This is a genomic window from Flavobacterium omnivorum (assembly GCF_900099915.1).
Classification (GTDB): Bacteria; Bacteroidota; Bacteroidia; order Flavobacteriales; family Flavobacteriaceae; genus Flavobacterium; species Flavobacterium omnivorum.
The window spans coordinates 1-57,671 of the sequence record NZ_FNDB01000012.1; the positions used below are offsets into that span (position 1 = coordinate 1).

General features: G+C 34.0%; 51 protein-coding genes (1 of these 51 running past the window's edge). 25 read left to right on the top strand and 26 right to left on the bottom strand.

Annotation, left to right across the window (positions count from 1 at the left end):
• Positions 1-199 precede the first annotated feature (199 nt).
• The 4 genes from BLS90_RS11505 to BLS90_RS17130 all read left to right on the top strand — a co-directional run bounded on the left by BLS90_RS11505 (position 200) and on the right by BLS90_RS17130 (position 4,275).
• Positions 200-1,657 carry a M28 family peptidase gene (locus BLS90_RS11505; RefSeq protein ID WP_091257843.1) on the top strand — a complete coding sequence of 486 codons (1,458 nt, stop codon included), beginning with the start codon at positions 200-202 and terminating at the stop codon, positions 1,655-1,657.
• A gap of 16 nt (positions 1,658-1,673) precedes the next feature.
• Complete coding sequence (locus BLS90_RS11510; RefSeq protein ID WP_091257845.1) at positions 1,674-2,840, top strand: ATP-grasp domain-containing protein; 1,167 nt, start codon at positions 1,674-1,676, stop codon at positions 2,838-2,840.
• A 338-nt stretch (positions 2,841-3,178) separates the two neighbouring features.
• Positions 3,179-3,736, top strand: coding sequence for a Fic/DOC family N-terminal domain-containing protein (locus tag BLS90_RS17125; RefSeq protein WP_245705098.1), 558 nt, complete (start codon positions 3,179-3,181; stop codon positions 3,734-3,736).
• A 5-nt stretch (positions 3,737-3,741) separates the two neighbouring features.
• Entirely contained in the window at positions 3,742-4,275 is a 534-nt protein-coding gene (locus tag BLS90_RS17130; RefSeq protein WP_245705099.1) for a Fic family protein, read from the top strand.
• A 260-nt stretch (positions 4,276-4,535) separates the two neighbouring features.
• Here the strand turns inward: BLS90_RS17130 and BLS90_RS17365 are convergent, their stop codons facing one another.
• From BLS90_RS17365 to BLS90_RS11540, 5 genes are all read right to left on the bottom strand, one after another.
• Positions 4,536-4,661, bottom strand: a complete 126-nt coding sequence (locus tag BLS90_RS17365; RefSeq protein WP_245705100.1) for a transposase — start codon at positions 4,659-4,661, stop codon at positions 4,536-4,538.
• A gap of 659 nt (positions 4,662-5,320) precedes the next feature.
• Complete coding sequence (locus BLS90_RS11525; RefSeq protein ID WP_091257848.1) at positions 5,321-6,376, bottom strand: NAD(P)-dependent alcohol dehydrogenase; 1,056 nt, start codon at positions 6,374-6,376, stop codon at positions 5,321-5,323.
• Between the two features lie 45 nt (positions 6,377-6,421).
• Positions 6,422-7,516, bottom strand: coding sequence for an alkene reductase (locus tag BLS90_RS11530; protein ID WP_091257850.1), 1,095 nt, complete (start codon positions 7,514-7,516; stop codon positions 6,422-6,424).
• Positions 7,517-7,718: 202 nt separating this feature from the next.
• Entirely contained in the window at positions 7,719-8,159 is a 441-nt protein-coding gene (locus BLS90_RS11535; RefSeq protein ID WP_091257851.1) for a TlpA family protein disulfide reductase, read from the bottom strand.
• Between the two features lie 339 nt (positions 8,160-8,498).
• Positions 8,499-9,173, bottom strand: coding sequence for an NAD(P)H-dependent oxidoreductase (locus tag BLS90_RS11540; protein WP_091257854.1), 675 nt, complete (start codon positions 9,171-9,173; stop codon positions 8,499-8,501).
• Between the two features lie 575 nt (positions 9,174-9,748).
• On the opposite strand from BLS90_RS11540, the gene xseA reads away from it, so the two are divergent.
• The 3 genes from xseA (at position 9,749) to BLS90_RS11555 (ending at position 12,160) form a co-directional block, all read left to right on the top strand.
• Entirely contained in the window at positions 9,749-11,140 is a 1,392-nt protein-coding gene (gene xseA / locus BLS90_RS11545; RefSeq protein WP_091257856.1) for an exodeoxyribonuclease VII large subunit, read from the top strand.
• 1 nt (position 11,141) lies between these two features.
• Entirely contained in the window at positions 11,142-11,339 is a 198-nt protein-coding gene (xseB, locus tag BLS90_RS11550; protein ID WP_091257858.1) for an exodeoxyribonuclease VII small subunit, read from the top strand.
• Between the two features lie 203 nt (positions 11,340-11,542).
• Positions 11,543-12,160 (top strand): SOS response-associated peptidase, encoded by a 618-nt coding sequence (locus BLS90_RS11555; protein WP_091257986.1) that lies wholly within the window; start codon positions 11,543-11,545, stop codon positions 12,158-12,160.
• A gap of 260 nt (positions 12,161-12,420) precedes the next feature.
• Here BLS90_RS11555 and BLS90_RS11560 read toward each other — a convergent pair whose 3' ends face one another.
• From BLS90_RS11560 to BLS90_RS11655, 20 genes are all read right to left on the bottom strand, one after another.
• A complete protein-coding gene (locus tag BLS90_RS11560; protein ID WP_091257859.1) occupies positions 12,421-14,580 on the bottom strand; it encodes a glycoside hydrolase family 97 protein in 2,160 nt (719 codons plus the stop codon).
• A gap of 164 nt (positions 14,581-14,744) precedes the next feature.
• Positions 14,745-16,124, bottom strand: a complete 1,380-nt coding sequence (locus tag BLS90_RS11565; RefSeq protein ID WP_091257861.1) for an alpha-amylase family glycosyl hydrolase — start codon at positions 16,122-16,124, stop codon at positions 14,745-14,747.
• Between the two features lie 100 nt (positions 16,125-16,224).
• Positions 16,225-17,325 (bottom strand): SusE domain-containing protein, encoded by a 1,101-nt coding sequence (locus tag BLS90_RS11570; protein WP_091257862.1) that lies wholly within the window; start codon positions 17,323-17,325, stop codon positions 16,225-16,227.
• Between the two features lie 13 nt (positions 17,326-17,338).
• Positions 17,339-18,832, bottom strand: a complete 1,494-nt coding sequence (locus BLS90_RS11575) for a RagB/SusD family nutrient uptake outer membrane protein (protein ID WP_091257864.1) — start codon at positions 18,830-18,832, stop codon at positions 17,339-17,341.
• A 9-nt stretch (positions 18,833-18,841) separates the two neighbouring features.
• On the bottom strand, positions 18,842-22,108 hold the full coding sequence (locus BLS90_RS11580; RefSeq protein ID WP_091257865.1) for a TonB-dependent receptor: 3,267 nt from the start codon (positions 22,106-22,108) through the stop codon (positions 18,842-18,844).
• 127 nt (positions 22,109-22,235) lie between these two features.
• On the bottom strand, positions 22,236-23,405 hold the full coding sequence (locus tag BLS90_RS11585; RefSeq protein WP_091257867.1) for a FecR family protein: 1,170 nt from the start codon (positions 23,403-23,405) through the stop codon (positions 22,236-22,238).
• 224 nt (positions 23,406-23,629) lie between these two features.
• A complete protein-coding gene (locus BLS90_RS11590; RefSeq protein ID WP_091257869.1) occupies positions 23,630-24,193 on the bottom strand; it encodes an RNA polymerase sigma factor in 564 nt (187 codons plus the stop codon).
• A 1,475-nt stretch (positions 24,194-25,668) separates the two neighbouring features.
• The gene (locus BLS90_RS11605) at positions 25,669-26,184 is read right to left on the bottom strand and encodes a glycosyltransferase (protein ID WP_175455473.1); all 516 of its coding nucleotides are present in this window, start codon (positions 26,182-26,184) and stop codon (positions 25,669-25,671) included.
• Between the two features lie 147 nt (positions 26,185-26,331).
• The gene (locus BLS90_RS16900; RefSeq protein ID WP_175455474.1) at positions 26,332-26,469 is read right to left on the bottom strand and encodes a hypothetical protein; all 138 of its coding nucleotides are present in this window, start codon (positions 26,467-26,469) and stop codon (positions 26,332-26,334) included.
• A 6-nt stretch (positions 26,470-26,475) separates the two neighbouring features.
• Positions 26,476-26,649 carry a hypothetical protein gene (locus BLS90_RS16905; RefSeq protein ID WP_175455475.1) on the bottom strand — a complete coding sequence of 58 codons (174 nt, stop codon included), beginning with the start codon at positions 26,647-26,649 and terminating at the stop codon, positions 26,476-26,478.
• A gap of 128 nt (positions 26,650-26,777) precedes the next feature.
• The gene (locus tag BLS90_RS11610) at positions 26,778-27,062 is read right to left on the bottom strand and encodes a hypothetical protein (protein WP_091257873.1); all 285 of its coding nucleotides are present in this window, start codon (positions 27,060-27,062) and stop codon (positions 26,778-26,780) included.
• 142 nt (positions 27,063-27,204) lie between these two features.
• A complete protein-coding gene (locus BLS90_RS11615) occupies positions 27,205-28,494 on the bottom strand; it encodes an ice-binding family protein (RefSeq protein ID WP_245705101.1) in 1,290 nt (429 codons plus the stop codon).
• Between the two features lie 273 nt (positions 28,495-28,767).
• Positions 28,768-29,229 carry a hypothetical protein gene (locus BLS90_RS11620; RefSeq protein ID WP_091257877.1) on the bottom strand — a complete coding sequence of 154 codons (462 nt, stop codon included), beginning with the start codon at positions 29,227-29,229 and terminating at the stop codon, positions 28,768-28,770.
• A gap of 183 nt (positions 29,230-29,412) precedes the next feature.
• The gene (locus BLS90_RS11625; protein ID WP_091257879.1) at positions 29,413-30,330 is read right to left on the bottom strand and encodes a hypothetical protein; all 918 of its coding nucleotides are present in this window, start codon (positions 30,328-30,330) and stop codon (positions 29,413-29,415) included.
• A gap of 5 nt (positions 30,331-30,335) precedes the next feature.
• The gene (locus tag BLS90_RS11630; protein WP_091257880.1) at positions 30,336-30,821 is read right to left on the bottom strand and encodes a T9SS type A sorting domain-containing protein; all 486 of its coding nucleotides are present in this window, start codon (positions 30,819-30,821) and stop codon (positions 30,336-30,338) included.
• A 5-nt stretch (positions 30,822-30,826) separates the two neighbouring features.
• The gene (locus BLS90_RS11635) at positions 30,827-31,279 is read right to left on the bottom strand and encodes a response regulator (RefSeq protein WP_091257883.1); all 453 of its coding nucleotides are present in this window, start codon (positions 31,277-31,279) and stop codon (positions 30,827-30,829) included.
• Positions 31,280-31,536: 257 nt separating this feature from the next.
• Positions 31,537-35,427: a PAS domain S-box protein gene (locus BLS90_RS11640; RefSeq protein ID WP_091257885.1), complete on the bottom strand. Its 3,891-nt coding sequence runs from the start codon at positions 35,425-35,427 to the stop codon at positions 31,537-31,539.
• Positions 35,428-35,456: 29 nt separating this feature from the next.
• Positions 35,457-36,806 (bottom strand): sigma-54-dependent transcriptional regulator, encoded by a 1,350-nt coding sequence (locus tag BLS90_RS11645; RefSeq protein ID WP_091257887.1) that lies wholly within the window; start codon positions 36,804-36,806, stop codon positions 35,457-35,459.
• A gap of 593 nt (positions 36,807-37,399) precedes the next feature.
• Positions 37,400-38,560 carry an MFS transporter gene (locus tag BLS90_RS11650; protein ID WP_091257889.1) on the bottom strand — a complete coding sequence of 387 codons (1,161 nt, stop codon included), beginning with the start codon at positions 38,558-38,560 and terminating at the stop codon, positions 37,400-37,402.
• A gap of 1,510 nt (positions 38,561-40,070) precedes the next feature.
• A complete protein-coding gene (locus BLS90_RS11655; protein ID WP_091257891.1) occupies positions 40,071-41,348 on the bottom strand; it encodes a metal-dependent hydrolase family protein in 1,278 nt (425 codons plus the stop codon).
• Positions 41,349-41,719: 371 nt separating this feature from the next.
• On the opposite strand from BLS90_RS11655, the gene BLS90_RS11660 reads away from it, so the two are divergent.
• The gene (locus BLS90_RS11660) at positions 41,720-42,220 is read left to right on the top strand and encodes a CIA30 family protein (protein ID WP_091257893.1); all 501 of its coding nucleotides are present in this window, start codon (positions 41,720-41,722) and stop codon (positions 42,218-42,220) included.
• A 121-nt stretch (positions 42,221-42,341) separates the two neighbouring features.
• On the opposite strand, the gene BLS90_RS11665 is transcribed toward BLS90_RS11660, so the two are convergent.
• On the bottom strand, positions 42,342-42,821 hold the full coding sequence (locus BLS90_RS11665) for a hypothetical protein (RefSeq protein ID WP_091257894.1): 480 nt from the start codon (positions 42,819-42,821) through the stop codon (positions 42,342-42,344).
• A gap of 238 nt (positions 42,822-43,059) precedes the next feature.
• On the opposite strand from BLS90_RS11665, the gene BLS90_RS11670 reads away from it, so the two are divergent.
• The 17 genes from BLS90_RS11670 to BLS90_RS11750 all read left to right on the top strand — a co-directional run.
• Positions 43,060-43,554 (top strand): rhodanese-like domain-containing protein, encoded by a 495-nt coding sequence (locus tag BLS90_RS11670; protein ID WP_091257896.1) that lies wholly within the window; start codon positions 43,060-43,062, stop codon positions 43,552-43,554.
• Positions 43,544-44,155 carry a TIGR04282 family arsenosugar biosynthesis glycosyltransferase gene (locus BLS90_RS11675; protein WP_091257899.1) on the top strand — a complete coding sequence of 204 codons (612 nt, stop codon included), beginning with the start codon at positions 43,544-43,546 and terminating at the stop codon, positions 44,153-44,155. The genes BLS90_RS11670 and BLS90_RS11675 overlap by 11 nt, the downstream gene beginning before the upstream one ends.
• 70 nt (positions 44,156-44,225) lie before the next feature.
• Positions 44,226-45,098, top strand: coding sequence for a sterol desaturase family protein (locus BLS90_RS11680; RefSeq protein ID WP_091257901.1), 873 nt, complete (start codon positions 44,226-44,228; stop codon positions 45,096-45,098).
• Positions 45,099-45,163: 65 nt separating this feature from the next.
• Positions 45,164-45,922, top strand: coding sequence for a DUF547 domain-containing protein (locus tag BLS90_RS11685; protein WP_091257903.1), 759 nt, complete (start codon positions 45,164-45,166; stop codon positions 45,920-45,922).
• Positions 45,915-46,607 carry a TIGR04283 family arsenosugar biosynthesis glycosyltransferase gene (locus tag BLS90_RS11690; RefSeq protein ID WP_091257904.1) on the top strand — a complete coding sequence of 231 codons (693 nt, stop codon included), beginning with the start codon at positions 45,915-45,917 and terminating at the stop codon, positions 46,605-46,607. The genes BLS90_RS11685 and BLS90_RS11690 overlap by 8 nt, the downstream gene beginning before the upstream one ends.
• Positions 46,608-46,672: 65 nt before the next feature.
• A complete protein-coding gene (locus BLS90_RS11695) occupies positions 46,673-47,428 on the top strand; it encodes a DUF6503 family protein (protein ID WP_091257906.1) in 756 nt (251 codons plus the stop codon).
• An 88-nt stretch (positions 47,429-47,516) separates the two neighbouring features.
• A complete protein-coding gene (locus tag BLS90_RS11700) occupies positions 47,517-48,812 on the top strand; it encodes an NAD(P)/FAD-dependent oxidoreductase (RefSeq protein ID WP_091257907.1) in 1,296 nt (431 codons plus the stop codon).
• Position 48,813: 1 nt separating this feature from the next.
• Positions 48,814-50,406, top strand: a complete 1,593-nt coding sequence (locus BLS90_RS11705; protein WP_091257909.1) for a 4Fe-4S binding protein — start codon at positions 48,814-48,816, stop codon at positions 50,404-50,406.
• Positions 50,407-50,478: 72 nt separating this feature from the next.
• Positions 50,479-51,171: a glycosyltransferase family 2 protein gene (locus BLS90_RS11710; RefSeq protein WP_091257911.1), complete on the top strand. Its 693-nt coding sequence runs from the start codon at positions 50,479-50,481 to the stop codon at positions 51,169-51,171.
• A 1-nt stretch (position 51,172) separates the two neighbouring features.
• Positions 51,173-52,654 (top strand): cellulose synthase family protein, encoded by a 1,482-nt coding sequence (locus BLS90_RS11715; RefSeq protein WP_091257913.1) that lies wholly within the window; start codon positions 51,173-51,175, stop codon positions 52,652-52,654.
• Complete coding sequence (locus BLS90_RS11720; RefSeq protein ID WP_091257914.1) at positions 52,651-53,997, top strand: glycosyltransferase 87 family protein; 1,347 nt, start codon at positions 52,651-52,653, stop codon at positions 53,995-53,997. The genes BLS90_RS11715 and BLS90_RS11720 overlap by 4 nt, the downstream gene beginning before the upstream one ends.
• 18 nt (positions 53,998-54,015) lie before the next feature.
• Positions 54,016-54,597: a sigma-70 family RNA polymerase sigma factor gene (locus tag BLS90_RS11725; RefSeq protein ID WP_091257915.1), complete on the top strand. Its 582-nt coding sequence runs from the start codon at positions 54,016-54,018 to the stop codon at positions 54,595-54,597.
• Positions 54,598-54,620: 23 nt separating this feature from the next.
• The gene (locus BLS90_RS11730) at positions 54,621-54,890 is read left to right on the top strand and encodes a hypothetical protein (protein WP_091257916.1); all 270 of its coding nucleotides are present in this window, start codon (positions 54,621-54,623) and stop codon (positions 54,888-54,890) included.
• A gap of 71 nt (positions 54,891-54,961) precedes the next feature.
• A complete protein-coding gene (locus BLS90_RS11735; RefSeq protein ID WP_091257926.1) occupies positions 54,962-55,816 on the top strand; it encodes a helix-turn-helix transcriptional regulator in 855 nt (284 codons plus the stop codon).
• A gap of 89 nt (positions 55,817-55,905) precedes the next feature.
• Positions 55,906-56,454 (top strand): carboxymuconolactone decarboxylase family protein, encoded by a 549-nt coding sequence (locus BLS90_RS11740; RefSeq protein ID WP_091257928.1) that lies wholly within the window; start codon positions 55,906-55,908, stop codon positions 56,452-56,454.
• Between the two features lie 415 nt (positions 56,455-56,869).
• On the top strand, positions 56,870-57,190 hold the full coding sequence (locus BLS90_RS11745) for a hypothetical protein (RefSeq protein ID WP_091257929.1): 321 nt from the start codon (positions 56,870-56,872) through the stop codon (positions 57,188-57,190).
• Between the two features lie 135 nt (positions 57,191-57,325).
• Positions 57,326-57,671, top strand: partial view of a glycoside hydrolase family 113 gene (locus tag BLS90_RS11750; protein ID WP_091257931.1) — the 5' portion only. Its footprint extends 683 nt past the window's final position; only the first 346 of its 1,029 coding nucleotides appear in the window; it begins with the start codon at positions 57,326-57,328; its stop codon lies off the right edge, out of view.

Below are 57,671 nucleotides of genomic sequence, written 5' to 3' on the forward strand. Positions count from 1 at the left end.
TTTTCCTGAGAGTTGCATTAACTAATTGAATCTAGTTTAAAAAAAAACACCATAATAAAATTATTTTGATGATTTGTTTTAAAAACATTATTTCTATATTTGGAAAGACTGTGCTATTGATTAGCGATTACAGACAGGCTGCCAATACTTATAGATCCTTTACGATAATAAACTTTTCAATTTTTTAAAAATAAATGGTATGAAATACAAACAAATTCTTCTTTTGATATTATTTATTTCCAATTCGCTTTTTGCGCAAAGCACAGCGCCACAATTAGATAAAATCAAGCAGCAAGATCTAAAAGATGATTTATATGAACTGGCGGGTGACGCCTTTCGGGGAAGACGAGGAGGAGAACTTGGCGAAATGAGAGCTTCTGTTTGGGTGGCTCAAAAGGCCCGTGAAGCTGGCCTTAAACCTGCAGGCGAGGATGGAACCTACTTTCAATTCTTTAATCTCAAACGCAGCCGTGTGGCCAATAGTAGCACTGTTAGTGTAAATGGTAAAGCTCTAGATCTTTGGAAAGAGATTTGGCCAACTAATTTGGTTGACACTAAAATAGAAGGCTCTGTGGTTTGGTTGGACAAAATGCCGGATAATACTATCGATCTGAAAGGGAAAATTGTAGCTCTGAATATTATGCCTCCTACTCCCAATATTCCAAGCTGGGTGAGCCTCTGGCAATATCGTTATACCGCTTCTGCGATGAGTCAGCAGGGAAAAGAACTCCTCAGCCGTGGCGTTACTGCTATAATTTTTGTTGCTGATGATACTGTAGAATCACTTATTTCATTTACGGGATTTCATTATCAAGAAGGAAGTTATGGAATTGAAGGTGGCGAAGCCTCTACAGCACCTACGGTACCAATTATCTTGGCAAGTAAACAGTTACAGAATATATTTTCTAAACAAGGCGCTTATTTAAAAACTAATTTGAAGGTAGAGAATTTTGACTATCCTTCTGTCAATGTTGTTGCTAAGGTTGATGGAACTGATCCTAAACTGAAAGAGGAATATGTGTTATTCAGCGGTCACCAGGACCATGACGGAGTAGGACCTGCTGTTAACGGTGATCCTATCTGGAACGGTGCTGATGATAATGCATCAGTAACGGTAGCGATGCTTGCAATAGGCGGTGCGTGGAGTACACAACCTGCTAAGCGATCGGCTTTATTTGTTTGGCACGGATCTGAGGAAAGGGGTTTATTGGGTTCTCGCTATTTTGTTAGCCATCCCACCGTTGAACTGTCTTCCATAGTAGCTGTTTTGAATGGCGATATGATAGGACGCAATGCACCTGATTCGGCGGCGCTATTAGGCGTAACAGAACCTCATCTTAATTCTTCTGACCTTGTAGCTATTACTTTAGCTGCGAATAAAAGTATTGCCAACTTCAAAGTCGATACTTCCTGGGATGCTGCAGATCACCCAGAGAATTGGTACTTCCGAAGCGATCATCTTCCCTATGCTCAAGCTAATGTTCCAGCACTATTTTTTACCACCTTATTACACCCTGACTACCATACCCCCTTCGATAGCCCAGATAAAATTGACTATCTAAAACTGACTAAGATGACAAAGTGGATCTATGAAACCGCATGGAGAGTTGCTGAAAGTGCCAAACGTCCTGCTTTAACTATTGAAATAAAAAAGTAAAAAATAACTAACTAGTATGTTCTTAATAGACAAGCCATTTGTTTCCGATTTTCTTATCAAAACAATAAAAGATAATAATTACAAAATAATTGCAACCAAAGTAGCCAAAGAATTGGTAAAAGATGATTCTTTGGCATGGATAGCCGAAGAAGAGGCAATCGCTTTACTAAAAAACAATCCAGAAATTTCTCTTTATAGCAATTCAGAGAACGCATTGGCTTGGATCGATCAATATTATGGAGAAAGTGAATTATCAAGTCAATTACAAGTTTTAAAAAACAAAGTAAAGTTTAGAGAACTTATAAAAGAGTTGTTTACCGACTTTTATTTCAAGCAAATAAGTATTGAAGAAATCCAACGATTGTCCGATGATGAAATTCGGTTCCCATTTGTAATTAAACCCGCTGTTGGTTTTTTTAGCATAGGAGTTCATATCGTCGAAAATGAAAAAGACTGGATAAAAGCTAAAAGTGAGTTGCAAGCTGATAAGCTTAAAAGTATATTTCCTGAAAATGTATTAAACACCAGTACTTTTATTATCGAAGAATTTATTCGAGGAGAAGAATATGCCATCGATTATTATTACGACAATAATGGAGATGCTGTTTTGTTAAACGTTTTACACCATCTCTTTTCCTCCGGAACAGATACAAGTGACCGGGTTTATTCAACATCCAAAGCAATCATTGAAAAGTATAAAACTGAACTTGAATATTTTTTAAGTAAAATTGGTAAAGAGTTAGATTTAAAAAATTTCCCGGCTCATGCAGAAGTCCGTATTGATGAAAATGGGAAAATAATTCCTATCGAAGTAAACCCTTTACGATTTGGAGGATTTTGCACTACGGCTGACCTTCTAGGAGTAACTTTAGGATTTAATGAATACAAATGCTTTTGTGAAAACAAAAAACCAGATTGGGATACGATATTCAAAGGAAAAGAGAATAAAATATTTAGTGTCATTGTTTTGGATAATAATTCAGGAATAATACCTTCGGATATTTTAAGGTTTAACTATTCAGATCTCGCTAAAGATTTTGAAAAACCAATTTTAATAAGAGAATTAGATATAAATAAATATCCGGTATTTGGATTTGCTTTTATTGAAAGTGCTGCAAGCAATAAAAAGGAATTAAATGATATTTTGACCTCTGATTTAAGAAAATATATAGTATCTAAATAAGAAAAATTTTAACGTCTTTACTTTTGGCCTTGAACTTGATCCCAAGCTGGCTTGAGCATTAAATATCACAGCTGCTGGCGCGATGCGTCCCGCTCGCGCCCACAAACTCAGTATTTACTGCAACATAAACAAAAAAAGCAACCCGCAATAAAAGTTAAATAATAACAAAAAACAAACCCCAATATTTAATGTCAAGTACCTTTTTGTAAAGAAAGAAAAACTTAAAATCAAACGAGGACAATATTTACTCTCAAAAATAAAACGAGAGTAAATTTTAACCATATTTATACTCGAACATAAATTAGAGGTAATAAACGCCTTCATTTAAAAATTATGATATGTGTAAGAGAATAACACATAATCCAGAAATTCCGTACAATGATTTGCCGCTATTACCCCCACAAGCGGAAATAGAAAATATTACAATACTCAAAAAAACTATTGCAGCCAGTAGAGCTTTATCAGAGCTAAAAGGAGCAGTTACAAATTTACCCAATCCAACATTATTTATAGACACAATCAATTTACAGGAAGCACAAGCTAGTTCTGCCATTGAAAATATAATCACAACACAAGACGAACTGTTCAAAGCATCGATTGCTGAGAAAAAAAATGATAATCCTGCTACAAAAGAAGTAATGCATTACAAAAATGCCTTGTGGTTTGGTGTAAAACAAGTAGAAAACCGACCTATCCTAACGACAAATCTATTTGTTGCAATAATGCAAATCATAAAAGAAAATCAATCCAGTATAAGAAATGCACTTGGAACACAATTAAAAAACCCAGCAACAAACTCTGTAGTATATACACCACCTGAAGGAGAAAATGTAATTAGAGAAAAGCTAAAAAACCTAGAGGTTTTATTCACGCAGAAGATAATATCGACCCATTAGTAAAAATGGCAATCATTCATTACCAGTTTGAAGCAATTCACCCATTCTTTGATGGAAATGGTCGTACAGGAAGAATTATTCTATTATTATACCTCAAAATGACTGGCTTACTTGATTTGCCGGCACTATATTTTAGTAATTATATCATTCAACACAAAGACAAATACTACACCAATCTCAGAAAAGTAACAGAAGAAGGAAATTGGGAAGATTGGATTATGTATATGCTGGATATGGTAGAACAAACTGCCCTAAAAGAAAGGAGCCAAATAGCGGAGATTGAAAAACTGATGAATGAAATGGGAACCGAAATACAACAAAAGTTACCAAAAATATATTCAAAAGACCTTATGGAAGAGCTATTCCGATTACCATATACAAAAAGAAACCAATTAGAAAAGACAGGATTAGGCAATTTAAAAACGGTAGGTAATTATTTAAAAGAATTGGAAAATAACGGTTTCTTGAAAAGTGAACAAGTGGGTAAAGAAAAGTTGTATCTAAATTTTAAGTTGGTAGAAGTTTTGAGAGTAAAATAATAAAAAAATAATCAATAAAAATATGGCTGACTTAAATCACGATCCAAAGGAATATATTACAGGAATCCAACAAATCCTTATTGGATATTCCGGTTCAAACTGAACACCCCATTCCGGTTCAAACTGGACAGTTTTGATGATGATTTTTAGTCTTACTTTGTGATCAAATCACATCAGTATGGCCAATAAATTAATAGGATCAATTATGATATGAGAAATCATGGGTCACCTAAATTTTCTGGAGATTAGGCAAAAAGTTTTTACATTCTAAAGATAAAGAATTTGATATCTACGACACCTCTTTGGTTGGCTCTGAAGAGTTTTATTTTCGAGTTAAATGATTCTGCATTTGTATTTGTATGTCGTTTTATAAAGAAGAAAGACAATTGAGAAAACGAATTTTCTGAATTCGCTCAAAGACAACTTAGTAAAACGCATGGATGAAGCGGATGAAAAATAAAGGCCATGTCTTAATAAAAAGAGCAGCCTTTAAGAAAACAGTTTTTGGATTTAAACATAAGTAATATCAGCTAGAGTATATAGTTTAAGTAAACCCTTTGAACCTTAATTCCTCAGTAACTCTGAATCTCAAAAAACACTATTCATTCTCAGCAATACCGGTAATCAATGACATTACAATTGCTTTTTCAAGACTCTCGGTAGAACCTTCAGTTCCACCTACTGTATTGGCAACCAGTAAATCCCATTCTGGATCAGTATTTTTCTTTGGTCGTTTTTTTCTCTCCTAAACAGCATACCTTGCTATCGAAGTGGTGGTCAAAATACATTCCTTATTCTATAATGAAAAACTACTGTTTTCTGAAATTTCATTCTCATAAGTAACAACAAAATCATGAATAACAGCATAATTAGATTCCGTTTCACAAACCTATATCATAATCTAAATTTCTAGGCTGTAAATCTGAGCCATTTTTGGGAAAAGAAACAGAACTAAATTTAACTCGGTAGTGTACTAAAAATAAAAACAGCATCTAAAATTACTTTAGATGCTATTTTTATTTAATGCACTGTAAGAAAAATTTTTTTATTTAAGCGATTTCATATCAATTACAAATCTGTATTTAACATCATTGCTTGTAATACGATCATAAGCTGTGTTAATATCTTGCATATTGATAAGCTCAATATCACTAGTAATATTATGTTCGCCACAGAAATCTAACATCTCTTGTGTTTCTTTAATACCTCCAATTAAAGAACCGGCAATTCGCTTACGTCCCCCAATGATATTTCCTCCATGAAAAGGCTTTAACGGTTCTACTGCACCAACTAAAACCATTGTTGAATCAATTTTAAGCAATCCTAAATATGGATCCATTTCATGACCTACAGGAATGGTATTTAAAATAAAATCGAAACTGTTTTGGTGTTTTTTCATGTCGTCTTCATCTTTTGAAATTAAAACTTCATGAGCACCTAAACGTTGAGCATCTTTTCCTTTTTCTGGCGATGTTGTAATCATAACCACATGTGCACCTAATGCATTGGCAAATTTAACGCCCATATGACCTAATCCACCTAAGCCTACTACTCCTACTTTATCTCCTTTTTTTACGTTCCAATGACGTAATGGTGACCATGTAGTAACTCCTGCACATAATAACGGTGCAGTTGCTGCCTCGTCTAAATTTTCTGGAATGCGTAGTACAAATTTTTCGTCAACAACTACTGACGTTGAATAACCTCCGTAAGTTTGTTTGCCTTCAAGATGTTTATCCGGACTGTTATACGTAAATGTTGCTCCATTTTCGCAAAATTGTTCCAAATCTTTCTCACAAGCAGAACAGGTCTGGCAAGAGTCTACCAAACAACCTACTCCTACTAGATCACCTACTTTATGGCGACTAACACCATTTCCTACCTCTACTACTCGACCAATGATCTCATGTCCAGGTACCACAGGATAGGTTGATCCGTGCCATTCGTTTCTTGCGGTATGTATGTCACTATGACAAACACCGCTGTAAGTGATATCGATTTTTACGTCATCTGCCCCTACAGCTCTTCTTTCAATATCTAAAGGTTTTAAATCTTCTGTTGGTGCTGTTGTACCATACGCTTTTACTGTTGTAGTCGCCATAATTACGTTGTTTTTAAGTTGTTATTTATTCGATTATGTATTATTTTATTTAGAAGCTTTTGGATAATCTGTATACCCTTCTGCTCCTCCTGCGTAGAACGTACTTTGATCCCACTCTGCTAAATCTAAGTTATTTTCAAAACGTTCTACTAAATCTGGATTAGATATGTATGGCTTACCGTAAGCTACTAAATCTGCATACCCTTCTTCAATTACTTTATTTCCTTTTTCTTGATCAAATGCTGAGTTGATCATCAATGTTCCATTATACAAAGGGCGGAAATGTTTAGCTATTTGCGTCACGGCATTTGGTAGTTCTGAAACATCTGTAAAAGGTTCAGAAAGATGCACGTATGCTAAATCATAATCATTCAATTTTTTAATGATGTACTCAAAAGTTGGAATTGTGTCTTCATCCATGGTTGTGCCAAATGGACCGTTTAATGAAGGATTAAAACGGGCTCCAATTTTTTCCTGAGGAATGACTTCTTTGATTGCGTCTAAAACTTCAAAAAATATACGAGCTTTGTTTTCAATACTTCCACCATACTCATCCGTTCTGTGATTAGACGTTCCGTTAAAAAACTGCTGAAACAAATAGCCATTGCTGGAATGTATTTCTACTCCATCAAAACCAGCTTTTACTGCATTTGCCGCTGAATTTTTAAAATCTTGTACCGTAGTTTTAATATCTTCAATGGTCATTTCCTTAGGTGTAACCGTATCTTTAAATCCTTCTGGAGTAAATGATTTATCGTTAGGATTTATAGCTGAAGCGGATAATGGTAATGCTCCATTATGAAAATCGGGATGAGACATACGTCCTACGTGCCATAATTGAATAAAGATTTTCCCTCCTTTATCATGTACACGTTTGGTTACTTTTTTCCAACCTTCTACTTGCTCCTCTGTGTAGATACCAGCTGTATTGATATAACCTACAGCATCACGAGACACTTGCGAGCCTTCTGTAATAATTAAACCTGCTGATGCCCGTTGCTCGTAATACAATCCATGTAGCTCATCCGTTGGAACGTTGCCTTCATTATCCGCTCTACCTCGTGTCATAGGCGCCATAACAACTCTGTTCTTGAGGTAAATATTTTTGTTATAAGGTGTTAATAAATCTTGTTTGCTCATTTTGTTTTTAAAAAATTACTAATTTAACAAATGTACATTACCGAAACGCAAATATCATTGACCTATATCAATTAAAATAGATTTAATTGTTTTCCTAACTCTACTTAAGTTTTCTGGAGTGACTCTGAAATAGTTTATACCAATTTCAGCTTAAAATGAACAGGTCGTTCCAGGACAAAGGGTACTATTTCTGAAAGTGTTTTTAATCCAGTTGCTCAAGCGCATAGAACAATCGATTTTGTGCCCCTTCTTGAGAGCCAAATATGGAGCGAAATAATCTTCCTTCTTTTGTGATTAAAAGCCATTGCGGAGTTCCTTGTGAATCAAATTGGTCATAAACCAAATGTCCTTTATCCAGAAAAATAGGAAAAGGAAGTTCCTCTATTGTAAAAATGCTCTTAATATCGTTTTCTGTAACTTTTGTATGCGTGAAGTTGCTGTGAATACCCACTACTTGTACCCCTAAATTTTCTTTTTGTAATTGATATGCCAAAGGAATCGCGCGTCCTGTGCACCCCAAACATTGGTTGTTATAGATTATGGCCAAAATAGCTTTCCCTTGGTACTCTTTTATAAGATCGATTTGGTTGCCGTTAAAATCCTGAACCAGAATTGAATCAACAGCTGTATTTTCTTTATTCATTTATTACTGTTTTGGTTTAAGCTTGCTGTTGAAAAATTGAGGAAATGAAGTTACCCGTTGGGTGACATTATTATTTCGATAATTTTTAGTCATATAAAATAATTTTTGATATAAAATTGTTCCGTCAAGAAGAAAAAATCAATTAAAAACAGCTATTAAAATGTTTTAAATAATTATCACCAGCGGATAACCAAGTCATGATTTTATAACTTCAATCGGAAGATTTTTATCATATCTTATCCCTTTCCTTTTTTTATTACTTATTGTAAAAATGGTTCCAAAGTTTTGATACTTCAGAACCATTAATTATTTTATTGACTAAATTGATACAGTTAGAAATTACATCCAAGTAATAATATCTTCTATATTTCTTCTTGATTTAGGGTTTGCTGGATCTGCTTTTCTGTAACCAAAAGCAACCATGAAGGACAAACCGTATTTGTCTGTATCCACACCAAACTTTTCTTTTAATAAAGCTTCTGCTTTTTCCTGATGAAAACCTTCAATAGGACAACTATCAATACCTACTAAAGCAGCTGATGTCATCATATTTCCCAAAGCAATGTAGGTTTGTTTTGATGACCAATCAAATAATTTTTTATCCGTGTCTAAATCAAAGTCACTCTCTTGAAACTCTCTGTAGAATTTAGAATACATTTCTATGGTATCTGCTGGCCATTTTTTGACGTCTTTCATCATCGACATGACATAATCAGAACCGTGTTTCACCATTGGTGCTTTCATAGACAAACCCAATACAAAATGACTTGCAGTATCTAATTTTGCCGGTGCTCCCCAAGCTACTGGTTTTATCAATTCGCGCAACTCTTTGTCTTGTACAACTATAAAATGCCAAGGTTCAAAACCAAAAGAACTTGGAGATAAATGTGCGGTTTCTAAAATAAATTCCATGTTTTCATCTGAAATAATTTTAGTAGCGTCAAACTCTTTAGTGGCATGTCTAAATTGAAATGCATTGATAATGTCTTCTTTTGCTATGTTAAGTGTGTTCATATTCGATTTTTAAATTTTTAACAGCTGCAAAATTACAAAACTACAGCAGAAACCCCCTTGACTTATATCAAGTGAGACGGATTTAATATTTTCATAATTACGAACCTTTTACGGTTTGACTCTTACGTTTTTTAAAAAGCACCATTAGGGTACAGGCTTATGAAAGATTGATTCGTTTTCGGCGAAATCCAGCAGATAAAGCGTTTTACTTAGATTATTATTTTAAAGTTGGGTATAATTGGAATAATGAATAATCGGCGTATTTCAAAAACAGTAGCCCTCCCTCCCACATTGCCTTTTAAAAAGTGTACTGTAAATAATGTCGAATAAAAGTTTATTTCTGAAGATTTACTTCTTCGAAATACTAATCTTTTTTGCCTGAAATTCATTGATTTTAAAAATAATTTTTTAATCTGTAGCGCCTATTTCAACAAATAGACAATAACGATCTTACTCCTATCTTCAGCGTGGATGAGAAAAATTATCAACCTTCAATAATAGCAAAGTAAAAAAACTACTTTATCTTTGAAACACTATAAATCCCTCTTTATTTAAAGCAATAATACAAAATTACGATGCCTGAAAAAATCAATGATAAGACTATTTTTTCGCTGCTGGAGGTAACGAACAGTATCAAAAAAACGCTTGAGCAAAGATATAAAAGTGCGTTTTGGATAAAAGCTGAAATGAACAAACTGAACCATTACAGTCAGTCCGGCCATTGTTTTCCCGAAATAATAGAAAAAGTAAACGGTAAAGTAATTGCGCAAATAAAAGCGACGTTATGGCGTGATGATTACCAAAATGTAAATCGCAATTTTCTGCGAATACTTAAGGAACCACTCAAGGATGGAATTAAAATTCTATTCCTTGCTAAAATATCCTTTGATTCGGCTTTTGGACTTTCACTTCAAATAATTGATATTGATCCGCAATACACGTTAGGAGATTTAGAAAATGAAAAGCGAGAAACGATAAAAAAACTACAACTGGAGGGAATTTACGATAAAAATAAAAAATTACAACTCTCTTTTTTACCCCAACGAATTGCAATAATTTCGGTAGAAACCAGCAAAGGCTTTGGTGATTTTAAAGATGTAATTGATAAAAATTCATGGAACTATAAGTTCTTCTATCTTTTATTTCCATCTATACTGCAAGGAGACAAAGCGGTTCCCGGCATCATGGCGCAATTAGAAAGAATTAAAAAAGTAATCCATCATTTCGATGCAGTTGCCATTATCAGGGGTGGTGGCGGTGATGTGGGCTTATCTTGTTATAACAATTATGAATTAGCCAAAGCAATCACCCTATTCCCTATTCCAGTCATCACTGGCATAGGTCATGTCACAAATGAAACGGTATGCGAAATGATTGCCCATACCAACGCAATAACACCAACAAAACTAGCGGAATACCTAATACAAAAACTCCATAATTTCTCGGTTCCAATACAAAAAGCCAGAGAAAAAATAGCGGACAAATCCAGACGATTACTGAGCGAGGAAAATACAAAACTAGAATCAGAACTTAAATTGTTTCGCTCCATGACGATTTCTATTTTGAATACCAATAAAAATCGAATCAAAAATGCCAGCTATGCGATTCAGCAGCAATCCCAATTTATAGTAAAAAACAACCACGAAAAATTAAATGTATTACAAGCCAAAGCCCGTATTGCCACTAAATTCAATCTGAATCAATTAAAAGTAGCTGTAGTACAATTGCAAGAAAAATTAGAAATGCAACCCATACAGTATCTCAAAAATTCCGAACTTGCATTAGAAAACATTGAAAAAAACATCCAAATCATGGATCCTATAAATGTTTTAAAAAGAGGTTTTAGCATCACGTATTCAAATGGCAAAGCTGTCAAAGATATTTCACTATTGGTAGAAGGAGCAGCAATAAAAACAGTGCTTTTTAACGGAACAATAGACAGTACAATCACAAAAATCAAAGAATAAAATGGAAGAAGAATTGAATTATACGAATGCTTTTGAGGAATTACAACAAATTGTTACCGAAATAGAACAAGGAGAAATCTCAGTTGACGAACTTTCTGAAAAAGTAAAAAGAGCAACTGCACTAATTAAATTTTGCAAATTAAAATTAATCACAACCGAAGAGGACGTGAATGCAATTTTAAAAGAACTCGAAAATTAATAAACAAACTCGAAAAATGTAGTTAGCAAAAACGTCAGATTGAGTGTCTTTTGTATAGTAAAACGGAACAAAAAATGTATAGAGAATCGTTCTTTATTTAAATTGTTCTTGTTTTCAAAATCATTTTGAAACGAAAATCACTCGTTTTGCCAAAATTTAATTATCAACCAAATACAACCAACGGATTAAATAAACCAATTACTATGTGTTTTCATTCCAAACAAACCAAATTAGCATTAGAAGTCCAAAGCAGGTTCAATGCAACAATTGACAATCCGGTGGAATTCAAACCAAGTGATCACATTAATGGATTTGAATATCCTAAAAATCCTGTAATCATTGATAAAAAACAAAACGTCATCACCCATTACAATTGGGGTTTGATACCGGCATGGGCCAAAGATGAGGAAATTAAAAAATACACGCTAAACGCTAAAATAGAAACGGTCAATGAAAAACCGTCCTTCAAAAATTCAGTTGATAAAAGATGCTTGGTGATTGCCAATGGCTATTACGAATGGCAATGGTTGGATCCAAAAGGGAAAGCAAAACAAAAATACGAATTGTGTTTACCCAACGAAGAACTGTTTGCTTTTGCGGGTTTATATTCCCAATGGGTCGATAAAGAAACCGGAGAAATTAAAAACACCTATACCATACTCACCACCGAAGCCAATCCTCTCTTAGCTGAAATACACAATCATAAAAAAAGAATGCCGGTAGTTTTAAAACGAGAAGAGGAATCCAAATGGCTACAACACGAACCTATCGAACACTTTGCATTTCCCTATTCTGCAGATTTAATAGCGGTTAAATTATAAATGATAAAAAAAAGCTTCTCTCACTACATTCAATTCTGCGAATACATCATCTCGTTATTCTAATATGTCCACAACTTGATATAAATAACTTTTCATACCAACAATCAACCAATTAAAAGAAGGATTTAAACCATTTTAAGGACACACACTCCAAAAGACAATTACCAATAGCAATCAAAAATAAAAGGGCTTGATTCTTTCAAAACAAACCCTTTTAAACAAAAACAAAATGTAAGTTCAAATCCTAAACTAAGAGGAAGTTATTTTTTTTGAAGTCCTTTCATCTCTGAAGGACTCCCAGCTTTTATACTAATAGCAAAGCCACCACCCGGAGCAATATATTGCTTCAATACGGTTTTTGAAGTCACAATAACTTTAGTAACCGTATAATTTTGGGGTTTCTCATTCCAATTGGCATCTTTGGCATCGGCATAAATGGTAGCGATGTATTTCGTGCCTTTTGGTAAATACTCAAAAGTAACGTTTGCCAATCTCGAATTCTCATCACTAATACCACCAACGAACCATTCTTCTTTTCCTTTCGCCTTTCGGGCAATCGTGATATAATCTCCGGGTTCCGCCTCCAGAATATAAGTATTGTCCCAATCAACTGCCACATCTTTTATAAATTGAAAAGCATCTGGAAAACGATTGTAATTATCCGGAATATCAGCGGCCATTTGAATCGGACTGTACATGGTCACATAATAAGCCAATTGTTTGGCTAAAGTAGTATTCACGCGTTGCTTTCCTCCTGTATTATAATAGCTAAGATCCGTTTGAAAAATACCAGGTGTAAAATCCATTGGACCGCCCATCAAACGAGTAAAAGGCAAAATAGTCGTGTGTTCAGGAGCTAATCCTCCCATGGCTTCAAACTCAGTTCCTCTGGCAGATTCCTGTGCAACCCAGTTGGGATACGTTCGGTTTAGACCAGTAGGTCGAACTGCCTCATGGCTGTTAATCATTATTTTATAATCGGCAGCGCGCTGGGCTACATGTATGTAATGATTCACCATCCATTGTCCATCATGATGTTCGCCTCGTGGAATAATTTGTCCGACATAACCTGTTTTTACAGCATCATATCCATTTTCATTCATAAATTCAAAAGCCCGATCTAAACGTCGTTCGTAGTTGGTAGCGGATCCCGATGTTTCATGATGCATCATAATTTTCACTCCTTTAGATGCCGCATATTCATGCACTGCTTTCACATCAAAATCAGGATAGGCAGTTACAAAATCAAAAACGTTTTCTTTCCAATTCCCAATCCAATCTTCCCAACCTACATTCCATCCTTCGATTAAAACAGCATCAAAACCATTTTTTGCAGCAAAAGCAATGTATTCTTTTGCGCGTTCGGTGGTAGCGCCATGTTTTCCATTTGGCGTAAGTTTAGTGAAATCCTGCCCTAGTTTGACATTATTCTCCTTACCATAGGCCCAAGTGCTTTTTCCGGCAACGAAATATTCCCACCAAATACCAATGTACTTCATAGGTTTTATCCAGGAAACATCTTTGTAACTTGTAGGTTCATTTAGGTTTAAAATTAATTTAGAAGCTAAAATTTCAGTAGCTTTATCACTCACCACAATAGTTCTCCAAGGCGTTTGAGTATCCGTTTGCATATATCCTTTAGAACCAACCGCATCAGGAGTCAAATGGGAACTCATTTTAAAGTTTGCAGCATCCACATTCAGGGACATGGCAGGATAATTAATCAAAGCTGCTTCATGAATGTTAATGTATAATCCATCCTCAGATTTCATCATCGAAGGAGTTTGCACCGCTAATTCTTGGATAGGTTGTTGTGCATTTATAAGGATTGTCGCTTTTTTCATTAAAGAAGGAATCTCCGAAATTTTAGAGCTTGTATACGCATATTCATTGGTATCATAATCGCCCGGAATCCAAAATATTTTATGGTTTCCAGCCAATTGAAACTCCGTATGTTCTTCTTTTATGACAAAATAATTTAAATCTTTTTGCTTTGGAAATTCATAGCGAAAGCCCAATCCATCATTAAACAAACGGAAACGAATTCGGATGTATCGATTGTTGTTTTGGACTTGTGCCAAAGTAACAACCAATTCATTATAATAATTCCGAATTGTTTTTTCCTCACCCATAACCGGATTCCAAGAATCATCTACCATTTTTTGTGCGCTGTTAGTGATATTAAAGCCATCCATAAAGGAAGGTGCGTCTTTAATTTCCAAACCCAAACTACTCGGTTTGATAACCGCTTTATTCTTGTAACTTAATTGATAAGTAGGAACCCCGTTTGCCGAAAGTTCAAATTGCAAGGAGAGATTCTTGTCAGGGGAACTGATTACTTGTGCCTGACTTAAAAAAGGACTCAGACAAACAAGAAACAATCCTACTAACCGTCTTGAATAACGAAAAGGAATTAGCATTTTTTTTAGTTTAAAATTTATATTTTTTTATTTCTTAAAACATAACAAAGGCAAAAAAAAGAAAGTCTTTCAAATTTAAAATCAATCTGATGACTTTAATCTTTCGGCCTTTGAAAAATAATAGTATTAGGTTTGCCAAACAGGCAATTGAAACACTATCGGTACTAATTTTTCAATACGACATATTGATAAGGCTGCAAACTTATGGATGTTCCAACTGTAGCTGCTGTACCACTAAAAGCATCTTTCCAAGCTATACTGGATAAGGAAGCAGGAACAAGATATTGAACTGTTGCATTGGTTAAATTAGAGAGAACCAAAACTTTTTCAGTAGCCGTTTCCATGGTGAATACGCTTACTGCGTCACTACTAAAACCCGTATAACTTCCTTTTTTAATCGCATTACTCGTTTTTCTAAAGGCAATAATTTTTTTATATTCAGCTAACATACTGGCATCTGCACTGGTCCAATCTATTGGAGTACGGGTGAAAAATTTAATACTTTTATCATATCCTATTTCTTGTCCGTTATAGATCATCGGTACCGATTTCATATATGCCGCAACTATAAAAGTAGCAAGGGATCCTTGTTTTCCTCCAAATAAGTCCAAAGGAGTTCCTTCAGTATCATTAACATCATGATTACTAGTATAGCGAACTACCCTTTGTGAATCATTATAGTTATTAGCGTATTCTATGGCATTTGAATCTTGCAAACTTGTTGCTGGCTTGCTTTCACTAAATACTTTCTCCATAGCCGAGAAAAAGTTAAATCCAAAAGTATAGTCAAATCCTGCCGCAAAATGACTCACTTTTGTTCCTTCAGCAAGCATTAATATAGGTTGATTTTTTATTTTTCTCAAACTTGAAATGGCCTCAGTCCAAAAATTTTGAGGAACATAATCTGCATAATCACATCTAAAACCATCAATATTAGCAGAATAAACCCAATAAGACATCGCATCAATCATAGCGGCGCGCATCTCGGTATTATTAAAATCCAATTGCGCTACATCATTGTAATTGGTTCCTGGTGGAATGATTATAGCTCCATTACCATCTTTTTGGTACCAATTGGAATGTTCCGTAATCCAAGCATTGTCCCATGCAGTATGATTGGCTACCCAATCCAGTACAACAGCCATATTCATTTTGTGGGCTTCTTCTACTAAAATACGCAGATCTTCTAAAGATCCGAAATCATCATTGACAGCCTTATAATCCTTAACCGCATACGGAGATCCTAAACCTCCTGCAGACCGAACGGTTCCAACAGGATGAATGGGCATTAAATAAACCACATTAGCACCCAATTCCTGAATAGCACTCAATCTGTTTTGAACTCCTATTAATGTGCCTTCTGCGCTAAAGGCACGTATGTTGACTTGATAAATAATAGCGTCTTCCCTATTTGGCATTTTTTCAAATGGCGCCCCATATTGTGGATAAACTGATGCTGGCTTGGAATCATTATCCGAAGCGCTACAGGAAGCCAAAACGGAAGAAAAGACAAGTATAAAAATGATGTTGATATATAATTTCATGTTTTTTTATTTTAATAATAAGCGTTTTTTAAATGGATACATCCCTCTTCTGTTTATAATAAAAAGGAATGTATCTTAGTTTTCAACGATTACTTTTAGATTAGATTTTTGTAACAGTATAAGTTCCAGTTGGCGGATAGCCATTATTAGCCTGATCGATATCATTTATAGTAAATGTTATTTCATAAGTACCTGCTTCACCTATATAATGAGCTCCTGCATTGTCCAGATACATTATACCTTCATCATTATTTTTAGCACCATAATTTATGGTCCAAGAATCATTAAGCCTAAATTTTAAATTTCCGGCTCTCAAAACACCCCTAAATTTCCATGTTTTTAATTGATGGTCATAAGTCATTTTAGAAGAATGATTCCATCCATAATTAGTATCATCAGTTGTTGGTTCATGCGTAGCATCACCAACAATTCCCCAAGAATATGGGCTTGCAGTCCATTTTAAGGTATTTAGATTTACAGTCATTTGGTAGGAACCTGCTGCGGCTATTTGAAAATCTGTATCACTCCTATTTTGCAAGTTACCGTTGGCATCTGCTCCGTAAAATTGATTCCAGTTTCTTTCTGTATTAAATTTGAAACCCAAACCTTTTGAATCTGGAAAACTAACATACCCTTGATAAATTCCCGATGCAATAGCATCTAAGGCAGCAGCAGTACCGATATTAAAATCTTGATAACTCCCAGGCATATAAATCGCTCCAAAGACTACTGGCTTTACAAAAGGAGTAACCGTTAATGTGATTGGTTCTGAATAGATTCTCCGATCTAAATTAGATTCAACACGAACCACTATCTCCCCTGCTACATCAGACTGTAGTCCCAGAGCTAGCGCTATTTTATTAAGATCTGTCCCTAATAATGATTTGCTTAAGGCGTCTTCACCAACTTCAACTCGTATCGCATTATTCCATGCTGTCGTGCCTAAAATAGCAGATGGGATATCAAATTGCAAGGCATAGGTCACAGGTGCTTGTACAGGATACTCTACCGCGGGCCATGAAAAGACAACAACCGGAACATTTGTGGAATCTTCAGTAAGGACAATCGTACTCGATGATGCTTCAAATTTACCACTAAAAGCCACTTCTTGTAATGTGGTAAGTACAGCATCATTGCTACAGGATGCACCTAAGAATAGGAAGGCGCATAGTAAAACTAACTTTTTTATATATTTTTTCATAATAGTGCTCTATTTAGTAACCTGTATTCTGTTTTAATCCCTTATTTGCGTCTAAAGCGGCTGTAGGTATCGGAAATAATTTTCGATATTCACTTGAAGTACCTCTGAATAAATTAGGTAGTAAAAATTTATTAAAACGAATCATATCTTGTCGTCTGTGCCCTTCCCAACTTAATTCAAAGCCTCTTTCATTATAAACATCGTCCAATGTTGGATTTCCTGTTAAGGCTCCAAGTCCTGCTCGCACTCTAATGGCGTCTACAAAGGGTTTTGCTGCTCCTGAATTACCCAATCTAATATTACATTCTGCTTTCATTAGTTGAACATCACCATAGCGATAGATTGGAAAATCATTCGATGCACCACCTCCATCCATAGGAGTTACAGGATAAAATTTAGTGTTCCGGACTCCCGCTTGTGGGGCAGCCCCCGGATTATCCAAAGAACTTACATCAACCGTATAATTAATACCACCACCTTGATCTCCATATAAAAATTGTTTTTTACGAATGTCGGTATCGCTAAACTTTACGAAGAAATCTTTGGGAACGATAGTACCATTCCAACCGCTATACCCAAATACAGTTTGCGCATGTGGTCCATATAAACTTCGAACAGTGAAAATATTTCTGGAAACTATATTTGCAGTAGCAAACATCGCCAAAATAGTTTCGTCCTCTGGAAGAACATCTCCAAATAATTCAAAATACTTATATCCTAATGGGCTTGAAGCATTAGCTCCTCCCGCATGAAGAGTAAAGCCGCCTTCACTTACTTTTTCGCAAGCGGCTAAGCATTTTGTCCATTCTGCAGTTCCTGTATACACTTCGGCATTCAAATATACTTTTGCTAATAAAGTATAACCGGCCCATTTGTTGAATCTTCCGTAATAATTTCCTCCTTTGGTAGCTGATAAGGTTGCTACATTCTCCGTTAGTTCTTTTACAATAAAATCATAAACTTCTTTTCGGCTTGATTGTGGAATTTGATCTACAGTGATATTGTTATCTGTGTAGAAGGGAACATTTCCAAAATCATCAATGAGTAAGTAATAGAAAAAAGCTCTCAAGACTTTAGCTTCGGCAATTTTAGAAGCTTCGGCATTTGCTTTTTCCAATTGATCTACGGCTAAATTGGCATTAAAAATAGATTTGTACAACCAATTCCAAGTATTGTTTATCATTAAATCCGTTGGCAACCATTCATGCTTGTACAAACGGGCAAAATCCAATTGCCAGTCACCGGTATTTCTATGCGGAATAACTTGTTCATCAGCACTCATAGAATTGAGATCATACCAGCCATTATCTGCTCCTGCATATCCAACTCCGTTCCAATTTCCGCCAATTTGTGCATATACACCTGCAAGGGCTACATCGGCTCCTTCAGCAGATCCGTAAAACTCATTTGCAGTATATTTATCATAGACTCTTTCATCTATATTGGTACAACCAACTATTAATAAGAAACTAGCGCTTAATAATAATACTATATTTTTGATTTTCATTTTCTTGTACTATTTAAATTTTACATTCAAACCAATGGCGAAACTTCGAGTACGAGGATAGATACCATTATCTCCTCCAAAGTTCTCTCCGCCTCCACTTACATTTAACTCAGGGTCTATTCCTGAATAAGAAGTAATTAGCAGTAAATTATTTCCGGTAATAGAAAGTCGAAGTGACTCAATGTATTTAACGTTTTGAAAATTGAAACTATAACCAGCAGTTACATTCTCTAATCGTAAAAAAGAACCGTCTTCTAACCATAAATCAGATCCATATTGTGAAGTATATAAACCTAATGGAATAGCACTTTCTAACACATTTGATTTCCCTATATTTTCCAAATAACTTAGACTAGATCTCAAACCATTGTAAATTTTATTTCCTCCGGATCCTCTCCATAACATCGAAACATCAAAACTTTTATGTTGAAACGTTGGGTTAAAGGCATACGTATAAGTGGGTAATGCTGACCCTTGAATCATACGATCCGGACTAGTATTTCCTTGATCTATTATACCATTGCCATCAACATCGAGTACCGTTTCCCAATTTTCATTGTTTTTACCGGTATGATGCAACATATTATAAGTTCCAATAGGCTGTCCTGCGATCAAATAGGCTCCGGTTCCCCAAGGAACATAATTGGTATTTAAGGGCACTCCATTAATACTCCCGTTTAGGTTTAAAACTTTATTTCTTAATAAGGAAACATTTCCTGCTAGAGTAAGTGTGGTATTTTCTGTTTTGATCAAATCATAGCCAAGGGAAACTTCTAATCCTTCATTTAATAAACTTCCAACATTTGCCTTAATACTATTAAATGGAAAAGGAGGTTGTGGAACGGTATAATCAAACAAAAGATTTTCAGTTGTTGCTGTGTAAACATCTACAGAACCTCTTAATCTATTCTTTAAAAGGGCAAAATCCAATCCAATATTCGTTTGTTTTTTTGTTTCCCAACGCAAATCAGCATTGGCATTTTGAGTTACATTAAAATTGGTGATTTGTTCTCCTCCAAAATAAGTGACTCCAGATCCGCCTACCAAAGAAATCGAATTTTGTGGATACAATCCTTGTTGGTTGCCGGTTATACCATATCCTCCACGCAATTTCAATTCACTAAAAATAGTTTGCTGAGCCATAAAAGGTTCTTTGTCTATTTGCCAAGCCACTGAAACCGAAGGGAAATCACCCCATTTATTATTAACTCCAAAAACAGAAGAACCATCTCTTCTCATACTAGCTGTAAATAAATAACGGTTTAAATAAGAGTAGTTTACACGCCCTAAATACGAAACTAAGGTTCTGTCGTTTTTATACGATTGCAAATCTCCTGGTTGTACTCTAGATAAATCCCCTAATTGTAACGCATTATAGGTGGCTATGTCATTTATAAAACCTCTGGCTTGCACGTAATTTCCTTGATAAGCTTGGTTTTGCCATTCATATAAAACCAAGGCATTGATGCTATGATCCCCAAATATTTTTTTGTAGTTCAGACTGATATTGGTTAATCTTTCGTTTTGCTTATTATTACTAATATTCGCAATTCCTTTTTGATCAATAGCATAAGCACTTGTAGAGGCTGCGGGAAGATAGTACCCATTTACATCATTGGTTTTTCTCCAACTTCCAAACCATCCGGCTGTTAACCCTTCAAACAAATCTAAATCAGCTTTAAGACTTCCAAACAAATTATCAGTTTGTCTTTCATTGGTAACCGTTTGTGAAGCCGCATAGGGATTAAGATATTGAAAAATAGTAGGATCCGTATAATAACTGCCATCGGTATCATAAACAGGATCCGTAGGACGCATTAAATACGCATTTGTAATTAAATTAGAAGTGAATGCTGCTCTTCCGATACTTCCAATACTATTGGTTGCATTAGTAATTCCGCTATTAAGATTAAAACTTAATTTCAATTTATCATCCAGTGCAGTTTGAGTAGCTTGAATTCTTCCAATGTATCTCTGATTGCTGGAATTAAGAACAACACCATCTTGTAAAATAGCACTAATAGAAGCTCTGTAGCTAAATTTTTCTGCTCCTCCTCCAAAAGATAAAGTATGCGTTTGGGTAGCTCCACTTTTGGTAAGAATTCCATACCAGTCCGTATCAGAACCATGATTGGCTGAAGCCGGAACACCATTTAACTGAGCTTGTTCCCACCATTGATTAGCGCTTAACATGTTCAATTTTTGTGGAATATAATCCATGGCAGTGTAAGCCGAATACTCAACGGAAGTCCTCCCTGCTTTGTTTTTCTTGGTAGTAACAATAACAACACCCGGAGCACCTCTGGAACCGTAAATAGCGGTTGCCGAAGCATCTTTCAAAATATCGATTGAGGCAATTTCACTCGGGGGAATTTGGTTTAATAAATCCATATTTCCTTGAATTCCGTCTACAACAACTAAAGGATCATTTCCGCCAATTAGTGATGATATTCCTCGTATGCGTATACTAGGCGCTGAACCGGGCTCACTGCCCGTTTGGGAAATATTAACACCTGCAGCCTTACCTGAGATTAATTGTAATGGATTCACCACTGCTCCCTCATTCATGTCTTTAGCAGCTATTGAAGAAACGGCCCCAGTAACATCTTTTCTTGAGGAAGTTCCATACCCTATTACTACTATTTCCGCAAGTGTGGTTGTATCCGGAAATAGTTGGATAGTATTGTTTTCTTGGTTGGCAGAAACTCTTTTTTCTTTGTATCCAATATAACTTATGATAAGTGTTGCATCACTATTTTCTACCGTTATTTCAAAATTTCCGTCGGCATCTGTAGCAACGGCATTATTTGTCTTCTCTTCAAGAACTGATGCGCCCGGCAAAGGCATACCGTTTTCATCAGAGACTTTTCCCCTAATGATTTTTTGAATATAGAAATCTGTATTCTTTTTTTCAACCAGCGGTTTTATTAAAATAACCTGAGTATCCCGAACTTTAAAATCAGTTGTAGTTCCCTTGAATAATTTATTTAAAACTACATCAATCGTTTGATTTTTTACACTGATTGATATGGTACGATTTAAATCGACATCAGTCATTTTATAAATAAATCTAAAGTCGGTTTTTTGTTCAATTGTCTCCAGAACTGTTTCCACAGTTATATTTTTTAATTCTAAGTCTACTTTTGTTTTTTGGGCATAAGTATTGGCTCGAATATTAAACATGACAACCAAAAGAAGTAAAGTAGTTAGTTTCAATTTCAGGTTATTTTGGAATAATGGAAAATGCTTCCCATCATTCTTTGGTTTTTTTTTCATATTTTTGTTAATTGATTGTATTTAATTTGTTAGGTTCAATCTATTCTTCAATCGGAAATTGTTCGTAGCTCTTTCCGATTTTTTTATTCTGGCTGTTTTAGCGCTTCATTTTTCATTGGTTTTAAGGTTATTTAATTAGTACTTCATTATTTTTTAAGGTGTATTTGATGCCATGAATCTCATTAAAGTAGCTCAATACTTTTTCTATTGGTTCATCTCCAAAAGTGGCATTAAATTTCTCGTTTGACAATTTTTTGTTTTGATTTACAATGGTAACATTATAGTGTCTTTCTAGTTTTTTTGATATATCTCCAAAACTCATATTTCTAAAAGTCAATCGCCCTTGCATCCAAGAGGTATATACCGTTGTTAAGACGGATTTTGTCTCAATTGTCCCTTCTTTTCTATTAAAACTTCCTTTATATCCGGGCTTTAAAACAATATTTTTTGTAACATCAAATTGCTCATTTTGGGTATATAATCCAACGGAACCTTCTACCAATACAACATCAGTCAAAGCATCTTCAGGATAACTGGAAACATTAAAATGAGTTCCCAAAACCCGGATATTCAAATTATTGGCTTGGACCACAAAAGGGTGTGCTTTGTCTTTGCTCACATCAAAAAAGGCTTCCCCTTCAAGAAAAACTTGCCTATTTTCTCCTGCAATAAATTTCACTGGATATTTTAAAGTACTCCCTGAATTAAGATGGATAACAGTTCCATCTGACAATTCTAACTCAAAACGTTTTCCGTAGGGGATTTTTATCGTGTTATAAACGATATTTTCTAAAGTGGTTTTGGTATCGTATACAATTTTGTTTCCATTATGATTCGCAACAACATTTCCTCTGGAATCCTTTACCGGAGACTTACTAGTATTTGAAATAACTTGGATTTCACCATTTTCAAGTTGTAAAGTGATTTCATTATTGTTTAAGATCAAGTCACTATTGGGTTTAAAAAAATCACGTTGATAAAACAACCCTATTGACAATAAAACAACAAGAGAGGCCGCAACAGCCATGTAGGTCCTAAAGGGTACTTTTTTAGTTTTAGGGGCAGTCTGTTCAATCTCTTTAGCACTACTCAAGATATTTGAAAATAGTGTCTTTGCAGTTGATTCATCCATTTTAGGAATAACCTCTAGCAAAGTTTTGATATCTTCCACAGCGGGAAAATCGGTTGTGAGTTTGTTCTTTCTATAGTAATCAATAACTGTATTAGTTTCTTCTGGGGTACATTGTCCTAAAATAAACTTTTGGAGTACGCTTTTTATTTCTGAATTTTCATTCATTATGATGGTTTTTGTGTTCCTGTTCTATATAATACAGTTGAGAAAGACTTGACTACTACTCTAACGTTGTAAATTTTTTAAATTTTAACAAAATAAAAAATAAGCACCAATAACAAAACACATAATCAACTAATTACCAATATTTTAATAACTAATATTGAAAATTTATTTTCAAAAAAAAATCACCCATAAAGAGTGATTGTGTTTAAAAAATAAGACCTTATTTATAGAATTCCATCATGTGCCTTAAAAAAGAGTCTCAGCGATTCAAGTGCTTTACTCATTTGGCTTTTTACAGTGTTTACAGAAATTCCTAATTCCTGACTGATTTCTCCGTAACTTTTACCTTGCTTGCGGGACATTTTAAAAATAAGTTTCCGTTTTGGTGGTAATTCTCTGATTGCTTGTTTTTTTAATTTTTTGCAATCTGCTTCTCGAATGGAGTAATCTCCCTGCTCATGAGATTTTTGACTTTTATAGAAAATTTCTTCTTTCAGCAAAACCTCATTAGCCGCTTTATTCAGAAAGTTAAAAGCTTGATTTCTGGCAATTGTAAATAAATAAGATTTAAAAGATTGCTCTAAATTTAAATTTTCCCGATGCAGCCAAACTTTCAAAAATACTTCTTGAACATTCTCTTCGGCAAAATCTTTTGATTTTAAAAGGCTTATACTATACCCATAAATGTCCTGGTAATACAAATCAAAAAGAGTACGAAATGCTTTTTCGTTGTGATTTTTGAGTTCACTAACCAATAATTTTTCGCTAAAAATTTTTGTTTCTGACATTAATTGAATTACACGTTTTTTTAGAGGAGTGTTAGTGGGATATTCACAAATATAATTTTGTAATTCACTTCTCTACTAGCAAATATATAAAAATATTATTCCTATTGTTTTTAAAATTTATATAAACGAAAGAATAATTATAAATTTAACAGAAATTAAATTAAAACAGAAATAGTAATTGCAACTTAATTGTTATCTACAACTATACATTATCATAACGGGCATCAAGTAATCCTTTAGATTGATTATGAAACAAATTTTAGTCAATTAAACCACCTAAAAAAGAGTCTCCTATTCCATATGTCACTTTGTGATACAAATGGCAGTAATTGACATAAATACCCATTTACACCCATCATAAATAGGAGTAAATTGTCGCTTCTGAACGAAAGGAATTATTTACTATTTTTATGGAGTGCTAGAACTTGAACCATAAAGGTTTCAAGTTAGGCAACTCCCAATCAAAGCCATAGATAAAGTATGAGAACCGAAAATAAGAGAATATATATCTATCCAAAAGATATACAACGCATAACGGGAAAGAGTTATCGTCAAAGCATTATACTACTACAAAAAATAAGAAAGGAGCTCAATAAGCTCCAGAATGAGTTAGTATCAATCGAAGAATTCTGCCAAAACACGAGCTTAAAAATTGAACAAGTTGAACCTTTTATAATTGGATAGAATTTATGTTTTAGGCAACTAAATTTTGAACCGATTCCTTTTCAATAATAGTACTCAACCAGTTCAAATTTTAAACAATGAAAGACCTTTTTTTACTTTGATAAACCTTTAATTATCACTATTTTTACAGCGTTAAGATTACATGATTTTTTACCTATAAATCGTAGGAGTACAATCGAGACCCTTGTTTTAAAATAGTTTGCGAGACATCGTAAACACTGAAATAAAGAGAGGAAAACAACTCCCTCTTTCTCCGCGAAAAGCCCCTCAAATATGGGACTTTTTACATTTCAATACTTTCCTTTATTTACAAAATCCCATATTTTACTACACCTAAGAGTTAATCCTAATTAAATTGTTCAATGAAGTCTATTTTCATTTTACACTTTAAATCGGATTCAACAGGTACCCTATTTGGTAACCTATCAATCCATACGCAAATTAGGGTACCAAATAGTTGACAATTGTCAACTATAATTTGAGCTGGGCAACTTTCAAAAGTGCGTTTGTAAAAATTTAAAATGTAAAACATGAAAAAACTTAAAGTGAGCTTCTACCTAAAGGGAGACAAAAAAATCAAATTGGAGAAACTATAATCTATGGTAAAATCTTTATAGGAAATGACAACTCCACATTTTCAACCTCAAAAACCATTTTACGGGAACGTTGGTCTAAAACCAATAGACTTAAAAATACTCTTCGAGTTGACAATGAAATTAGCCTATAGAACTATTTAAAATCTCTGGTGAACGGTATTGAAGAAAAATATATTGAATTAATAAAAACATATTCTAGTGATGATAAAGCTGGGCGCTGCTTTGTGAATAAATGGTAATTCCAGCCTCGCAATTCTTTATCTGGGTGCCTCTGTTAGTCGCATCAGTGGCAATACGAAGTTTGCCAAAACTGGCCGCTTCAATAACAAATAATGGCAATCCTTCGTTTCTGGACGGATGCACGAAAATGTCCATTTTTTTCAATAAATCCTCTTTATCAGCTCCAAATTTGCTTCCAAATAGAAATACATTTTCCTCGAGAGATTTACCTTTTATTAGGTTCTCCAAAATGTTTTTATCGCTACTGTCCCCAACAATCCATAGCTCCGATCCGGGTTGGTTTTTTTTGAATTTGGTGAAAGCTTTTAGCAAAGTGTCAAGCACTTTAGTATAAATATCCAATCGTCCAATAAATCCAAAAACGATAGTTGCATTAGCGGTTCTTCCGATAAGTATTACTTTGTCATTTTCAAATCCGTAAGGCAATATAATAGATTTTTTATCTTCGAATATCTTCTTTAATCCATTCACTTCACTTTTTCCGATACAATGAATTTTTAATGTCCTTTTGACTAATTTTTTTTCAAACAGGGAAAAATACAATTTCTTGCTCCAAAAACTCCTTTTTATTACAATGACGTTGTAGGCTCCATGGGGCGTAAAAACAAACTTGATTTGTTATTTATCCAGCAATTTTGCCAAGGAATAAAAAACGGGAATCCAGCCACCATGAAGATGAAAAATAGCTTTGCCTTTTTTTCCGATTATAGCAGATTTCAATTCTTCTGCAATGGCAAAAGGATTGCGTTGTTTCAAAAACAACTACGTTTCAAAATTGCGTTCGCAATAATTATTATCTTTGTACTTTGTAATGCCCAAGACGGATGCTTTTACCTCAAAATTCACTTGTTTTCTGGCCAATTGATGAACTACTTTATTGACACTATTCATTCTTTTGAAATTGGCTTTCCCAAGGACAATATGAATTATTTCCATAATTTAAATTGTTTTTTTGAGTTGATTCTGCTAATACAAAATCATAATTTAACCTGATCGTGTTTTTGGCAAACCAGAAACAAACTGAATTTTATCTGCAAGTATTGAGAAATTTCTATTTTCGTATATCACAATTGTACTCTATTTAATGTCAATATCCTATTTGTAAAAGTTATTGTTCCTGAATCTACTCTCCATCTAATATCAATAGCTTGCCCATCAGCTACAGTAGCTATAGCCCGTAATGATACATCCACCGTATTTACATTCAATGTTCTTGTTCTACTTGAGTTAGCAATTAAAACTCCATTTTGATAAATACTAAAAGTAGCTAATGCATTGTTATCAACACCAGGAAGATATCTAGTACCATTTACAGTAGCAGCCTCAAACCCTGTTATTGAATTCTTCATGTATTGCGCTTGTATTTCTAGTATTTGGATTAAAAAGAATAAGACCAAAAGAATTATAGGCCCGTTAGTACCTAAAATTTTATGTTGCGTGAAATTTTTTCATGCTGAATTTTGTTTTATATTTTAAACGAGTACCGTTTGGTTAGTTTCCTACTCTAATCAATGTCAAAATTCTATTAAGAACATTTATTTCGATACCATCAGACTTTTGTTCATCAATTTTCCATCTCACATCTATGGTGTCATCCACTTCAATTTTAGTAAGGGCTAGTAATGAAATATCCGATGGTAATTCTACTCTTGTTCTGCTAGAATTAGGAATTAAGACGCCATTTTTATAAAGGCTAAAAGTAGCCATATGATTAATGGGGGTAACAACCGTAGTTGATCCTGATTGAAAGATAGTTCCATTTACAGTTGCAGTTGCAGCAAAGCCTGTGATGGCACCTCCACCTGTTCCAATATCTCCATTATATACAGAAGCACCAGTATTGGCAACTCCACCTGAACTGGTAAATATTACGAAATTAGACAAGCTCCTGAAATTTATAATGCTATTGCCTGTTGGCAAAGTAAGTGTACCTTCTCCGAAAGAAATTGCTCCCAATGTAGTTAATAATCGTCCGTTTACTGTGGTATTAGCTCCTGCAACAGCAGCTCCATGAGAAAATAAGGTTCCTGAGATATTTGTACTAGCACCGAGACCAACTGCTCCATCGGCAATCCAAAAAACATTTTTTGCGGTTGCTCCGTTTGTTAAAATTACATTAGTACCAGCCCCTGTATTAAATGCTCCTGCATTGGCTCTAACTATAAATATAGGGTTTATTTCATTATTACCATTTAGAGTAAGAGTGCCGGCAATTGATGCCGCGCCCGCTACATTATAAACTCCAGGAAGAAGCGTTTCCCCACTTCCAAAAGTAAGTGCATGGGTACCGGTTACAGGTATTGCCATAATGTCGTTATAAATTAAATTTAAATCTGCAGCCGCAGTAGCAGTGCTAAAACCAGTTGTATAATTAGCTGCGGGGATGTTTAATTGCCCATTAAAATGAATTGAATACATACCAGCCTCTACTAGAGTTTTAGTCATGTCTGTAATAACTACATCTGTAGTTGAAGTAGTTGAGATAATTGAAGAAGCAGTAACAGAACTATAACCAGCGGTGTTAATCAAGCTCAAAGATGCTGCGGCAGTGGTAATTGTTTCAGTGTAGATTATTTTTGTTTTAACAGCATACGATTTATCATTAGCTATATCATAAATTTGTGTACCAACGGATAAATTAGCACCAAAGATAGTTGTTGCGTCAGCTATCTTCATTAATACTGAAGGTGCAACCAGCACCTGTGGCACCTGTGGCACCTGTGGCACCTGCGCAAACATCAGGGAAGGTAAAAACAGAAATAAAATAATTAAGTTTTTCAATTTAATGTATTATTTAGTAATCATTTATTAGAACACAAATAAAAGCAAATAAAAAAAAGATTCCTCACTTCGGAATGACAAGACTTTTGATAGCAAATAAGGGAGAGCTGGAGTTACGATGAAATTGGATCGCCCGCTCTTCCTATAAACCAAGATTGTTATTCCGAACAAAGTGAGGAATCTAAAATTTGTATTCCTTTATAATAAAACTTTAAAAACTCAATCTATGCTTCTGCAGGTTAAAGAAAATCATCCTACAGAAACATAGCAATATTAATTGGTAGTATAAGTATACGATACTACAAATTTATCATATTGTGATTGAGCAGAAATAATAGTCAGAGTAGCCCCAGAACTTGTATAATCAGTAGTTGGTCTCAATGCAGCTCCATTCATCATAACAGTTAACCCAATTGTATCTGTTATTGGAATTTTTGAAAGTGTGTACGTGTCCGGTGTAGCGGCTGCTTCAAATGTTTCAACACTGTAATTGACACTACTGTTAATTAATATCAAACTAGTTAAGGCAGTGGTAACTGTTAGTGTAGAAGCAATTCCGACTTTTACTTGCCATAAAGTAGAATCAGACACAACATAAATTTGCGTTCCAGCAGGCAGATTTTGGCCAAAAGCAGTTGTTCGATCTGCAACTCTCAATTGGGCTGTTGGTGTAGTTTGCGAAAATCCTAAATAGGAAATTGCAAATAATGCGATTGTTAGTATGTATTTTTTCATAATTTTACTCAGTTTATCTATACCACTGCAAGATTTTAATTGTTTATGTTTATTAATTTTGTGTCAAGGTTGTTTCTCATTACAAATAAACCAACCCTGACATTTGGTTTATTACTTTTATTTATTGTTTTTTTATTTGTTTTACCCAGTTTATCTATACACTGCAAGATTTTAAGTTAATATTTAATTTGTAACTGTTAATTTATCGTTTTGCCTTGTGTCAAGAATTAATGTTAAAGTAGTAAGACCAACTCCTGACCATTGATTTTGTTTTAGTAAAGCTCCATTATAATGAATTTTAGAGAAAACACCCAAAGAGAATGTTAAAGCAATACTATTTTCCCCGTCAGAAACTAACTCTTTTTCAAAATATTGCATTCCACCTGCTGCTGCGGTTATCGTAATATTTGCTGTCCCGTCAAACGGCACACCGTTGATTGTTCTTGCGGTCGCAAGCGCTGTGGCTGTTCCTGAATTTCCGGTTATGGTTGTTTGGTCACCTGTGTTTGTATTGCTTGTATTTCCAAGGACAGTTTGTTGAGCATTGGTAACATAGTTTTTGTCTACAGAAGCAGAAATACTTGCTGTAGTTGCGGGAACAGCAGAAACATTTGCACCATTTCCTGTTAATAACCCAGTTTGGGTTGTTGTCGTGGATACAGTAATTATATTTGGACCGGCAGCACCAGTTGAGCCAGCCGTTCCGTTTGCACTAAACAAAGCATACGGCACACTCATTAATTCGTTTGTACCAGCGATGGTGTAAGCGGTTCCGCCTGTTGGGTCGGTTTCTGTTTTTATAAAATAAGGGCCAGCTGACCAGTTGATACCCGAAAATGTACCTGTTAAAACTGTACCCATTCCAATTTGTAAACTTACTAAACCATTGGAGTTGGTGCTTGGTGTTTGGGTTTCTACATATACAGCTGCACCAGTTGATGAACTCTGCAATATGCTAATTTTCATTCCTACAGGTGCTGATGTTATTAATGCGTTACTATTGTTGCGAATTACGGCTTGGTAACTCATTTTTTGTGGGGCTTGTGCAAATACGCTTACCGTTAATAAAAGCCCTGCTATGATTGAATATATCTTCTCCATAGTTTTTATTTTTTAATTATTTTAAATGTTTTTACTTCTTGGTTATTGTTGGCCACTTTCAAAAAATAAATGGCACTTGGTAAATTTTCCATACCAATTGTTTCGGTGCTACTTATTATTTTTCGGCTTTCAATTAATTTTCCGCTGATGTCGTAAAGTTGAAATCTCAAAGTTGAAAGTTCAGCGTTACCTACATTAAGCGTTAAAAAATTGGTAGTAGGGTTTGGGTAAGCTGTTAATTCCAATTTAGTGGCATTGTCTTCTATACCCAGCACAATAGAAATTATGTAGGACTGTTGAACGCCTTGTGCTACCGAACCGTTTGTACCGGTATTAGTGGTATAAACAATTTGCCCTACCGAGTAAGCAACTGTTCCTCCGCTTCCAGAAGCATCTCCGCCTGTGGCAGTGATTGCTTGTTGTGCTTGTGCTGTTAGCAGCCCAAAGCCTAACAAGAATAATACAACTATTTTTATTTTTTTGGTGTTCATATTACTTATTCTAATGAAGGGTCTAAAAATGAATTTTTAGAGATTTCAATAAAAGTTGAGGTCGATTTTTTCATCGCTTCTTTCACCGAACTAATTTTATTGATAATAAATGTCATTTTATCGTACACTAAATTGTCTTTAATTATATAGTCATAGGCGTCATACTCATGTGCATCAACAGCTATTTTAATATTTTGCTGACCCGAAACCATTATCACATAAATGCTAGGATTGTAGCGTTTTATTTTTTTTAAAACTTCCAATCCTGTTATTCCATCCATGTTGTGATCCAAGAAAATAATGTCTGGATTTTGATTTAGATTATTTAGGCAATCATTCCCATTACTGAAACATTTAATATTGCTGTAGTTTAGATTTAACAAATATTGTTCGTGCATTTTTGCACAAAAAACATCGTCGTCTACTATAAAAAATTTGAATGAATTTTGATTTTGCATATTATCTAACTATTTCGATAACAGGAAAGCCAAAAGCAAGCCAAAAGTTTAAGTGGTTTATTTTGAGGGTTTTAATAAAATAATGTAGTTTGTTTTTTTCCATTTTTTGGAAAGTATTCCAACTTTTGAAAAAAGCAAGATGATTACCTTTTTCTATCCATGCGTCAGAGCTGCTGGAGATTACGGATCGGTAAGGAGATTACCGAACTGCGTTCGCAATGACAGAAATAGCTATTATTTTCAATAAAAAGAAAACTTTATGCGTTTAATTCATTATTCTGAAGTTGGGAAATTACAAGTTGTAATGTTTTTTTAACCATGGTATAAATAGCTGTAATTTGCCCTTTATTTTGTGTTTCTTTTGCTATTTTTTCTAAAGTTTTCATTTCACTCTGAATAGACAGAACACCCATATGATCAGTGCTGGGTCTTATTTTATGGATTAATTGGCTAATTTCCAGAAAATTATTTGATTCCAACGCTGCATCTATTTTTTCAATAGTTGCTGTTGTTTGTTCCACAAAGACACCTACCATTTTAACCACAAATTCATCATCGCCGCTACTCGAATTATGAAGAAAGTTCAAGTTATAAAGGGGTTGATTTGGGTTCATCTCATTATCTAAAGATGGTATACCATTTTTATTTATGGTGTATTTTACAATAGTCTGTAGTAAAACTACTTCATCAAAAGGTTTTACAACATAGTCGTTCATGCCTGCTTTTTTGCATTTATCAATTTCTGTTTTAAATGCATTTGCGGTAAGCGCAATAATGGGCGTTGAAAGATTTAGTTCGTTTCTAATAATTAGGACTGCTTCGATACCACCCATTAATGGCATTTGGATATCCATAAGAATAATGTCGAAGGTTCTATTTTTCAAAATCTCAACGGCTTCCAAACCATTTTCAGCTTCGGTTACTTCGCAATTATAATATTGCAATGTATTTTGGACCACCAATCGGTTAAAATAATTATCTTCAACCAGAAGAATTGAAATGTTTTTTAATCTGATAACGGGTTTAATAATATTCAGGTCAGCGGTGTTCTCCGTGCCTGACTTGGGATAATTGAGGTAAAGGTAAATAGTTGTTCCCCTATTTTTTTCGCTTTCGATCTCAATTGTGCCTCCCATTAATTCGACAAGCTCCTTGGTGATCGACAAGCCCAGACCGGTACCACCATATTTCCGGTTGGTTTCTATATCTTCCTGCGAAAATTTATTAAAAATAGTCGAAACAAAGCTGCTTTCCATTCCTATCCCGGTATCCGATATCGAAATTTTTAATTTTTGGGAGAAAGTGCTGTCGTCAACAACTTCACAATTAATTGAAATACTACCTGTGCTAGTGAATTTTATGGCATTACCAACAAGGTTGTATAAAATTTGTTGCAGTTTCATAGCGTCTCCTACCAATACATTTGCTATTTCTTTTGAAATAGTGATGTTAAAATCCAATCCTTTTTGTTTCAGCATTGGATGCAACACTGTTGTAACATTTGAAATGGATTTTTCAAAGACAAAATCTACAGATTCAAGACTCATTTCTCCAGATTCGATTTTTGAAATATCTAAAATATTATTGATGATGGCCAGTAAATGCTTGGAGGCTATGGAGCAGTTATTGATATAGTCCTTTTGAAGCCCGGTAAGTTCCAATTTATCTAATTCCCTTAGAAAACCTACAATTGCATTAAGGGGCGTTCGTATTTCGTGACTCATGTTGGCCAAGAATACTTCTTTGGCTTTGGACGATTTTAACGCGTTTGTTTTTTCTTTTTCAAGATCGGACTCCAATTTTTTTTGGTCTGTTACATCCAGATGAATTCCTATCGAACCTATTACATTTCCTTTGCTGTCGTAGTTGGGAGCTCCACTAATTGTCAACCATCTCAGTTCCCCACTTTTCTTTTTGATCGGGATTTGATAGATGTCTGAAACGCCTTGTTGTCTGAGTTTGATTTTGGAAGTAAGAATGTCCAAATTGTCTTGAGAATCAAAAAAATCTATTAAATTTCTGCCTACAAGTTCGCTTATTTCGTAACCTATTATGGCGGCAAAACTCTGGTTTGCATATTTAATAATCTCGTTATTGTCCACTTCTATCAATCCCAGGTTCATGTGTGTTATTACGTTTTGGAATTTCTCCTCTTGAATTTTTCGAATATTTTCTGCTGTCTTTTTTTCTGAAACATCTTGAATAAAGGCGCAGAAAAAAACTTGATTATTTTCATTGACTGGAATTATTGACATTTCAACTGGAAATTCAATACCTTTTCTATTTAGAGCCATCATGTCTAAAGGTTTGTTCAGAACCGCTCCTTCGCCTGTTCTGAGATAATGTTTCATTCCTCTATGATGAGCTTCGACGTACTGATTGGGAATAATTATTTTGGACAATTCTTTTCCTAATACCTCCTCACTATTCCATCCGAAAATAATTTCTGCATTCTGGTTCCAAAACGTAATTATTCCTTTAATATCAATCATTATAATGGCGTTTAAGGAAGCATTCATAATGAGTTTGTTGCGGTTTTCACTATGAGTAAGTTGATTTTCGGCTTCCTTCCTTTTGGTAATATCTTGAATAAAGCCACTGTAATAGCGTATGCCATCTTGAACAATTAGCGTTATGGAAGTTTCTCCATAAAATTCGTTTCCAGTTTTATGGAGTAAAGTTAATTCTAGCAGTTGATTACAATATGGATTTTTCTCATTTTTAGGGTATTTATCTATTACTTTGTTCCACGTATCCCGGTAGCGCGAAGGAATTAATAAATCAATCATGTTCTTTCCTAACACTTCCTCTTTTTTCCAGCCAAAAACAGTTTCGGCTTGTAGATTCCAAAAAGTTATTTTCTTGAAGCTATTGATAGTTACAATTGAATTTGGAGAAGAATTCATTATAAAACGGTTGTGCTCCTCGCTTTGTGTTAGCAACTCTTTTGCTTTTTTTTGTTCAGTTATATCACGGGCAATTGCGTAAATTTTTCCGGTGACACGATTGGGAGTTGCGTGCCAATCGAACCACAAATAATTTCCGTCTTTTTTGCGATACCTGTTCTCAAAATTTATAGTTGTAGCACCTCTTTGCAGTTTCTTAATTTCTTTTAGGGTTAAATCAATATCATCAGGATGTACGAAACTCAGAAATTGACTTTCGAGCAATTCTCTTTCGCTATAACCTAATGCCTTTTCAAAATTTGAATTAATGACTTCAAAATAACCCTCCACATTTGCAATACAAGAAAAGTTAGCTGTGTTGTAAAAAAAATGTTTGTATTCCGTTAGTTTTTCTTCTGCTTTTTTTTGTTCGCTAATATCACGTCCAACTGCGTAAAGTTCTCCTGTTATTTCATCAGAAATAGCATTCCAGCTTATTGACGGGTAATCGCCATTTTTTGTTATAAACCGATTTTCGAAGTTTATCGTTTTTTCTCCTGTTGCTAATTTTTTAATTTCATTAAAAGTGGTAGTAACATCATCAGGGTGAATGAAGTCATAAAACGGTTTTGCAAGCAATTCTTCTATTGTCCAACCTAAAGTTAATGTAAATGCAGGGTTCATTTTTTTGAAATATCCATCACTACCAACCACACATATCAAATCAATTGAAAGGTTGAACATTTTTTCTAATTTATGCTTTTCAGCATTTTTTTTACGTGATACAATTTGTGAAACCACTTCATTTGCTAAGAGTGTCAATGCCCGCCTCTGGTCGGCAGTTAATTTTCGAGCTTCTCTATCCATTACACAAAGAGAACCAAGTGCATAGCCATCGGGATCAATTAATGGATAACCGGCATAGAATCGGATATTGGGTTGGTCTGTTACTAAAGGGGTGCTTAAAAAACGTTCATCCTTTGTTGCATCTTCAATTTCAAAAAGGGATTCACCATTAATTGTATATTGGCAAAAGGAAATATCTCTAGGAGTTTCGGGTGTATCCAAACCAATTTTAGATTTAAACCACTGCCTTTCCTTATCGATTAAAGTAATTAATGCAATGGGAACTCCGCATATTATTGACGCTAATTGTGTGAGACGATCGAACTCTTCTTCTGGTAAAGTATCAAGAATAGTGTATTGAGCCAAAGCATCTAAACGAGATACTTCATTTTTTGGTATTGGGAGATTTTCATTCATAATGTTTAAAAGAAGTTGAATTGATCCGTCTATTTGGCGTTTTCAGAAGATTGAATTAAATTATAAATAGTTGATTTTCCGATATCTAATTTTTTTGCTGTTTTTAAAACGTCGTTTCGGTTCTTTTTTAGATAATGCAAGATGATTTCAGCGGTATATTCTTTTAAAGTTTTTTCTACAGATAGGAAAAAATCCGTGTTATGAATGCTGTTGAAAGTAAGGTCATCCGGCAAAATCTCATTGTTTTCGCACATTACACACGCTAAATCGATAACCGCTTTTAATTCTCGAATGTTTCCAGGGAACGGGTACTTTAATAACTTGTCTTTGGCCTTTTTTGATACCGTAATTGGCTTCATTTTATTGCCTTTTGTAAATAAGTCAATAAAATATTTGGCTAACAACAAAGTGTCATTTCCACGTTCTCTCAAGGGAGGTAATTCAATAGGCAGCCCGATAATTCTATAATATAAATCTTCTCTAAAAGTTCCATTTTTTACTTCTTGGGCCAAATCTTTATGGGTAGCAATTATCAATCTGGCATCGAATTTTATTTTAGTTGTTCCGCCTAAACGAACGACTTCTCTTTCTTGTAAAACCCGCAACAATTTACTTTGAAGATTCAAATCTAATTCGGCAATTTCATCCAGAAAGATGGTACCTCCATTGGCTTGTTCAAATTTTCCAATATTTCTGGTATTGGCACCCGTAAAAGCGCCGGCTTCGTGACCAAAAAAATCACTTTCCATTAAATCTTTGGGAATGGCAGCCATATTTATTGCGATGAAGGGCTTGTTTTTTCTTTCCGAATTATAATGAATCGCCTTGGCAACCACTTCTTTTCCTGTTCCTGTTTCGCCCGTAATCGAAACATTTATATTGCTATTAATAGATTTGTGTATTTTGTTGAAAACATTTTTTATGGCATCACTTTGTCCAATTATTGTTTTTTCAAAACTAAATTTTTGCTCTAATTGTTCCTTTAAATCGGCTACCTCGTTAACTAATTGAAGATTTTCTCTGATTTTGATAATAGAATTCCACAGAATGTCTTTGGTATGTTCATTTTTAATAATGTAATCTTTGGCACCCGATTTTAAAAAGTCGACAGCAACCTCAATCTCCTCCTGACCACTTATAATAATAATTGGGATTTTGTTGTTTGTTTCCTGAATCTTTTTTAGCAGTTTATCCCCTGTTATGTCAGGTAAACCAAAATCTAAACATATAATATCTGGCTTTAGATATAAATTACTGATACACTCTTTTCCGGTTTTAAAAAGATGAATATCAAAATCAGGATTTAGCTTCAAATGGTATTTTAAAGCTTCTCCAAAAAAAGGATCGTCTTCAATCAAGAAAATTTTTAAGGAGATCATTAGGTATTTGTGTTTTAATAAGTTGGGACTTAGTTTATGCTATAATTACAAAAAAAAATAAAATTACAATATTTTTTAAATTATCAATCAAAATTAACTAACAAATTAAGACTTCTTATAGAAATTAGAATAAACATTTATATATATTTATATGAATTAGTACTATGAAAATTTCTAGTTCGGTTGGTCCCCTCGTTGGTCCCCTGTAAAATATAGCTTTGTAAAGCATTGAATCCATTGGCTTGAAGCGGATTAAAGAAGAACCTCTTTCTACGCGAAAAGCACCTCACAAGGGTGCTTTTTTCATTTCAATATCTTCCTGTTTTTACAAAATCCTATGTTTTACTACACCTAACGGTTGAATTTGATTAAATTGTAATTGAAGCATAATTTCATTTCACACTTTAAATCTAATTCGGCAGGTACCTTGTTTGATGATCATTCCTAAAAGTATCTGGAATCCAGTGGATCAATCCCAAAACCTGTGGAGCTTACATCATATCACTCGCAATACTACACTTACATTCTAGAAATAATTTGGTAATACTACCTTCTCCTTTTTGATTCCAAAAGTATATTCTAATCCTAAAAATTTAGATTTTTCTAAATATAAGATGCACAATCAAAATTAAAACAGACAAAATAATTCCAAGTGCCGATACCCCAAGCCATTTATAATTTTCCCAAGCCAACGCTCCAGCAACAGTTCCAAAAGCACCACCAATAAAAAAACCAACCATATAAATAGTATTCACCCTGTTCCTAGCCTCTGGACTCTTTGAAAAGATAATTTTCTGATTCGTAATATGTAAAGCTTGTATCCCTAAATCAACGAGAAGAATACCAATCATCAAACCTACAAGAGAATTTCCAGAAAATAATAATACAATCCAAGAAACTATTAGCAGCAAAATAGCTACCATAATGACCAAATTATTACTTACAGTATTGCTAATTTTCCCAACAAAAGTAGCTGCCAGAGCCCCAACAATCCCAAGGATTCCAAACGCACCCGTGATCGTACTTCCATACCCAAAAGAATCTTGCATCAAAAATACCAAAGTGGTCCAAAAAGCACTTAGTCCAGCAAAGGCTAATCCTCCTCTTAAGGTAGCCAAACGCAATGAAGCATCGGTTTTAAAATAATGGTAAAGCGATTTCATCAAACTTGCATAACTACCCTTAAATACTGGTTCAATGGTGGGCAACTTATACTTTAAGATTACAAATAAGATAATCATCATTCCTGCAGCTGCATAAAACATCACACGCCATCCAAATTGTTCTCCTACAAAACCACTAATCACACGACTCCCCAAAATACCAATCAAAAGTCCACTCATAACAATGCCAATAGCTCTTCCCCTATTTTCATCGTCAGAAAGTTGGGCAGCCATAGGAACAAACAATTGCGGTAATGCGGAGGTAAAACCAACTATAAAGCTACTTAAAATTAATACAAGCAGCGAATTAGCCAATCCGGCTATTAATAAAGCGATAACCACAATTAAAAAATCCAATCGCAGTATTTTTTTATTAGAAACCTTATCACCTAAAGGAATAATAAATAATAAACCTAAAGCATATCCTAATTGGGTAAATAAAGCAACATTACTCACCTCTGGCTCTGACACATTAAAACTAACCGAGATTTGATGAAGTAAGGGCTGATTGTAATACAAATTAGCAACTACTAGGCCTGCTGATATACTTAATAAATACAATACTTGATTGCTAAGAGTAACTTGTTTCATTTTGTTTTTTAAAAATGGAATTGAAAAAGACTATAAAAACCTTAATTATTTTACTTTTAATCCTTCAAATAGAATGTTAAAAAGGATTTACCTAAATAATATTTTGTTTTTTTCAAAATTAAAAATAATAACAGTAGTAAATCTTGACCTATGACAACGTTTTACGATTAAAAAAATTTAATTTTTTAGCTATTAAAGCTGAATGAAGTACCGTATTGACAAAAGACATTAATCCGAATACGTATGCTCCTTAAAAAGGGAACCAGTATTTTAGTAATCCTATTCGTTTTTTGAAATCTAAATAACCTATTCACACGTAACATCTTAAAACTAAACAAGCTCCTTTTTAATTTTTGATATTTTTTTACTTGTCCACTACACTAGGGTGCCTGCAGTGATACTAATGTAAACCTATTTCTTAGCGAACTTGAGAAGCACATAAAATTTTCTTCTAACTTCTACTTTTACTTAAAAAAGGATGGTATTGTCAAAGAAAAAAGAGTTCCACTTTTCAGTTTAAGCAACAGTAACTTATACTATTTTCTTAGCGAATTTAATATTTGTCATTGACAAAATTCTTTATTATTCTGGTTAATGAGATGTGCTTCAATTTTTTTTAGATTATTAAAAATTCATACTATATAGGGCTTAAGCACTTTTATGCTTTTTTTAAATTAATACTAATTGATGATATATTTCTTTTTGCTACTATTGATTTTGCAAACTTACTCCAAAATATATTTACCTTCAAACACAAATTCAGCAACATAAACGCTATACTTGATTTTCGATTATTCGTCTGCCTTTCTTTCACAAATATCAATATAAGCAATAAGAATAAAACAATGGCGCATTTTTTTTACCATATAAGTCATTTAAGTTTGATTTGTTAGGCTTATATACCTTAAATAACAATAAGGTCATTTAAGGTTTAATGCTTATATGACTCCTATGTTAAATATTATTTCACTCATTTTATAGTTCGACATTAAATAGGTCCAACTGCTTAGTTTTTAAGCTCATTAAATCCATTTAAGACTGTATCTGCCTGAATCGAGAATAAATAATTTGGGATTTAAAGTCCATTTTTTGCTATAGCAGACTATAATTCGATACAGTTTGAACATGAATTTTTAATCCAGAATTACAAAATTTAAAATTTAATGGATTGCAAACTTGGTATAAGACGTTAACAAATGTAATAATTTACAGCAAGAAAAAAAAATTAGAAGATAAATGGAGACGAAATAAAGCGCATAATTTTAACTCTATTTAAAACAAATAAAATAATAGTACGTAACACATACATAGCTACCTACCTGATAATTTAAAAAAAAAACAGATTTGGTTTATTATTGCATTTCGAATGGTGAAATTAAAAGAAGTTCTTCAGCATTATAACATTAAAAATGGTGAAAAGTCCAAAGATTAAGATAGAAAGCTTCCTCAGGAAATATTTCCTGCGGTAACTCCTTTAAATATCTAATTACATTTGGAATGGCATTTCAAATTATTGTTTGTAAACCAAACCATCTTTCATTACAAATACTACGTTAGTAACCGTATTTATATCCTCGGTGGGATCAGCATTTGTGGCAACTATATCGGCCAAATAGCCGGGTTCTATTGCTCCTATTTGTTGATCCATCTCCAATATCTTGGCGTTTACTATTGTGGCCGCTTGGATGGCTTTCATCATGGGCATACCTGCTTGATTCATATAAATAAATTCTTTAGCATTATCGCCATGAGGAAACACTGCTGCATCAGTACCAAATCCAATAGGTACTCCTTTTTTGTATGCTTTCGAGAAAGTAGCTTTAATTTTTGGTCCAATAGCCAATGCTTTTGGCACCACTATAGCAGGATAATAATTAGGGATAAGTGCCTTCTCTGCCACGTAACTTCCTGCTGAGAGTGTTGGAATATAATAAGCATTGTATTTGATCATTAAATCCATAGTGGCTTCACTCATTTCTGTTCCGTGTTCGATCGTTTTTACACCACCTCTAATGGCGCGTTGCATACCTTCATCTCCATGAGCATGAGCGGCAACTTGCATTCCATAATCTTTAGCTGTCCCTACGATAGCCTCTATTTCTTCTTGTGTAAATTGTGCATTACTCCCGCTTTTGGCAACAGACAAAACACCTCCTGTAGCGGTTATTTTGATCCAGTCGGCTCCGTTTTTATAACGTTGTCGCACAGCTTGTCTTGCATCTTCAAGGCTGTTAACCACTCCTTCTTTTGGACCTGGACTTCCCATTAAGTCTTTACGATACCCATTTGTTGGGTCTGCATGTCCTCCTGTGGAAGCTAGTGCTTTCTCGGCAGTTAGTACTCTTGGGCCTACCACCTTGCCTTGATTAATGGCATTCCTAAGCGAAACATTAATCCCTGAGCCACCCAGGTCACGTACTGTAGTAAAGCCCGCCATAAGGGTTGTTTTAGCAAAACCTATGGAGTTAAAGGCGACATCTGCATCGTTTTGCGTAAATTCTTCCACGTAGCGAGTTGGAGAGGTTTCTTCTTCAAGGTGTACGTGCATATCTATCCAGCCAGGCATAGCCGTCTTGGTTTTCAAGTTGATGACTTTATCTACAGGATTTGTAGGATTTATAAAACCGTCTTGAATGGCTTTAATACTTTTGTTAGAAACTATTATGGTTTTATTAGTTAGGACTTTTCCGGTTTTGGTATCTATAATTTTACCACATTGAATATACGTATCTTGAGCCAGCAAAATTGTGCTACTAAAAAGCAGCAAAAGCATTAATTTATTTTTCATAGTGGTTTGATTTATTTTTAAAGATATGAAAAATAGTATATTAACCAACACTTCTAATTTTCTTTCTCATTATCCCAAGCTAATTCTAATTTAGAGGAAAATTATAAAGTCTATAATCTTGATAACAGAAAAAAATTAGTATCGAGCAAAATTTATATTTTGACCGTTACAAAAATCAGGGAAATCATAAAAAATGGACGGATTTATTTGCAATTTTAGACCCTAGCACTTTATAAATTTTGTGCATTTCAAAAATCACTAACTTCGTGACAATATTCTAATTACCATTATATCAATATAAACTACCAACTAAAAATAGTAAAAATTAAAAGCTTAATTGTTATGAAAAAAGTACTATTTATGATTATTTTATTGTCTTCAATAAACTCCAATATTTTTTTGATTTTGATAAATATTCAAATATTAAAGATTGTATTATTATTGATGACGTTGTGATGGGAGGAGAATGTTTCAGCACATTTAAATTAAATGAAGATAGTTTTGGTGTTTTCGAAGACAGCGTATCATTGGATAATAATGGAGGTTTTTCATCTGTTCGATATAGGTTTCAAAAAACAGAATTAAAGCAATTTACTAGTATAGTCGCTAAACTTCGGCGGGATGGCAAAGAATATCAATTGAGCATAAAATCCAATTATAGTGATTATTACTCCTACATAATGCCCTTTTCGACTTCAGGTGAATGGCAAGAAATAAAAACACCCTTGAAAGACATGTACCCTTCTTGGCGCAGAAGAAGGCTCAATCGATCTAATTTTTCGGAAGATTTTATCAACGAAATCACTTTTTTAATAGGAAACAAAAAAAATGAAAATTTCAAACTACTGATCGATAAGATAGAGCTAAAATAAAACGTCGAAGATGAAATTATATACAAAAAACTATTTTTTTTTGTGTATTTATGGCTTATAGATAAAGGCATAAACCAGTATATATTAAAAAAATAAAAGGGAGCTTTTGCTCCCTCCTTCTTTATTGTTTTTCAACACAATCCACTTCGGAAAATTTATATTTTACTCTTTCAAAATCGATAGGCTCTCCTTTTACGAAGTGAGAAGCTCCCAGCGTGATTTGGATTTGTCCATTTCCTAAAATGAGTTCATTCCCTCTTTTTAAAAATGCCATAGGATTTTTAAATGTTTTTTCTTTATCAGTACCTTGGATAAAAGTGTAGCTAGCAAATAAGGTGTCACCTTTAAATTCCCCTACAATTTCACCTACCTTTTTCGGCATATTAGCAATTGCCATGACCATATCACCTGTTATTTCTCCATCTTTGAACGTGTTAATTTTCAAATCAAGCGTGTCCTTTTCATAAACCGCTTTATAGCACTGTTCGCTTACTAACTCTTTGGCTTCCTTAGCTTCAATGATTTTTTCACTTTGATTATTTTTACAGCTTCCGAGTCCAATACAAGTCAATAGCAAACAAAAAAGGCCTAGATTTTTCATAATAGTTTTTATTAATTAATAATTTTAGTACAAGCTAATGCTAATTTACAGATAAATAACGTGTATTGCTATAGATTTGATATAAAAATTTAGGGTAATTCCTTAAAAAAAGGATTCAGCACGATTGCAGAAGTACTGTTATGACTCAAACTATTTTTTTTTGTCTTGTTTAAAACGTGCACTGTCAGTAAATAAGTTTTTAGACGTCTAATAAATTAGATACCTTTATGAAAAAAACATGCGCTTCTATATTTATTTTATCGGTTTCCTTTTTTCAGTTGCTTTGTCTGCACAAAACAGCATTCCACAAGTGTTGAAAAAACTCAATCAAGAGACGGTTCCGTATATAAAAGTGAAAGACCTTAAAGACAAAAAAAATCTAATTTTTTTGGACGCCAGAGAACCCAAAGAATTCAATGTCAGTCATATCAGAAATTCCATTCCTGTGGGCTTTGATAATTTTAAGTCCAACACTGTTAAGGCAACTGTCAAAGATAAAAGTGCAACTATTATTGTTTATTGTTCTATAGGTGTTCGCAGCGAAAAAATTGGTGAAAAACTTCTCAAAATGGGCTATAAAAATGTCTACAATTTGTACGGTGGCATATTTGAATATAAAAATTATGGCGGAAAAGTTGTAAATAATCACAATAAAGTGACTGATAGCGTACACGCTTATAACAAAGCATGGAGTATTTATTTAACAAAAGGAATTAAGGTTTATGAAAACTGATGCACTTATAATTTTTACTCGTAACCCTGAATTAGGAAAAGTAAAAACCAGACTTGCAAAAACTATTGGAGACGAAAAAGCATTAGCTGTTTACACCGATTTGCTGTTGCATACCAAAAATGAAACACAGGCTATTAACTGCGATAAATTTGTGTTTTATGATTCTGTTATTGTCAAAGAGGATATTTGGTCGCAAGATTTTTATCAAAAAAAAAGGCAAGCTAGTGGTGATTTAGGACAACGAATGCAAGATGCCTTTACATCTCTTTTTGAAATGGGCTATCAGTATTGTATTATTATAGGTAGTGATTTATTTGACTTAAAAGTAGCGCTTATTGAAACAGCCTTTAAAAAACTTAGAGATCATGATGTTGTAATAGGGCCCGCTGAAGATGGCGGTTATTATTTATTAGGATTAAAGAAAAACAATACTCTTATTTTCCAAAATAAAGACTGGGGAACTAGCACGGTTTTTGAAGCTACTGTAAGGGATTTAGAAAGTTATAAAATTTGCCTCTTGGATCGCTTAAATGATATTGATACCTTTGATGATCTAAAACGAAGTAGTTATGATTGGGCCAAGTTAAGCACCGTCCTATAAGCAAGTACGATGAAAAAAGTTAATTAAACGGTGTCACAAATAGCACCAACAGAACAATTGCATACCACAAATGGAAAAATACATTGACATCTTCCTAAATTCCTACAGCGGTTATTTAAATTATCTGAAAAACGAAATTTTATACTGGAAGTGGGATAATTATTTTTATGGACTAATTGCTATTTCTCTGGTCGTATGGTTCCTTGAAATCGTTTTTCCTTGGAGAAAACAACAAGCCATTTTCCGAAAAGATTTCTGGCTGGATCTCTTTTATCTTTTTTTTAATTTTTTCCTGCTCAATTTAATTCTACTCATTGCTCTATCTAATGTAATGGAGCAGTTTATAAATGACATACTGCATGTATTTGGACTAGAACTTATGTCTATTCAGCTTTTTTCTATATCTGAGTTACCTAAACCATTAGCATTATTGGTGTTTTTCATCATTAGCGATTTTATTCAATGGAATGTTCACCGTTTACTACATAGTGTTCCTTTCTTATGGAAAATACATAAAACTCATCACAGTGTGAAGGAAATGGGTTTTGCAGCGCATTTTAGGTACAATTGGATGGAACCTTTAGTCTATAAATCAATACTTTACATTCCGATTATTCTTATTGGCGGCGTAAATCTTCAAGATGTGTTTATCGTCCACTTCGTTTCGATTGCCATAGGCCATTTGAATCACGCTAATATAGGTTGGGACTACGGATTTTTAAAATATATCTTAAATAATCCCAAAATGCATATTTGGCATCACAGTAAAAAAATGCCAAATAAATATGGCGCCAACTTTGGAATTTCACTAAGTATATGGGACTATATATTCAAAACCAACTACATACCTTCAGACGGAAGAGACATCGAACTTGGTTTTGATGATGAAAATGAGTTTCCAAAAGATTTTATCAAGCAAGAAATTTATCCTTTGAAAAAATAATTACTATTTGGTGTCAGGAACGAGGTTGATGACGGTCTATATTATATAATTTAAAATTAATACTGATGAAAAAATATTTTTTAACCCTACTTCTATTTCCACTGCTTTCCTGTGGAAAAAATAAAAATAATCCAGAAATTCCAATTTCCGCATACCAAACTGTAGTTGCAACAGCCGCTCCGACAATGAATCATGCTAAATGGAATGTATTATTGCAAAAAAATGTTGCTAAAAATGGAACCGTAAATTACAAAGGATTTCAAAAAGACAGTAAAGAGTTAAAGTTGTATCTAAACGAATTATCTGCTAATGTTCCTGCAAAATCCTGGTCTAAAAACGCTATTCTTGCCTATTGGATTAATGCGTACAATGCGTATACGGTACAATTAATTTTAGATAACTATCCAACCAAAAGCATCAAGGATATTAGTGATCCTTGGGGTAAAAAATTCTTTACCTTGGGAAACAAAAAATACAGTTTAGAGGAAATTGAACATGAAATCCTGCGCAAAATGGACGAACCTAGAATTCATTTTGCCATCAATTGCGCCTCTTTTTCTTGTCCCAATTTGCGAAATGAAGCCTATACCGAGGCAAAATTAGAGCAACAATTAACAGCTGCAGCAAAAAGCTTTATTAATGACAAAACTAAAAATACTATAACAACAAATAAAATTGAAATCTCTAAAATATTTGATTGGTTTTCCGGTGATTTTAAGAAAAAAGGTTCTGTTATTGATTTTTTAAACCAATACAGCACGGTAAAAATCAGTAGTAAAGCAAAAATTAATTACAAAGACTACAATTGGAGTTTGAATGAATAAAATTTCGATCATCATCCCTATTTTTAATGAAGTCAATAGCATTAGCAAATTGCTGTTACATCTTGAAAGTGAAATATTCCAAAAAGAAGCAATTGAAATAATCGTTGTTGATGGAGGTAGCACTGATGGCTCTCAAGATAGTTTACGTACAAATTTTAATATACGATTAATTGAAGTAGGCAAAGGAAGAGCGAAACAAATGAATGCAGGAGCTAAAGCAGCAACTGGTAACATTCTCTACTTTATTCATTGCGATGGTTTCCCACCAAAGTATTTTGATCAGATTATCACTAATGAGGTTCAAAAAGGGAATCTGGCAGGCTGTTTCCGACTAAAATTTGATTACAATCATCTCCTTTTAATTGTTTCACAGTGGTTCACTCGATTCAATCATATTTCCTGCCGCGGTGGAGACCAATCTTTATTTATAACTAAAAATTTGTTTGAGGAAATAAAAGGGTTTGATGAAAAATATATTATTTATGAAGATAATGAAATCATCTCTCGGCTTTATGCCAAAAAACAATTTGTGGTACTTCCAGATTGTATTGTTACTTCAGCCAGAAGATACCGCGAAAATGGGGTTTGGCGTTTGCAATTCCATTTTGGCATCATTCATCTTAAACGCCGAGTAGGCCATTCTAATGAAAGTATGCTTCGGTATTATAAAAAACACATCCTATAAACTCTTCTTATGAAAACAAATCGAAGAGTATAAAAAAGACAAATACATTAATTTAACAATAGATAATGAAAAAGATTGCCCTTACTTTAACAGCCATCATATTAACGCTTGTAGGCTGTAAACCAAATGAAGAAAACTTGAAATTTACGGACAAAGTGGAGAAAGCACACCATAAACAAGAATTCTTAGCTAAAGAAGCAGTGCAATTTGATTTAAAATTAGCTTTTGGCGGTGCAGTAAGAATGGATGCCAAATTCACGATCCTTACTAATTCCACAAAAGGAATCATTGAGTATAAAAATGGAGCGAAAATCATTTTCGATCAAGATAAAGTATTCTACACTGCAACAATTCCAAATGAAGAGTCTGTTCGATTTGATGCATTCACTTGGGAATATTTTTTCCTTTTTCCCCATAAATTAACGGATCCAGGTACAATTTGGAATACGTATGATAATACAGAAAAAGACCAACAAAACTACCTCACTGAAAAGCTAACTTTTAAATCAGGAACAGGCGACGCACCTGATGACTGGTATGTGGTTTATGCTGATAAGAAGACAAATTTACTTGAAAAAGCGGCTTATATTGTTACATTAAAGGCGGGTAAAGAGGATGCCGAGAAAAATCCGCATGCGATTCAATATTTAGACTATAAAGAAGTGGATGGAATTCCTATAGCTACCAAATGGGTTTTCTGGGGATGGAAAGATGGCAAAGGGCTTACGGAGGAATTAGGACAAGCAACACTGACAAATATAAAATTCATCAAAGCAGCTGTTGCCGATTTTGAACCTGCTGCTGATTTTAAAACAAAATAAACTAAGTCTACTTTCATTTTAAAGTACTAATTTTAAAGTCAATAGTCGCCTGTTTTTATTGAACAGTCAACGAACAAATTCATTTTATATGGAACATATTGTCATTATTGGTAATGGTATTGCTGGAGTTACACTCGCACAGCAAATTCGAAAAAAATCAGATTCGAAAATTAGTATTGTCTCCTCCGAAACTGAGTTTTTCTTCTCTCGTACTGCTTTAATGTATGTATTTATGGGACACCTGAAATGGGAACATACACAACCTTATGAAAATGATTTTTGGAAAAAAAACAAAATTGAACTCCTTCAAGGATTAATAACTGCTGTCGTTCCTGATTTAAAAGAAATTATCTTAGAGAACAATACCAAACTAACTTACGATAAATTAGTAATCGCTACAGGATCTAAACCCAACAAATACGGATGGCCGGGACAAGATTTACAAGGCGTTACTGGTCTTTATCACAAACCGGATTTAGAAGCTTTAGAAAACTGGGCACCTACCACCAAACGAGCCGTGATCGTGGGCGGAGGTTTAATAGGAATCGAATTAGCTGAAATGCTTCGGTCTCGCAATATCGCTGTAACTTTCTTGGTTCGGGAAAAAAGTTTTTGGGATGGTGTTTTGCCTTTCGGCGAAAGCCAAATCATTAACCGACACATACTGGAGCATCACATTGATTTAAGATTAGATACGAATTTGGTCGAAATTATTTCCGATGAAAAAGGACACGCTAGAGCCATCGTTACCGATAAAGGAGAAACCATCGAATGTGAAATTGTTGGCCTGACAGCTGGTGTTTCCCCTAATATTGATTTTTTAAAAGATTCTGGGATTGAACTAGGAAAAGGAGTGAAAGTAAACCGTTTCTTAGAAACAAATATAAAAGATATTTATGCGATTGGCGATTGTGCCGAACAACATGTAGCCATTGATTTGCGTCGACCCATAGAAGCCGTTTGGTATACGGGCCGAATGATGGGAGAAGCACTAGCTCAGACATTAACAGGAACGCGTACAGCTTATAAACCCGGACATTGGTTCAATTCAGCTAAATTTTTAGACATTGAATACCAAACCTACGGATGGGTTTGGGCTGCCGCCAAAGAAAATGAAGAACACTTTTACTGGGAACATCAATCCGGTAAAAAAGCAATCCGAATCTCCTTTGACAAAAAAGACCGTACTTTTTTAGGGATAAATACTTTTGGAATTCGCCTGCGTCATGAGTTCTTTGACAAAGTATTAACTAGCAAAGAAACGGTGGATTATGTTATGAAACATTTGGCAAAAGCTAATTTTGATCCCGAATTTTTTACCTCGTATGAAAAAGAAATACAAAAGCACTTTACCAGCCACTTCGTTGGTATAATAACAATATAACATGAGCAAATCAGTTAAAAATATATCCATCGCTTCTCATGAGAACATCCAGATGGACGGAATTCAAAAATTAGGTGTGGCGCTAGGATTGCTTGGACTTTTCATTATGGCCTTGGCTTTATTTAATGTGTCGTTCCCTAATAAAGGATTGTGGTTAGCGGGATCAATCCTTGCCATTTTTACGGGAATAACAGTGTATGCGAATAGGACCTACCTTAACCAGCCTGAAGGAATAAACAACAACGGAATTTGGCACAAAAACTTAACCAATAGGGGGAGTTGGGCGTGGATGACGGGTATTATACTGACCTCGTTTTATATTGTTTTATACTGGTATCCTCAATACTTGGGATTGAATCAAGACGGTGAAGCAAACACTGGAATCGTTGGTTTTTTTGATCCGCTAAGTTACATTTTAAACGGAAAAGCCGCCAGCCAATGGTTTGTATATGGCACATTATACACCGTTGCTATTTTGGGTTTGGGCTATAAATTTATCTTGAAATACCGGCACAATAAATACCAATTAGTACGAACAATATCAGTGATGTTTTTTCAGTTAGGATTTGCTTTTTTGATTCCTGAAATATTAGAAAAACTGAATCCAGAGAAAGCATATTTCGCTAAGGATTTGAAAAACATGTGGCCACTGAATTACTATTTCTTTAATGATTGGCATTTAAAAGCGATGCTCGAAGGAGGTAATTTAGGTTTGTTTTTGTTATTTTTTGGAATAGCGATGATTTTTATTATCTCTCCTATTTTAACCTATTTTTATGGAAAACGCTGGTATTGCTCGTGGGTTTGTGGTTGCGGTGGTTTGGCGGAGACTGCTGGAGATAGCTTTAGACATTTGTCCAATAAGACCGATACGGTATGGAAAATAGAACGCTGGATGATCCACTCAGTGTTGGTCTTTTCATTTGTAATGACCATTGCCGTTATTTTTACTTTTTTATCTAATAATCCCGAGATGAGCTTTATTACAAAAGACCATTTTATTTGGGGTATTGTTGCTTTCTTACTTGTTTTTACTGGAGCTTTATATATTTTCAAACGAAAAGATCTAGATAAAGATGCTGTTTTTACGCTGCTTTCCTTAGTGGCTATTATTATTATTTTGTTGTTAATTAATTATTTTTCAGGGAATCAAAATATTCTTTTTATAGACAGCAATTCATTAAGGGAGTGGTATGGTTTTGCTATTGGTGCCGCTTTTAGTGGCGTTGTAGGTGTAGGTTTTTATCCAATTTTAGGCAATCGTGTATGGTGTCGATTTGGTTGTCCTATGGCAGCAATCTTAGGATTACAGCAGCGATTATTTTCAAAATTCAGAATAACTACTAATGGTGGTCAATGTATATCTTGCGGAAACTGCTCTACTTATTGCGAAATGGGGATTGACGTGCGCAGTTATGCTCAAAAAGGAGAAAACATTGTTCGTTCGTCTTGCGTAGGTTGTGGTATTTGTGCAGCGGTATGTCCTAGAGGAGTATTGAAATTAGAAAATGATAGTCCAGCAGGCCGAATCAATTCAAACGAAATCTTATTGGGAAATGATATCGATTTAATGGATTTAATAAACCAAAAATAATCAATTCCTTTTTACATTAATCCTTATTTTCGCAGAGGAAATCAGTCTTTTTAAAAGAGACTCAAAAAAAATATGAAAAATATTAAAGTAATTATTCCTGCTTACAATGAGGAAAAAGCCATAGGGTATGTCATCCAAGATATTCCATCTAGTGTTTCGGAAGTTATTGTTATCAGTAATAATTCCACAGACGATACGATTCAGGTTGCCAAAAATGCGGGTGCCACGGTACTATCCGAAAGTAGAAAAGGATATGGCTATGCTTGTCTTAAAGGAATGGAATACATTGCGCAACTAGAAACGAAACCCGATATTATTGTTTTTTTGGATGGAGACTATTCCGACTATCCTCAGGAATTAACCCAAATTATTGCTCCTATAATAAAAGACGATATAGATTTTGTTGTAGGTGCACGAGTAGCGCGTTTCAGAGAAAAGCATTCGATGACACCACAGCAAGTTTTTGGGAATTGGCTGGCAACAACTTTAATGAAAAGCTTTTTTAATGCTACTTTTACAGACCTAGGCCCTTTTAGAGCGATTAAGTATGAAAAATTAGTCGCTTTAAACATGAAGGATAAAACCTATGGATGGACCGTAGAAATGCAACTTAAAGTTCTAAAACAAAAAATGTCCTACGTAGAAATTCCAGTTCACTATAAAAATAGAATAGGCATTTCAAAAGTATCAGGAACGGTGAAGGGAACCATTATGGCCGGAATAAAAATAATAGGATGGATTTTCAAATACACCTTTAAACAATAGCATGTTACTACTTTCATATATCATTGTAATTCTATACAGCATATCAATTTTGCTTTTATTTTTTTATAGTTTGGCTCACTTTAACTTACTGCTGAATTATTTAAGAAGCAAAAAGCGTGCGGATCAGTCGGTACAATTTGACCTTTCAAACCCAAATGAAATTCCCTTTGTTACAATACAACTTCCGGTATATAATGAAAAATATGTTATGGAACGCCTGTTAACGACAATAGCAAAAATGGATTATCCAAAAGACAAATTGGAAATTCAAGTTCTGGATGATAGCACAGATGATAGTGTGGTAGCAACCGAAATCTTGATTCACAAAATTGCCAAGTCAGGACTAAACATACACCACATGAGACGCAGTAATAGAAGGGGCTTTAAAGCAGGCGCTTTGAAGGAAGGTTTACTAAGCGCCAAAGGAGAATTCATTGCTATTTTTGACGCTGATTTTGTTCCTCAAAAAGACTGGCTCTACAAAACGATTCCCTATTTTAAAGATCCTAAAATTGGAGTCGTGCAAACCCGTTGGGGACACCTGAACCGCGATTATTCGATATTGACAAAAATTCAAGCTTTTGCACTAGATGCCCACTTTACTTTAGAACAAGTAGGACGTAATTCAAAATTGCATTTTATTAATTTTAATGGAACTGCTGGAGTGTGGAGAAAGAAATGCATCCTTGACGCAGGAAACTGGGAAAGTGACACGCTCACCGAGGACTTGGATTTAAGTTATCGTGCTCAGTTAAAAGATTGGAAATTCAAATATTTGGAAAATGTAGTTACTCCTGCTGAACTGCCAGCTATTATTAGTGCTGCGCGCTCTCAGCAATTCAGATGGAATAAAGGTGGAGCTGAAAATTTTAGCAAAAATGCAATTCGCGTACTACAATCTAAATCCATCGGATTCAAGACAAAAGCGCATGGAATGTTGCATTTATTGAACAGCACGATGTTTTTGGCTATTTTTACCATGGCCGTTTTAAGTGTGCCCATGTTGTACATCAAAAATGAGTTTGCCCAGTTTGAAAAAGTATTTGACTTACTACTCTTTTTTATCATTACCTCTATCCTCTTTTTCATCAGTTATTGGGCTACCTACAAAAGTATTCATGGCGGAGGCTTCAAAAATTTTCTGAAATACATCATTTTGTTTATCAGCTTTTATACCATTGCAATGGGATTTTCTTTTCACAACACTGTAGCAGTACTAGAAGGTTTATGGGGTAAGAAAAGTGAATTTATACGCACTCCAAAGCTGAATATTGAAGGACTTAAAGAAAAATGGAAGCAGAATAGCTATATTTCAGATACTATTTCAAAGAACATCATTGTTGAAGGACTATTAATCCTTTACTTTATTTTTGCAATGTATAGTGCTTTTCGATTAAATGACTACAGCTTGATTGCTCTGCATGCAATGCTTTTCATTGGTTTTAGTTTTGTATTTATAAAATCAATACAAGTAAATAAATGAGTTGGAGTGCTTCAAATAACACGAAATCTTATGGCTTTCTTGCATTAAGCACTTTTATTTATGCGTATATCGCTTACGTTTTAAATCGATCTGAGTTCCTCTATTTGTTGGTTTCTTACAGCTTATTATTTGTTTCTTTTTATCAAATTATCAAATTTCAAAAAGACAATATTCCGTTTCTAATTGCAGTGGCAGTGCTATTTCGATTGGTTTTTCTAGTGGCACTACCTAATTTATCTCAAGATTATTTTAGGTTTATATGGGACGGAAACCTAATTCTTGAAAATATAAATCCGTACTTACAGCTACCAAAAGACCTTATCAATCGAAATAACTTTGCTATTCCAACTGCAAACGATTTATATAACGGAATGGGTAGTTTAAGCGCTGGACATTATTCTAATTATCCACCTGTCAACCAATTTTTATTTGCTGTAGCGGCCTTTTTCAGTAATCATTCGATACTAGGAGCAGCAATAGGAATGCGATTACTAATTATCGCAGCCGATTTTGGAACTTTATATTTCGGTAGTAAATTATTAGTCCGTTTAGGGATGGAAAAGCACCGTATTTTCTGGTATGCACTCAATCCTTTAGTGCTTATTGAACTTACTGGGAATTTACATTTTGAAGGAGTCATGCTCTTCTTTTTTGTTTGGGCAATTTATCTCTTGGAACAAAACAAATGGAAATCAGCCGCCGTAATTTTGGCATTGTCGATATCAGTCAAATTATTACCATTATTGCTATTGCCTCTTTTTTTTAGAAAATTAGGTTGGAAAAATGCAATTTCGTTTTACACTATTGTTATTGGATTAAATATGCTCCTCTTTCTCCCCTTTCTTTCCAAAGAACTAATCCAAAATTATAGCGAAACCATAGGACTGTGGTTCACTAATTTTGAATTCAACGCCAGTATTTACTATATCATTCGTCAGATTGGTTTCTGGATCACAGGATACAATATTATTCACATTACTGGAAAAATAATCCCTGTTTTTATTATCGCTTTTATTGCATTACAAAGTTTACATAAAAAAAACAAAAATAGTCTCCATTTATTCAATAGTATGCTAGTAGCTTTGACGGTTTATTTTTTCACCGCTACTACAGTACATCCTTGGTATGTCATAAATCTAATTTTGATTGCTGTTTTTACTTCCTATAAATATCCTCTTTTGTGGAGTTACACTATTGTTTTAAGCTATTGTGCCTATTCAAAAGCAGATTTTTCAGAAAATTACTGGCTACTTGCAGTGGAATATAGTACGGTATTGCTTTTGCTGATTTACGAAAAAAGGAAGATTTTAAGGTCTGAAAAAAGAGTATATTTGGATTTTTAAATAAATAAGGGGAAATTAATGGACCTGATTAAAGAAGATTCAAAATCAATTTTAGAACAATGGGTCAATCAATTTAGTGATGAACTCTATTCTTGGGCCTTTTTCAAAACATCTTCCAAGGAGGTTGCTGAGGATTTAGTACAAGATACTTTTATGGCTGCATTCCATAAGATAGATACTTTTCAAGGCAAAAGCCAACCTAAGACTTGGTTGTTCTCCATACTCAATAATAAAGTGATTGATTATTATCGATTGAGTGCTCGAACCACTAAGAAAAACTTCAGTTTAACCGAAAATAGTGGTTATGAACTTTCGGATGGGCTTTTTAATTCGTACGGATGCTGGAAATCAAATGATATCAATGCCGCTTGGGATCAAGACCAAGAATTACTAGACAATCCTGAATTCAATTCGATCATGGAAAATTGTATGGATGACCTGCCACAGAAATGGAAATTAGCCGTAACATCCAAATATTTAAGTGATAAAAAAACAGAAATAATTTGTCAGGAATTAGAAATTACTACGTCTAATTATTGGCAGATTGTGCATCGATCCAAGCTGTTACTAAAAAAATGTCTGGAATTGAAATGGGTTTAACCAAACTATAATATTCGAAGAATATGAATAAAGTAATGAGAACATTGTTGAAACCCTGTAAAAAGACAACAGAGTTAATCGACAAACAAATGTTCACTCCTTTAACGTTGAAAGAAAAGTTGCAATTACAAGCGCACAAAGCCCTGTGCAGGACTTGTAATGAATACGAAAAACAATCCAAATTACTCGATACCCTCATAGGCAAATGGTTTGCAATTGATTCCAATAAAAAAATGTCTCAATTAGACGAAGACAAGAAAAATAAAATCATTGAAGCTATAAAAAAAATCTAATATGCTTTAACTGGTTAGCAATTCTTACTTACATGTTCCAACAATTAAAAAAATAAAACAGGATCTTTAAAATGATAGTAGAACGAAAACGATACGAGCTCTTTGGTAAAAAAATATTTGAAAAGCTACTCATTCAATCGCCTTTTAAGATTCCAAACCCAATGCCTGATGAGGCCTGCTTTCTTTACATGCTGCAAGGGCAAATCAATTACAGCACTCCAAATCAAAACGTTATTATCCCACAAAATGACGCAGTTTTATTAAAATGTGGTACTTATTTCAGTCAGATAAAAAGCACGATTAAAGCACAAAAGCATGAAATTGTTGTGATTCATTTTCATCCTGAAATATTAAAAAAGATTTACGAAACAGACTTGCCTAAAGTTTTTCAACAGCCTGCTATTCTAGATACAAATATTGACTTGAGTACAATTAACAATGATTATCTAATAGAAAAATACATTGAAAGTTTGTTGTTCTATTTTGACAATCCAAGTCTTATTAATGAGGATTTATTGATTATTAAATTAAAAGAAATCATTTTGCTATTATGCCAAACGAAAAATGCGCCTCTTATTCAACAAATATTATCGCAGCTATTTTCTCCTAATAGTTATAGTTTCAAGCAAATTATTGAAAGTAACCTTTACTACCATTTTACCACAGAAGAATTAGCCGAAATGACTCATTTGAGCTTATCCTCGTTCAAAAGAGAATTCAAAAAAAATTATAATGCCACTCCAGCCAGTTACATTCGCAATAAAAGATTAGAAAAAGCGGCCGAGCTATTGCTTATTTCTGAGGAACGTATTACTGATATTGCTTTTGATTGTGGCTTTAATGATCTGGCTAATTTTTCTAAGCTTTTCCATGAAAGATTCAATAATTCTCCCTCAAACTATCGTTTGGACCAAATAAGCAAATAGTTGAACCTTCTGCCAAAGTTTTAATTAAGCATTCATCGGACCTTTGTACAGTTAATAAAAACTATTCTATTAATTAAAAAACAAATACAATGGCACATTTAAAATTAGAAAACAATTCCATTTCTCCTATAACACAAGAGATTTTCGACAAAACACAAAAAGCTTTTGGTTTTGTTCCCAACATGTATAAAACCATGGGTTCTAATCCGGCTTTGTTAGATGCTTATATCTACTCCTATAACAGCTTTAGATCCAATGCGGGATTCAATGCAACAGAGCAAGAAGTGGTATTCCTAACGGCAGCTTATGAGAACAATTGCGAATATTGTGTTGCTGCTCATAGCACCCTTGCAGATATGGCAAAGGTTCCCACAGAAGTTACAGATGCTATTCGAAACGGTACAGAAATCGCTGATCCAAAATTAAAGCAATTGTCAAAATTAACGCGTTCCCTTTCTTTAAATAGAGGTATTGTACCGCAAGATGAAGTTGATGCTTTCTTAGCTGTTGGTTACACGGAGCAGCATGTCCTGGGAATTTTAGCAGGTATTGCTGTGAAATTAATCAGTAATTATTCAAACCATATTACTAATCCTGAATTAGAAGCTCCTTTTACTTCAAGAGTTTGGAAAAAATAATTTGAAAATTATCTAAATTTGAAAACCAATAAGCCTCAAAAACACTTATTGGTTTTTTTTATTAAAATCGTCAGGAGTTAGCAATGAGCATGTCTATACTTGTATTAGAACAAAGGCTACATAAATATGAAATTAATTGCTGTTTTACATTCTAAAAAAAAACCTCTTCACTTGGGTTTTCGATAAGTTTACTAGGCGCTTTACCACTAGGATATACTAACGTAATTAGTTTGCAAATTTTATTGGAACAAGGCAATTGGGCATCACTCTCCTTTATTTTAGGAATTATTTTTGTTCAATATTTTGTCTTGAAAATGGTTTATAAAATAGCACGCTGGCTCATAAAAGAAAAGAAATTAGTACTTTTTATTGAGCTGTTTACTATTCTATTTTTTTAGTTATTGGTGTCTACTTCATGTACAGTAGTACTAATCATCAAAACATCAGTCTTTCTAATCTAATATTGATTCAATATCCCTTTTTACTGGCTGCATTTCTAAATATTTTAAATTTTATCCAATGGCCCTATTGGTCTGGAATTTATATCTATCTATTTAGAACAGATAAATTAGACAATCAAATAAAAACTAGGAATAAATTTATAGTTGGCTCTTTACTAGGAACTAGTTTAGGAATGTTTCTCTTTGCTCCTATTGGACAATTTTTAATTGAAGCAAATCAAATAAAAATAAGTTCTTACATCAATACCATTTTTATGATTTTATTCTTGTTTTAGCTTTTGTACAAACGATAAAATTTATTTTTAAAAATACGTTTCATCGCAAGGAAATAAATCAGTTGCAAAACCTAAAAATCATTAATTTACACCTAGAAGTTAGTATCCTCTTTTTTATTAAGTAACTTTACGATTATGAAGAAAACCTTTTTTATCCTCGCAACATTTTTACTGATCGTCGCCAGCGGATTTTCTTTCTATCATTCCTCTATGGTTGACGAAACCTCATTTAAAATGAATTTAGAGTACAAAGGAATGAACCTGGTCGCACCCATCAAAGAGTTAAAAAACACCACTTTTGACGAATTGAAAGCACATCATATTAATTCGATCTCCTTAATTCCGTATGCTTTTGTTGATGTTGAAAATGCTTCTGTTCATTATAATGATAAAAGACAATGGTGGGGCGAAAGAACGGAAGGAATTATAGCTAGTAATCAATTAGCTCATGAATATAAAATGACGGTTATGCTCAAACCTC

What these genes read in the sequence shown, in the direction of transcription:
- BLS90_RS11505 (WP_091257843.1), top strand. Translation starts at nt 200, where the DNA reads ATGAAATACAAACAAATTCTTCTTTTGATATTATTTATTTCCAATTCG.
- BLS90_RS11510 (WP_091257845.1), top strand. Translation starts at nt 1,674, where the DNA reads ATGTTCTTAATAGACAAGCCATTTGTTTCCGATTTTCTTATCAAAACA.
- BLS90_RS17125 (WP_245705098.1), top strand. Translation starts at nt 3,179, where the DNA reads ATGTGTAAGAGAATAACACATAATCCAGAAATTCCGTACAATGATTTG.
- BLS90_RS17130 (WP_245705099.1), top strand. Translation starts at nt 3,742, where the DNA reads ATGGCAATCATTCATTACCAGTTTGAAGCAATTCACCCATTCTTTGAT.
- BLS90_RS11525 (WP_091257848.1), bottom strand. Translation starts at nt 6,376, where the DNA reads ATGGCGACTACAACAGTAAAAGCGTATGGTACAACAGCACCAACAGAA.
- BLS90_RS11530 (WP_091257850.1), bottom strand. Translation starts at nt 7,516, where the DNA reads ATGAGCAAACAAGATTTATTAACACCTTATAACAAAAATATTTACCTC.
- BLS90_RS11535 (WP_091257851.1), bottom strand. Translation starts at nt 8,159, where the DNA reads ATGAATAAAGAAAATACAGCTGTTGATTCAATTCTGGTTCAGGATTTT.
- BLS90_RS11540 (WP_091257854.1), bottom strand. Translation starts at nt 9,173, where the DNA reads ATGAACACACTTAACATAGCAAAAGAAGACATTATCAATGCATTTCAA.
- xseA (WP_091257856.1), top strand. Translation starts at nt 9,749, where the DNA reads ATGCCTGAAAAAATCAATGATAAGACTATTTTTTCGCTGCTGGAGGTA.
- xseB (WP_091257858.1), top strand. Translation starts at nt 11,142, where the DNA reads ATGGAAGAAGAATTGAATTATACGAATGCTTTTGAGGAATTACAACAA.
- BLS90_RS11555 (WP_091257986.1), top strand. Translation starts at nt 11,543, where the DNA reads ATGTGTTTTCATTCCAAACAAACCAAATTAGCATTAGAAGTCCAAAGC.
- BLS90_RS11560 (WP_091257859.1), bottom strand. Translation starts at nt 14,580, where the DNA reads ATGCTAATTCCTTTTCGTTATTCAAGACGGTTAGTAGGATTGTTTCTT.
- BLS90_RS11565 (WP_091257861.1), bottom strand. Translation starts at nt 16,124, where the DNA reads ATGAAATTATATATCAACATCATTTTTATACTTGTCTTTTCTTCCGTT.
- BLS90_RS11570 (WP_091257862.1), bottom strand. Translation starts at nt 17,325, where the DNA reads ATGAAAAAATATATAAAAAAGTTAGTTTTACTATGCGCCTTCCTATTC.
- BLS90_RS11575 (WP_091257864.1), bottom strand. Translation starts at nt 18,832, where the DNA reads ATGAAAATCAAAAATATAGTATTATTATTAAGCGCTAGTTTCTTATTA.
- BLS90_RS11580 (WP_091257865.1), bottom strand. Translation starts at nt 22,108, where the DNA reads ATGAAAAAAAAACCAAAGAATGATGGGAAGCATTTTCCATTATTCCAA.
- BLS90_RS11585 (WP_091257867.1), bottom strand. Translation starts at nt 23,405, where the DNA reads ATGAATGAAAATTCAGAAATAAAAAGCGTACTCCAAAAGTTTATTTTA.
- BLS90_RS11590 (WP_091257869.1), bottom strand. Translation starts at nt 24,193, where the DNA reads ATGTCAGAAACAAAAATTTTTAGCGAAAAATTATTGGTTAGTGAACTC.
- BLS90_RS16905 (WP_175455475.1), bottom strand. Translation starts at nt 26,649, where the DNA reads ATGGAAATAATTCATATTGTCCTTGGGAAAGCCAATTTCAAAAGAATG.
- BLS90_RS11610 (WP_091257873.1), bottom strand. Translation starts at nt 27,062, where the DNA reads ATGAAGAATTCAATAACAGGGTTTGAGGCTGCTACTGTAAATGGTACT.
- BLS90_RS11620 (WP_091257877.1), bottom strand. Translation starts at nt 29,229, where the DNA reads ATGAAAAAATACATACTAACAATCGCATTATTTGCAATTTCCTATTTA.
- BLS90_RS11625 (WP_091257879.1), bottom strand. Translation starts at nt 30,330, where the DNA reads ATGGAGAAGATATATTCAATCATAGCAGGGCTTTTATTAACGGTAAGC.
- BLS90_RS11630 (WP_091257880.1), bottom strand. Translation starts at nt 30,821, where the DNA reads ATGAACACCAAAAAAATAAAAATAGTTGTATTATTCTTGTTAGGCTTT.
- BLS90_RS11635 (WP_091257883.1), bottom strand. Translation starts at nt 31,279, where the DNA reads ATGCAAAATCAAAATTCATTCAAATTTTTTATAGTAGACGACGATGTT.
- BLS90_RS11640 (WP_091257885.1), bottom strand. Translation starts at nt 35,427, where the DNA reads ATGAATGAAAATCTCCCAATACCAAAAAATGAAGTATCTCGTTTAGAT.
- BLS90_RS11645 (WP_091257887.1), bottom strand. Translation starts at nt 36,806, where the DNA reads ATGATCTCCTTAAAAATTTTCTTGATTGAAGACGATCCTTTTTTTGGA.
- BLS90_RS11650 (WP_091257889.1), bottom strand. Translation starts at nt 38,560, where the DNA reads ATGAAACAAGTTACTCTTAGCAATCAAGTATTGTATTTATTAAGTATA.
- BLS90_RS11655 (WP_091257891.1), bottom strand. Translation starts at nt 41,348, where the DNA reads ATGAAAAATAAATTAATGCTTTTGCTGCTTTTTAGTAGCACAATTTTG.
- BLS90_RS11665 (WP_091257894.1), bottom strand. Translation starts at nt 42,821, where the DNA reads ATGAAAAATCTAGGCCTTTTTTGTTTGCTATTGACTTGTATTGGACTC.
- BLS90_RS11670 (WP_091257896.1), top strand. Translation starts at nt 43,060, where the DNA reads ATGCGCTTCTATATTTATTTTATCGGTTTCCTTTTTTCAGTTGCTTTG.
- BLS90_RS11675 (WP_091257899.1), top strand. Translation starts at nt 43,544, where the DNA reads ATGAAAACTGATGCACTTATAATTTTTACTCGTAACCCTGAATTAGGA.
- BLS90_RS11680 (WP_091257901.1), top strand. Translation starts at nt 44,226, where the DNA reads ATGGAAAAATACATTGACATCTTCCTAAATTCCTACAGCGGTTATTTA.
- BLS90_RS11685 (WP_091257903.1), top strand. Translation starts at nt 45,164, where the DNA reads ATGAAAAAATATTTTTTAACCCTACTTCTATTTCCACTGCTTTCCTGT.
- BLS90_RS11690 (WP_091257904.1), top strand. Translation starts at nt 45,915, where the DNA reads ATGAATAAAATTTCGATCATCATCCCTATTTTTAATGAAGTCAATAGC.
- BLS90_RS11695 (WP_091257906.1), top strand. Translation starts at nt 46,673, where the DNA reads ATGAAAAAGATTGCCCTTACTTTAACAGCCATCATATTAACGCTTGTA.
- BLS90_RS11700 (WP_091257907.1), top strand. Translation starts at nt 47,517, where the DNA reads ATGGAACATATTGTCATTATTGGTAATGGTATTGCTGGAGTTACACTC.
- BLS90_RS11705 (WP_091257909.1), top strand. Translation starts at nt 48,814, where the DNA reads ATGAGCAAATCAGTTAAAAATATATCCATCGCTTCTCATGAGAACATC.
- BLS90_RS11710 (WP_091257911.1), top strand. Translation starts at nt 50,479, where the DNA reads ATGAAAAATATTAAAGTAATTATTCCTGCTTACAATGAGGAAAAAGCC.
- BLS90_RS11715 (WP_091257913.1), top strand. Translation starts at nt 51,173, where the DNA reads ATGTTACTACTTTCATATATCATTGTAATTCTATACAGCATATCAATT.
- BLS90_RS11720 (WP_091257914.1), top strand. Translation starts at nt 52,651, where the DNA reads ATGAGTTGGAGTGCTTCAAATAACACGAAATCTTATGGCTTTCTTGCA.
- BLS90_RS11725 (WP_091257915.1), top strand. Translation starts at nt 54,016, where the DNA reads ATGGACCTGATTAAAGAAGATTCAAAATCAATTTTAGAACAATGGGTC.
- BLS90_RS11730 (WP_091257916.1), top strand. Translation starts at nt 54,621, where the DNA reads ATGAATAAAGTAATGAGAACATTGTTGAAACCCTGTAAAAAGACAACA.
- BLS90_RS11735 (WP_091257926.1), top strand. Translation starts at nt 54,962, where the DNA reads ATGATAGTAGAACGAAAACGATACGAGCTCTTTGGTAAAAAAATATTT.
- BLS90_RS11740 (WP_091257928.1), top strand. Translation starts at nt 55,906, where the DNA reads ATGGCACATTTAAAATTAGAAAACAATTCCATTTCTCCTATAACACAA.
- BLS90_RS11745 (WP_091257929.1), top strand. Translation starts at nt 56,870, where the DNA reads ATGTACAGTAGTACTAATCATCAAAACATCAGTCTTTCTAATCTAATA.